This is a genomic window from Paenibacillus sp. GP183, from assembly GCF_900104695.1.
Lineage (GTDB): Bacteria > Bacillota > Bacilli > Paenibacillales > NBRC-103111 > Paenibacillus_AI.
Map to the genome: position 1 here is coordinate 1 of NZ_FNSW01000001.1, position 57,671 is coordinate 57,671.

Sequence of the window (57,671 nt, forward strand, 5' to 3'; positions counted from 1 at the left end):
GAAAATCGGCGCTGTAAAGATGTTTTTCATCGTTTCAGCGACCGATTATGGCCCAGCAAGCCTCATATTACCTCTGGAAGATTGTTTTTCAGTCTTCCAGAATTCTGGAAAAAGAAAATCAGCACTGGAAGAATGTTTTTCATCTTTCCAGGGAAAAAAACTGACGCCTGTAAGTTACAGACGCCAGCTTTAAGCCAAGGACAGCTATCACAATCACTATTTTTGTTTGTTACAGCGTATCTGCAGGGGCGGCATCTCGCATTTTTTTTCTTGTATCGACTAACCGTCAAATAATGACCAAGAATTGAGGATTTGATGACTAAATCTATTTGTTTACAATTGAGATCAGTTCGTTTTTGCCCAGTAGGTATCTTTCAGGTTTTTAAAGAGACTCTTCGGAATCATGCCGTGTATCCCTTTAACACCGTCTACCATTTGGGTGACCTCAAAATCTACGGCAAGGCTAGATAAAGCATAGGCATCCATCGTTGACAGGTCCATTCTCGCAGTAAGAAAATCAATAGATTCTTCCACGGCGATTTGGGCGGCAATATTCAGATCAGTATCCAGACCCATGACGATATAATGAGACGGCGTTTCCGCCATTGGCCATTTCAGTGATCTTCCCTTGTGTAAAATAAACTCAAAGATTCCGGTAAGTGAGGTTTCCAGACCGTTGATGTTGACTTCTCCGTCGCCTTGAGCGCCATGGCCGTCCCCCGTAAAGAACAAACCGCCTTCAACCTGAACCGGCAGAAAAAGGGTGGAGCCTATCGTGAGCTCTTTCAAATCCAGGTTGCCTCCGAAGCGGCCGGGAGGACCTGATGAGACTTGTTCAGTGGCAGCCAATCCCATGACACCCATAAAAGGAACAAGCGGGATATCAATGTTTTTGTTAAACATGGCTACATTTTTCTCCAAATCATAAGGAATTACCTTCGTGTAAGTAATCTCGGTTATGTCAGGTAAAGCTCCGACACCGGGTCTTGCTCTATTAACGGCATAAGGATCCCTAAACTGTAAATCCAAAACTCTTATCTCCAGCATATCACCGGGTACTGCGTCTTCGATATAGACAGGCCCGGTAAGAACATGCCCCATCTCCTCCACTTTGGTTACAATGTCTAAAATCTCTTTAACAGAATCGGAGAAGGGAATACCATTCTCATTGAAAAATCCCTCAGGATCTTCTTTTGGCACTCCGGCACCGGTGACGGTATCGATTTGAACGGTTTCCCCAGATTTAATATATAGTTTAGGCTTCACAAATGGAGAAAGATAACCCCTGACGACGGTTTCAGGCGTTGATCGCAAAATATGGTCGACTCCGTTCTTTAACATGGTACGCACGCTCCTCATATGTTAGTTTATCTCACAAAACAATCATATTTTTTTTGTGTAATTGTGTCAACAGAATTAATTGTGTTATGCAAGCTAACATAAACAAAAAGACCCAAAATTCCATTTTCATGGAATCAGGGGCCTTTTTAGTTATCTCATATCAAGCTTTTATATCGAGATTTACTCCTACGCCTGTACTGTGAGCAACAGCTTTCTTTTGCAGCTCGACAGCTCTTTCAGAAGCACTTTCATTTGCTTCTTCCGATGAAGATCCTTGAACTTTAGACATCTGCTGAAGCTGTTGTAAATGTTGCCCGGCTTGTACGCTTGATATTTGCATTCTTTCACCCCTTTCCTCTAGGGTTCGTTAGCAGTATCTAGTTGTTATTTGCACATTAGCAGACATAAATGAGAATTTGATGTGAAATTTGTGGAAATATTATGAAGGATGTGGAATCGAAGAATTTTGGAAATATCATATTGATATACAGCATTTTAACGGGGAATGGAACTAGTGTTATAATAAGTACGGGTTTAAAACCTTAATTTATTTTATAGGAGAACTCATTATGATCATCCAATTCATACGTTTACGGTAATGTGTGGTACGGATCAATCAACTCAGTCCATTTTTTGAGAAATGGCTTGGGTTTATTTGACTGTACATTTTTTCATTCACCGATTACGAATGAATGGGGTGCTTTTTTTGTGTCCAAACACAGAAAAACCTTGTTTGGAAAAAAACATGATCATGAAGGGATGAATTAACCATGAACGAAAAGATAATTAAGATCAATGAGATTCATATATGCACAGAGAGTTTCGGTAATCCTGCTGATCCAGCCCTTTTATTAATTATGGGAGCCACTGCATCTATGATTTGGTGGGAGGATGAATTTTGTCAACGTCTGGCTGATAGAGGGAGATACGTCATTCGATATGATAATCGTGATGTGGGTCGCTCTGTGACGTATACTCCTGGGGACCCCAAATATACTTTTGAGAATATGGCTGATGATGCTGTTCATGTACTTGACGCATACGGTATTGGGAAGGCCCATTTTGCTGGAATGTCTATGGGAGGGATGCTTACTCAAATAATCGCTCTAAGGCATGCCCAGAGGGTTCTCTCGGTAACGCTCATATCGACGTCAAATTTTGCTCCAGATCTTCCACCGATGGATGAAAAAGTTATGAGCTATTTTACCAATACCGGAACCATAGACTGGACGAATGAACAACAGGTAATCTCATTTACGGTGGGGAAATGGAAAATTCTATCGGGCTCAAAGTATCCATTTGATGAGAAAAGTATAACTCGTTTGGCGTCAGAAGAAGCAAGAAGAGCCATTAATTTGGCCAGTATGAATAATCATGGACTTGTAACGGGCGGCGAGTCTTATTTGGAAAGGACCAAAGAAATCAATGTTCCGGCATTGGTTATCCATGGCACAGAAGATCCGATTATCCCATATGAACATGGGGCGAATTTAGCCAAGGTAATTCCGGATGCAGAATTACTTACATTAGAAGGTACAGGACATGAACTTCCTTATTGCGACTGGGATCCTGTCATCAATGCTATTTTAAACCATACTTCAGCAGTTAAGCCGCAATAAAAATTGAAAGGGAGACCGAGGCGTGACAGGCTCGGGGCTCCCTTTTTTTCTATCGTCATATAGGACAACGCAGTAGTATATTCTTGTTGCTGCACTTTCTGGGTGGTGGTACAATGAATAGGTTTGCATCTCACATAGATTGAAGGAATCATCATGAGCTACTTTCTCTTTATTCTCATCAATAATATCGTTCCCATCAGTGTGTTAATCGCGATCGGCTTTGCTGTATACAGGGCCTTCCGCATTGACATCAAAACGTTGTCGAAGCTCAACTTCTATGTATTTTCCCCTGTTCTTGTGTTCGTAAAGCTCTATGAATCCGAAATGACGATGGATACTCTAGGGCAGGTGCTGCTCTTTTTTGTCATATTCTACGCGCTGCTTTGCCTAACTGTCGAAGCGGTTATCCGATACCGCAAGTACAAAGGCGGGATGCGCAGCGCAATGCGCAACAGCGTTATTTTTTATAATAGCGCGAACTATGCTATTCCGTTGAATCAGACTGTATTCGCTGGGAATCCCCACACGCTGTCCATCCAAATTATTATTATGCTCTTCCAATCCTTGATTCCGAACACCTTTGGTGTTTACTCAGTGAACGCGCATAAAGTGCATTGGAAGGACAGCTTGAAAATTGTATTCATGATGCCAGCCATCTATGCGATCCCGATTGCGGTGCTTATGCACACTTTCCACGTTCCAATACCTGCTTCTTTAAATATTCCGCTTCAATATATTGCGAATGCTTTCATGGCTACGGCGTTAATCACACTCGGAGTTCAGTTGGGAGCCCTGAATTGGGGCTTCCGTTTTTCCGATGTGCTCATATCTAATTTCCTTCGTCTGCTTATAGGACCAGTCCTTGGTTTGTTGGTCGTATCGATGCTTGGAATTGGGGGAATGACAGCCAAGGCGTTGATTCTGTCATGCGCGGTTCCTACATCGTTAATCAGTGTTTTGCTAGCCGTCGAATATGACAATGAGGTTGATTTCTCATCGCAGGCCGTCTTTTTCTCCACAGTATGCAGTATAATCACGGTTCCCTTGACGATTTACTTCATTCAATTCTATTAAGATTTAATGATTGCAGTCATTGAAATAAATCGTTTAAATTCCCGCATGGCATAGGATTGATATTTAGCTTTGTGCCAGATGATGATCAGATTCCAGGGGATTGTTGGGTTTGTTAAACGTATCGTTTTCACCGACGGATTGTTGATTTTGCCGGAAATGGCCTGGGGCAGGATGGAAATGCCTGTATTGGCCGCAACCATTTCCGCAAGCAGATCCCAATGGGCGCTTTCATAGGTGACTCGCGGTTCAAAACCGACTTTGCTGCAAGCCTGCATAATATGCTTCCGAACGGCAAAGCCGTCAGGAAACAAAATAAACGGCTCCTTGCTTAATTCCATCAGAGCAACAGAAGGCTTTCCCGCTAAAGGGTGGGATTCATGGAGAATGAGGGCTAGCTCCTCGTTCAAATAGGGCAAGATTTCAAAATTGGCATTGTCTACAGGCGCAACAACGACACCGAGGTCGAGTTTTCCTTCCAGAATACGGCTCTCCACTTTTTTGGCGCCTTCTTCTACGATGTGAAAATCGATTCGCGGGTATTCCTTTTGGAATTTGGCGACAACGCTTGGGAAAAAGATGGTCCCGATCACCGGTGGTAAGCCGATCCGGATGGATCCGGTTCGGAGGTTGGACACATCGTTAAGTGAAGTGTAAAGGTCTTGAACCGACTGGTTGATCACCTGGATCTGCTGAATCGCGGCCATGCCGGCATCCGTTAATTTAACGTACTTGCCGGATCGATCAAATAAAATAACGCCTAGCTCATCTTCAAGGTGCTTCACCATTTTACTGAGTGTTGGCTGGGTTAGATGTAAGGATTCGGCTGCTTTAGTGAAATTGAGCTGTTTTGCAATCTCAAGTAAATAGGATAACTGTTTTAAATCCATGGGGCCACACTCCGACCTATAGACAATTTTCATGGTAAACATTCTACTAATGAATTTTACCTCTTGGATATCCGGTTGTAAAATGAAATCAAACATGTAAGCGTTTTAATTCATTGAGAAGAGAGGGAAAGCATGTGGTAACCATCCAAGTGTTGGCCATTGTTTTGGCTTTAGGATTGCTGATGTATTTTGCTTACCGAGGGTATCCAGTCATCGTGTTCGCTCCTATTTTTACACTGCTGGCTGTGGTCATTTCTGGATTGGCTTTGATGCCAAGCTTCACGGAAGTATATATGGTCAATGCAGCGAATTATGTAAAGAATTTTTTCCCGATTTTCTTATTAGGCGCAATTTTCGGAAAAATCATGGAATTGAATGGGGCTGCTGCTTCCATCGCCCAAACCATTGTAAAAGCACTCGGCTCCAAACATGCCATTCTATCAGTTGTTCTTGCTTGTGCCATACTGACTTACGGAGGCGTTTCACTATTCGTGGTGGCGTTTGCCGTTTATCCATTTGCAGTTGCTATCTTTCGTGAAGCCAACATACCGAAAAGGCTCATTCCCGGAACGATTGCTCTCGGCGCCTTTACCTTCACGATGGATGCATTTCCAGGTACTCCGCAAATTCAAAATATCATTCCAACCACTTACTTCGGCACCGATGCTTACGCGGCGCCTGTAGTCGGCATCATTTGCTCCGTCATCGTGTTTTTGGGCGGTATGTTCTGGTTGGAACGCCGCCGTAAGCAAGCTGCAGCAGCGGAGGAAGGTTATGGGGAAGGTCACAAGAACGAACCGGAAGTGCTGGACAATCAAAGGTATCCAAGCATCTGGATTGCCATCATTCCCCTTGTTTTGGTTCTGGTTTTCAACTATTTACTGAGCAGAAGCGCAATAAGCGTTAACGGCTGGTACAGTGAAGCTCTTTTGAAAACGTTCAATATTGCCAGTGTAAAAACAGTTGCTTCTTCTTGGGCCTTGATAATCGCCTTATGCATAGGAGTATTGGCGGCGATACTGATTAATGTTCGCCAAGTCGGCAATAAGCTGGCAGCCGGATTAACTGCTGCGGCTATGGGAGCCCTGCTGGCGATTTTTAATACGGCATCTGAAGTAGGCTTCGGTAACGTTGTAAAAACACTTCCCGGCTTCAAGGCGATTCAGCATTGGATCTTAAACATCAGCTCGCAGCCGTTAATTTCGGAAGCGGTGTCCGTCAACATCCTTGCCGGTGTAACGGGTTCGGCCTCGGGAGGTTTGTCCATTGCGCTTGAGGTTATGGGTAAACAATATTTAACGATGGCCCAAGCGGCAGGTATCCCTCCGGAGCTATTACACAGAATCGCTTCTATGGCATCCGGCGGTATGGATACATTGCCTCATAATGGCGCTGTCATTACTCTTCTGGCGATTACTGGACTGACGCACCGCCAAGCCTACAAAGATATTTTTGCGATTACCGTTGTAAAAACTCTTATTGTCCTATTGGCAGCGATGATCTTGTCGTTATTTTACTAAAAAAACTTCAGGAGGGATTTCACATGGCAGGTTTTTTGGAAGGTAGAACGGCATTCATTACGGGTGCGGCCAGCGGAATCGGTCTTGAAATTGCCCGCACTTACGCAAGAGAAGGAGCCAAAGTGGTCATATCCGATATAAATGGGGAAAAGGCTGGTTTGGCTGCGGAGGATCTGAGGCAGGCGGGCTTCGAGTCTGTCGGGTTTAGCTGCGATGTCACACAGGAAGAGCAATACGCAGAGGCCATCCTTAAAACGGAACAGACTTACGGAAGATTGGATATTCTCGTAAATAATGCGGGCCTGCAGCACGTTTCGCCGATTGAGGATTTTCCGGTGGATAAGTTTGAGTTTATGCTTAAAGTGATGCTGACCGGCGCTTTTATCGGCATTAAGTATGCTTTCCCCATCATGAAACGCCAAAATTATGGACGTATTATCAACATGGCATCGATCAATGGAGTCATCGGGTTTGCCGGGAAAGCTGCATACAACAGCGCGAAGCATGGTTTAATCGGCTTGACTAAGGTTGCGGCTTTGGAGGGGGCAGCTCACGGTATTACCGTGAATGCCCTTTGTCCGGGCTATGCGGATACGCCATTGGTGAGAGGTCAACTCGAGGATTTGTCCAGAACGCGTAATGTTCCTTTTGATAAAGTGCTGGAAGAGGTGATTTATCCGCTTGTGCCGCAAAAAAGGCTTTTGCCTGTGGAAGAAATCGCTGATTTTGCCATGCTGATTGCCAGCGACAAAATGAAGGGTGTAACGGGTGCATCCCTGATCATAGACGGAGGCTATACGGCGCAATAAATAGATATAGAAGAATAAACAGGAGGAGAGGAAGAGCATGAACAAACTTTATTCTTCAATTACAGAAGCCATACAGGACATTCACAGCGGATCTACTCTGATTGTCGGAGGATTCGGGCTGTGCGGTATTCCGGAAAATTTAATAGCTGGTCTTAAAGAAAAGAGCATTTCAGGCTTGACCGTGGTCAGCAACAATTGCGGTGTCGATGATTGGGGGCTCGGGCTGCTGCTGGCCAATAAGCAAATCAAGAAAATGATTTCTTCCTATGTGGGCGAAAACAAAACGTTTGAGAAGCAATTTTTAAGCGGAGAGCTTGAAGTGGAGCTGGTTCCACAAGGCACGCTGGCGGAACGGATTCGTGCCGGAGGTGCTGGAATACCAGGTTTTTATACCGCTGCCGGTGTGGGTACTTTAGTTGCAGAAGGCAAAGAACATAAAATATTTGATGGACGCACATATATTTTGGAGCATGGTATTGTCGGGGATTTTGCCTTAGTGAAGGCGTGGAGGGCCGATCCGTTTGGCAATCTGGTCTTCCGCAAAACGTCGCGAAATTTCAACCCGATAGCAGCAACCGCAGGGAAAGTGACCATCGTGGAGGCAGAGGAAATCGTGCAGGCGGGAGAGCTAAGTCCGGATGAAATTCATACGCCTGGAATTTATGTACAACGGGTCGTGAAATGCGCAAGCATCCAAAAACGGATCGAGCGCCTCACGGTTCGAAGTGTTTCAGGAGGGATCACACTATGAGTGACGACCGCACAAACATCGTAAAACGCGCTGTACAGGAAATTCAAGATGGCATGTATGTCAATCTGGGCATCGGTATGCCTACACTGATTGCTAGCTTTATACCGCAAGACATGAACGTGATGCTTCATTCTGAAAACGGGATGCTTGGCATCGGGCCCTATCCGATTGAGGGAGAAGAGGATGCGGATTTGATCAACGCCGGAAAAGAAACCGTCACTGCGATCAAGGGCGCCTCTTACTTTGACAGCGCGGAATCGTTTGCCATGATTCGGGGAGGGCATATCCATCTGGCTATTCTAGGTGGAATGGAAGTTGCCGGTAACGGTGATTTGGCCAACTGGATGATCCCGGGTAAAATGGTCAAAGGCATGGGAGGCGCCATGGATCTGGTCAGTGGTGTGCAGCGGATCGTTGTCATTATGGAGCATGTCAATAAATATGGAGAGTCGAAAGTGAAAACCGAATGCACCCTGCCTCTTACAGGTAAAGGCGTAGTGGACCGGCTTATCACCGATTTGGCTGTATTTGATTTTACCGATAGCGGGATGGTTTTGGTTGAACTGCAGCCTGGAGCCACTTTGGATGATGTACAAGCGAAAACTGAGGCCGCATTTATCGTTTCTCCCGATCTGAACCAAAGTCATATTGAGGAGGGATTCCAAGCATGAGAACAGAAGCTGTCATTGTAAGTGCTGTACGCACAGCAGTAGGTAATTTTATGGGAGCTCTGTCGGGAGTCAGCGCACCCGAGCTCGGCAGTATTGCCATCCGGGAGGCGTTAAGGCGGGCCAATATCAGCGATGATCAAGTGGATGAAGTGATCATGGGCAATGTACTTCAAGCCGGATTAGGCCAAAATCCGGCGAGGCAAGCTTGGCTGAAAGCCGGCTTCAGTAAATATGTTTCCTCCATGACGATAAACAAAGTTTGCGGTTCCGGGCTTAAAGCAGTCATGTTGGCCGCACAAGCTGTAAAACTGGGCGATGCCGACATCATCGTCGCCGGCGGCATGGAGAACATGAGCCAAGCGCCTTATCTTCTTCAAGGTGCACGCGCCGGCCTCCGTATGGGCGATGCCCCCATGGTGGATTCGATGATTCGCGACGGGTTATGGTGCGCCATGTGCGACATTCACATGGGGATTACCGCCGAAAATGTCGCGGAGCGCTACGGGCTTACAAGAGCAGAGCAGGATGAATTCGCCGCATGGAGCCAGGTAAAGGCGCAGCAGGCTTTGAATTCGGGTCGTTTCGGCGATGAAATCGTGCCGGTTTCTATTCCGCAGCGCAAGGGTGATCCGCTGCTCTTTGCCCAAGATGAGTTCCCCCGTGCTGGAACAACGGTGGAAGCTCTGGGCAAGCTGCGGTCAGCCTTCAAGCAAGATGGGACGGTTACAGCAGGCAATGCCTCAGGCATCAACGACGGATCAGCTGCGCTCGTCGTGATGTCCGCGGAGAAAGCGGAGGAGCTCGGCTTGAAGCCGCTGGCCCGAATCCGCGGGTATGCCAGTTCCGCGCTTGAGCCGTCCATGATGGGTCTCGGACCCATAGAGGCTGCTCGCTTACTGTTCAAGAAAACAGGAGTGTCCTTAGGCGATATCGATCTGTTTGAAATGAATGAAGCTTTCGCGGCCCAATCTCTGGCCGTCGCGCGTGAACTCGACATTCCGTCTGAGAAGCTGAATGTCAATGGGGGCGCCATAGCTCTCGGTCATCCAATCGGTGCAAGCGGAGCTCGTATCTTGGTGTCTCTGCTTCATGAGTTGGATAAGCGGGATGGTAAATTGGGCTTGGCAGCTCTTTGCATTGGCGGCGGTCAAGGCGTGGCTATGCTGGTTGAACGAGATTAAAGCCAATTGAATGGGGCAGTGTCCCATAGGAATAAATAACCTTTAGGGACTGCTCTTTTTGATGGAGAATATGCTCAAAGCTGGTGGGTTGGGGAGGGAACGATGAAAAACATCCTTCCAGGGGGAGTTTTCTTTTTTCAGAATGCTGGAAGACTGAAAAACAATCTTCCAGAGGCTATAAGAGGTTAGCTAGGCCGTAATTGGTCGCTGGAACGATGAAAAACATCCTTCTAGCGGCGATTTTCGTTTTCCAGAATGCTGGAAGGCTGAAAAACATCCTTCCAGAAAAATAGAAAGACAGTCGAGACTTTCTCGACAATCTGAGGTTGAGCAGGATAGTATCTTGCTCAACCTTTTTTCTGTTTCATATATCATTTTGTCAGCTTGAGTTCCATTTTCGTTATATAACAGATAAAATTTTTAAAACAGTATTGCACAGTGATATTTTGTGATATATAATAATAAAAAAATAACAAACTGTATTAGTACAGTTAATGTCATTGATGAGGGAGGTGTTGATATGGATTGTCCCACATGTAAAGGTCATGGCGACTTGGATTGGACGAATTTGATCAGGGATGAGTCATCTGGCAAAACGGATATGGAAAAAGTGGATAAAGCATACGTGGTTACCCTAGTCCATCTTTGTCCTCGATGCGGCGGAAGCGGTTTTTTAGAACAATAGAACTTCGAGAGGGGAATAAGAAATGAAAAATGAAAAACAAAAATCGATAGAACAATTGAAAGCAAGCTGGAGCTCCGATCGATTTGAAGGAATAACTAGACCATATTCCCCGGAAGATGTTCTCCGACTGCGCGGTTCGCTGCTTGTGGAACAAACGCTTGCTCAAAGAGGAGCAAAAAAGTTTTGGGAGCTTTTGCACTCAGAAAACTATGTGAATTCACTCGGTGCCCTAACTGGCAATCAAGCTGTACAGCAAGCAAAGGCGGGTTTAAAGGCCGTTTACTTAAGCGGATGGCAGGTAGCCGCGGATGCGAACTTATCGGGTCATATGTATCCGGATCAAAGCTTATATCCTTCAAACAGTGTTCCAAATGTTGTTAAACGGGTTAACCAAGCTCTGCAGCGTGCAGATCAAATCCAGCATTCGGAAGGCAAAGACCTGATTGACTTTTTTCTGCCGATTATTGCCGATGCGGAAGCCGGATTTGGCGGGCCGCTCAATGTATTTGAATTAATGAAATCGATGATTGAGGCCGGTGCGGCAGCTGTGCATTTCGAGGATCAGCTTTCATCGGAGAAGAAATGCGGCCATTTAGGCGGGAAGGTGCTGCTGCCGACTCGGCAAGCGGTCCGAAATCTGATTTCCGCAAGACTTGCAGCAGATGTAATGGGTGTCGAAACGATTCTGATTGCAAGAACAGATGCCAACGGAGCAAGATTGCTTACAAGTGATATCGATGAATATGATCATCGATTTGTTACCGGTGAAAGATCGCCGGAAGGTTTCTTCTATGTAAAGGAAGGACTGGAACAAGCTATCGCACGCGGTCTTGCTTACGCTCCATACGCAGACATGGTGTGGTGTGAGACATCAGAACCTAATCTTGAAGAAGCAAGAAGCTTTGCCAAAGCGATTCATACCCAATTTCCTGAGAAATTACTTGCTTATAACTGTTCGCCTTCCTTTAATTGGAAGAAAAAGCTGAGTGAATATGAGATAGCTTCTTTTCAACAAGAGATAGGCAAAATGGGCTACAAGTTTCAATTCGTTACTCTAGCCGGGTTCCATGCTATAAACCACAGTATGTTCGTACTTGCAAATGAATATAAGAGCCGCGGGATGGCTGCTTATTCCGAGTTTCAACAGGCTGAGTTTGCTAGTGAGGCATTGGGATATGAAGCTGCACGCCATCAGCGTGAGGTAGGTACGGGCTATTTTGACGAGGTATCGCAAGTGATATCCGGAGGTACGTCCACAACAACAGCTTTACTGGGCTCTACTGAAAAAGATCAGTTTTCGTACTGAGATTAACCTTGAGAGGATGAGTCGCATGTCGGACACCATAATAAAAGTTGAATCTGGTTTATATCCGTTAGAGGGTTATTGTACGTATTGTGAAAGTCAGCCGGATGCAAATCCTCAAAGCCGGGAAAATGCTTGCGGGAATTGCGCAGAAACGATGCTTTATCCGTTATCGCCCTTATTTCTTACTTTATTTCATTCATGCTTGCAGGAATGATTTCCTATCTCGAATGCAGCTGCTCTCTTAACAGAGCGGCTGTATTTTTATTGTGCCGTATTATATAATGATCCAATAAGTATCCAGAAATTGGGCGAGGTGTCGGACATGGTAGAAAGCTCTCCGGAAATGACCAAACATGGGCAAATTCTGCGTTATATCGAATCGTTAAGTATAGGGGCGCGTCTATCTGTTCGGAAAATTGCCCAGGAGCTGGAAGTAAGCGAAGGAACTGCTTACCGGGCCATTAAAGAAGCGGAAAACCTGGGAATCGTCAGTACAAAAGGGCGAACAGGAACGATACGTGTGGAGAAAAAAGAAGTTCACCAAATGGATAAGCTGACGTTCGCGGAGGTTGTCCATATCGTCGATGGAGAAGTATTGGGGGGTTCTGGCGGACTCCATAAAACTCTGAGCAAATTTGTAATAGGCGCAATGGAGCTGGAAGATATGCTGCGATATATTGAGCCGGGTGATTTGCTTATCGTGGGGAATCGAAACAAGGCTCATTTACGCGCCCTCGGCCAAGGGTCCGCTGTATTAATTACAGGTGGCTTTGGTACTGGAGAGGAAGTCCGAAGGATGGCAGATGACCTGGAACTGCCTATCATCATCAGCACCTATGACACCTACACGGTAGCTACGTTGATTAACCGTGCCATCGATGATCATTTGATCAAAAAAAAGATCATTCTTGTTGAGGACATCATTCGCTCTGATACACCTGTTGTTTTCTTGAGAGGCACGAATAAGATTGGAGAAATGCAGCAGATCATTGAAGATACGAAGCATACCCGATTTCCGGTTGTGGATGAACATAAAAAGCCAATCGGGATCATTACAACCAAAGATCTGATCGGTGCTCAGCACGATCAGACGATTGATAAGTTAATGACCGGGAATCCCCTTACCATAAACGCGAAAGCTTCTGTCTCAACGGCAGGCCATATGATGATTTGGGAAGGTATTGAGCTGCTGCCGGTAGTGGATGCCAACCGAAAAATGATTGGGGTCATCAGCCGAAAAGACGTAATGAAAGCTATGCAGATCATCCAGAAACAGCCGCAAAACGGCGAAACCTTCGAGGACCAGATTTGGGCCGGTTTTGAGGAATTGCGAAACAAGGAGGGCAGCTTATACTTTCGAGGCTCCATCTCAGCGCAAATGACGAACTATGCAGGTATGGTTTCGGAAGGAGTGCTGACTACCTTGATGAATCGGGCTGCGAATCGAACGGTAAAGGAAAACAAAAAGGGTGATTTGATATTGGACAGCTCTTCCAATTTTTTCTTGCATCCGGTTCACATTGACAGAATGATTGAGATCATACCCAGCGTCTTCGAGCTAAGCCGACGGTTCTGCAAAATCGAAATTGAGATTCACAGTGAGGATCTCTTAATAGCTAAATCGATGATAACTGCACGAATCATTAATCAATCTTAACAGCTTGAGAATGCTCAATAGTTTTGGCATGGTTGGTGATCCGGCGTATCAGTCTTCTTGGAAGATAGTGGCGTACGTACCAATAAAAATTATTCATATGTATCACCTTTCTATACTGGTTTATTTGGTCTTAAGATAAGGATTCAACAATGGGCTTGTCGAATCCTTCGATGAAAAAACACTAGTTTTGTCATATTATGGGAATAAAAAATGGAACGTAAATGAGAGGCAATCCCAACCGGAGATAAGCCTCTTTTTGTTGTAACCCAAAAATGTTAGGAAAAGCTAGCGTAGTCGAACAATTTTGGAGGTGATGATTTCTTTGATGAATCAGCAAACATTAGCTCCTCACGAATCGATGGAGCTTCACGAAGCGCTTAACTTTAAAACGCTCTGCCTCGCAAAGTCGAAATTGATGCAAGGCCTCGTTTTTGACCAAGAACTCAAAGCCTTAATGCAAAAAGACGTGAAGCAATCCATCCAAGCCATCGCCGATCTGCAAGCCGTTTATTCGAGAGCCCCATTCCAGGCGCCGGTTCCACAAAGCCGTCCCACTCCCATTTTAAATTGAAGGTGAGATCAAACATGAATAACGATTATTTAGACCCGATTAACGCGTTAAACATGCCGGAAATGGCGGATATGACTTTTGCCATGGATTTCCTCATTCGTGCCAAAGAGGGAGTAAGGAATATGGCGATTGCCCTGACCGAAACAGCTTCCCCGGATGCAAGAGCGCTTTTGAAAAACCAGCTTCACCAAGGTCTCGCGCTGCATCAAGAAATAACCGAGCTCATGATTCGCAAGAAATGGTTCCATCCTTACGAGGTAAGTGAACAGTATCAATTGGATCAGCTTTCGGCGAAAAACACGGTCATGATCGGGCAAATGAATTTGTTCCCGGATGATACGTCGCGCAAAGGCACGTTCGATCGAACGCCAGATGAACACATTGGGGGAAGTAGAGCATGAAAGCCGTAACGTACCAAGGAATTAAAAATGTTGTTGTCAAAGAGGTTCCCGATCCAAAAATCGAGAAGCCTGACGATATGATCGTGAAGATGACAAGTACCGCTATATGCGGCTCAGACCTGCATCTCATTCACGGGATGATTCCCAATCTCCAGGAAAATTACGTCATAGGTCATGAGCCTATGGGTATTGTAGAAGAGGTGGGCCCAGGTGTCACCAAACTTAAGAAAGGCGACCGGGTCATCATCCCGTTCAACATCGCCTGCGGTGAATGCATTTACTGCAAAAATCACTTGGAAAGCCAGTGTGACAATTCGAACGAGAATGGGGAAATGGGCGCATATTTCGGTTATTCCGGAACAACCGGCGGATATCCTGGCGGACAGGCGGAATATTTGCGCGTACCTTTTGCGAATTTCACCCATTTCAAAATTCCGGAAAACAATGAGGATCCGGATGAGAAGCTGTGTTTAATCGCCGACGCCATGTCGACTGCGTACTGGACCGTCGACAATGCCGGTGTGAAGGAAGGGGATACGGTTATTGTGCTGGGCTGCGGTCCTGTCGGGCTGCTGTCGCAGAAGTTTTGTTGGCTGAAAGGCGCGAAGCGAGTTATCGCTGTCGATTACGTGGATTACCGTCTGCAGCATGCGAAACGCACCAACAATGTGGAAATTGTGAATTTTGAGGATCATTCCAATACCGGCAGCTATTTGAAGGAAATAACCAAGGGCGGCGCCGATGTCGTCATTGACGCGGTAGGGATGGACGGCAAGATGACCGATCTGGAGTTTCTCGCAAGCGGCCTGAAGCTGCATGGCGGTACGATGAGTGCGGTTGTCATTGCTTCCCAAGCGGTTCGTAAAGGTGGCACCATCCAAATTACGGGTGTATATGGTGGACGCTATAACGCTTTCCCGCTCGGAGACATCATGCAGCGAAACATTAACATTCGCTCCGGACAGGCTCCGGTCATTCACTATATGCCTTATATGTACGAGCTGGTTACTACTGGCAAAGTCGATCCCGGTGACGTCGTGACGCATATGATCCCGCTTAGCGAGGCGAAACATGGATATGAAGTGTTTGACACGAGGACGGATAATTGCATCAGAGTTGTTTTGAAGCCATAAGCTCTGAGAGTAAACAGGAGGAAAGATCGAAATGAATCCGACATACGCCTTACACGAGACACTGGAGGCCCATGAAATTGCCGCCTTCAAAACGGTCTGCATGACCAAATCCAAAACGATGCAAGCCCTGGTTTCGGACCGTGAGCTTTTGCAGATATTACAGGATGATGTTGTACTATCTACACGGCAGCTGCAGGAGCTCAGCGAGCAGCTATCCAAAGCCATGATATAGGAGATGAGAATATGAACCCAATTCTGGAAAATATGATGGGGCTGAACACGCTGACGGACGAAGTCATTGCGATGGACTTCTTGATAAACGCCAAGAGCGGAGTTCGCAATTATGCTTTCGCCGTCACCGAATGCGCCTCGCCGGAACTCAAAGCTGTATTAACCAAACAGCTTGATGAAGCGATCGTTACTCACGAGAAGATCACGAGTTATATGATGTCACGAGGCTTGTACCATCCTTATGACATTAACGAACAAATTCAGCTTGATCAGAAAAACATTGAAACGGCTTTGAATATTCCGTCTTAATGCCCGTAAGCGGAGAGCTTTCCCATGTGGAAGGCTCTTTTTTCTTGAATATTTACATTGATGCATGTGGGAGGTAAGATAAAAGCATCGAAAATCAGGGGAAAACGCTAAAACGGAGGTGAAACTATGAAGAAAGATTGGGGTGCATTTGTCTCAAAGGATATAGTTCTGGAACCAACAGGAGTGGGCAAATTACAGGAGATGTCCTTTGCCGTTAAAGATGTCTTCGCAATTAAAGGTCATACTTCCGGAGCAGGCAACCCGGATTGGCTTCGCACGCATGCTCCAGCAGATCAAAATGCGGAATCGATTGATCGATTGCTGCAGCAGGGAGCGAAGATGACGGGAACTACACAAACAGATGAACTCATGTACAGTCTCAATGGAGAGAATTTCCATTATGGTACACCGGTTAACCCCAAATCGCCGAATCGAATTCCCGGAGGTTCGTCCAGTGGGTCGGCTGTAGCGGTATCCGCGGGACTGGTTGATTTTGCTTTAGGCACTGATACAGGCGGATCGATTCGAATACCTGCAGCATATTGCGGTATTTACGGCTTTCGCCCTACACATGGTCTTGTGGATATGAGCGGGATTATTCCCTTGGCGGAGAGCTTTGACACATTGGGATGGATGGCCAGAGATCCCAGTGTTTTGTTGAAAGTGGGTCTCTCCCTGATAGATGGACCCTATCCAACGGATAATAGCTTTAAGAGGATATATCTCGGAAATGATGCATGGGATTTGGCGGATGCAGATTATATGGGTTTGGCATCACATCCAATTAAATTATTGACCCGCGAGGCAGGTTATAGTGAAAGCGTGGAAGTTGCTTCGGAAGGCTTGGAAGCCTGGATGCATGTATTTCGTACTTTACAGGGTTTGGAAATCTGGAGCGCCCACAGCCAATGGATTCAAACGGAGAATCCAACATTCGGTCTGGGAATTGCGGAGAGGTTTGCATGGGCGAGCAGTTTACAAGATGTGGATGGTAAATATCACCAAATGAGAGAAGACATTAAGAAGAGAATGCTTGATTTATTGAGAGAAGACGGTATCCTAATTATACCTACAGCTCCTGGAATTGCTCCACTGCTTCAACAATCCGGGGAATTTATGGAAAATCGACGTGCAAAAACGCTTCAGCTCACATGTATAGCCGGCTTGGCGGGCTTTCCTCAGATCACTATACCCATGACAAGCGCTGAAGGGTCAGCTTATGGAATTTCTATGATTGCAGGACCCGGGCAGGATATCAAATTGTTGACATGGGCGAATGAGATTGATTGGATGATTAACGACAAGGAGAACGCTTAATGAAGTTGCATCTGTGAAATATATGTCTCAAATCGAATCAATGGAGGTATGAACATGCAAACCATGTTTCGTTACAATTGGCTGATTAGAGAACAATGGTTCCAGTTGTGTGAAGACGTGTCGGAGGAAGAGCTGCTTCGTGTCCGAACTGGTGGTGTGGGAGGTATATTACATACCTTGTTTCACATCATTGACGTGGAGTGGAGTTGGATCCGTTTACTGCAAGGAAAATCGGAATTCCAAGAGAGCTTTGATGGCTATCAGACTCTAGACAAGGTTCGGAAACTGAGCTCCAAATTCCGTCCGGAAGTGGAAGAGTTTGTTCGCAGCTGGAATGAGAGTATGGAGCAACGCCCCTTTTACGACCCGCAGCCGAATGGGATTGTGGATATCGATGCTTGGGGTGAAGTCATACGTCATGTGATCGTTCACGAAATTCATCACATTGGACAAATATCCGTTTGGGCGCGTGAATTTGGCAAAGCACCTATCTCCGCAAACCTCGTCGGTAAGGGACTTATTAAAATATCTGAAAATGGAGGTGTACTATGAATCCTGTTTTAAACCAAATAGGTGGAGTCTTTATTCCAGTAAGTAACATTGAAAATGCGCGTGATTGGTATTGTGACATTTTAGGCTTGCCAGTGGATGGTGAAATATTATTTGGTCATTTGTATGTTCTTCCCATGAAAGGACCAGACATTGTGCTGGACAGCAAGATTTATGCTGAAGATAAAATATATAAGGTACCGGCATTTCAATTGAGCACTAATGACATCCATCAATCATACGAGTTTATGCGGGCTAAGCAGGTGCAAATAACAACTGTAATCGAGCATAATAAGTGGTTTAATTTTAAAGACCCTGATGGGAATCTTTTAATGGTTTGCAAGAGTTAATGGACATCTTTTCTATAGCTTGAGGGATTAACGCCATATTGCGTTTTAAACTGATTGGCAAAATGGTTATAGTTCTGGAATCCGACATCCAAGGCAATTTCAACTGCATTGCGCGTACTGTGTTGGAGTAATAAGGCAGCCTGGCGAAGGCGCATTTGAATTAACGTTTCCACAATCGAAAGCCCGGTTTCTGTTTTGAATAGATGAGATATTCTGGAAGGAGACAGGCCAACTGCTTGTGCTAATGCTTCAATTTGTAAAGGTTCTGTCAATCGCTCGGTCAGGATATGAATGACGTCTGCCACTCGAGGATCGATTGGTTTTTTAATGTTTTGTAAAATCAATAAAAGGATTTCATTTAATGCGTTCATACATAGATCATCGGAAAGTGGACCGGCTTGACGGTTATCGTAGATAATGCGTTTAAAGACTCGGTAAATTCGCTTATGTATATAGGTATTGTCAATGGATTGGCGGAAGAAGCCCTTTGGGAATTCGGGCAGCTGCATCCAGCTGATTTTCTGCGCGCTAGGGATAAAATGGACCCATTGAAAATTCCAATTTTGGCCCTTTCGTGTACCGTACTGATGGGGCGTATCGCTTTTGATAATCGCAAGATCTCCAGCTTTTACTCGTTTTTCCTCACCCTGAATCTTAAAGTAACCTTCCCCCGAAAGCGTAAAAGTAATGAGCCAATCCTTCATTCCATTCGGTCTCTTTATAAAATAAGTATCATTTTCGTTAAAATGATCGGACACGATTATACCTGTTCCATTCTTAGCTTTGGTATGCGGATCTTCCAAATGATCGTTCATCTGACAAGCTCCCTTCAAGATAGCATTAATAATGCTCATTCTAGCATATTTATTTAATTAAATAGCAGAATAGTGTTACTTGTTAGCCAAAATCTTACTTCAATATAACCCTGCGAAAATTTATACTTGTTTTAGAAAAGTAATGGTTAGGCGCAAAGGGGAGAAGTCGGATGGCTTTATTGAAAACTTTGACGGAAGAGCAGAAAAATCATTTTAAAAATGAAGGTTACTTAATCGTGAGGGGGTTGTTCCAGCAGGATGAATTAACGGAAATTGAGGACACCTTTCAAGAGATCAGCCATACTATAATTCCGGGCCTGTTCGAACCTATAATCGATCAGATAACTGAAGACCCATTGAAACGGTATCCTCGAGTGATGCATCCTCACCGTTTTAACGCGACAGCCATGAAATATATGCTTCACAAGCCGGTTATGGACGTACTCATTGATTTGTATGGTGAGGAAGCCTATGCGGCGCAAAGTATGTTTTATTATAAGCCTCCGGGATCGCGCGGTCAGGCCTTGCATCAGGATAATTTCTACCTGAAAGTGGAACCGGGAAATTGTATCGCAGCCTGGACGGCAGTGGACGCAGCAGATGAAGAAAATGGAGGACTCCTGGTCGTTCCGAAATCGAATTCCTATGAGCTTGTATGTCCGGATAAGGCCGATGATAAAGAATCGTTCACGACTCATTACGTTAAACCACCGAAGGATCAAAAAGCCATTCCAGCTATCCTGGACAAAGGCGATGTGTTGTTTTTTAACGGCAACCTGATCCATGGATCTTATCGAAATAAGACAAAGGATCGCTTTCGCAGAGCTTTCATTTGCCATTATGCTAATGCTTCAGCTACACATATAAGTGATCACTACCGTCCTTTATACCGTGCAGACGGAACTGCAATAGACTTGGAAGCTAATCCGGATGGCGGTCCTTGCGGTGTTGAATTTGAAGCTGCTTATCCACATTAATGGGATTGTATCTATCTAGCTGTCATTGATTGAACCTGCTCGGGGTCCGTTCAATGACAGCTTTTTTTTGACATCAGAAAACGACAGTATATTTACTTCTACTATGATAAATTTTTGAGACCATGCCTTTCTCATTCATTCGTATTAATTAATTAATTAAGTAAAATAAATTTTTGGAAAATACAAGGATACCCTCCTAAAAAAAGACATATCAACGAACTCTTCTGATACAATCTGTATTTCTAATTAAAAAAGGAGAGTGAACTTGATGTTCAAAAAAGCAGCAGCGCTTTGTCTTGCTTTCATTATGATCTTGGGAAGCAGCACAGCAGTTTTGGCCAAGGATAATGGCAATAAAAACGATGACAACAAGGATAAAGGCCGTAAAGACGATGACCACGAGATTGAGATTCATCTTAATTTTGACGATTTGAAAAATGCGGAATGGGCGGCGCGATACATAGCGAGCCTGGCATCAAAGCGTGTATTTGAAGGTTATGAGGATGGAACCTTTAAACCGGACAATACCGTTTCCCGGATCGAAGCCATTACGGCAGCCGTTCGTTTAATGGGACTTCGCAGCCAAGCAGAATCACCGGCAAAAATGAGCACTCATTTGAATTTTAAAGATGCGGCTAAAGTTCCTGCCTGGGCTGTCGGATATGTAGCCGTTGCCTTGGAGAACGATTTGTTCTCGGTAACCGATGATTATGTGCAGCCACAAAGAGATGCGGACCGATTGTGGGCCGCCACACTTTTAGTTAAAGCATTGAAGTTAGATGCGCAAGCAAAAACAAAAATGAACACAACCCTTCCTTTTAAAGATGCTAATCAAATTCCTGCCGGTTCTGTTGGTTATATTGCGGTCGCCTATGAAAAAGGATTGATAGATGGCTTTGAAGACAATACTTTCAGACCTAATCAGTTGGTAACCCGAGCTCAGCTTGCCGCTTTACTGGATCGTACAGGAGGCCAAATACCGAATCAGGGAGAGAACACTATAACCGGTACCGTCTTTGCGGCTGTGATTAACAACAATCTTAAAATAACAAGATTAGGCACAACAACGGAATATACCCTGCATCCCGATGTTTTCATTTTTCGAAATGGCGCAAAAGTCAGTGCTGCAGCCTTGCAAGCAGGTGATGAAGTAAATGTCCGCATTTATAATAATCAAATTGTATTCATCGAAGTGACAAAACCAGTGCAAGCCTTTATAACCATCGGCACCATAAGTTCTAATATTTACAATAATACACTGACGCTTACAAAATCAGGTGTAACCTCTACATTTACACTTCATCCGGATATAATCGTATATCGCAATGGTGTTAAGGCTACAACAGCTGACCTGAAAGTCGGGGACGAAGTGAGCATTCGCTTCTCGGATAATAAAGTGATCTTTATCGAAGTCACCAATCCCGTGCAAGTCATAATAAACAGCGGCATTATAAGTTCGAATATTTACAATAATTCGCTGACGCTTACGATATCCGGTGTAACCTCTACATTTACCCTCCATCCGGATATAATCGTATATCGCAATGGTGTTAAGGCTGCAATAGCAGACCTGAAAGTCGGGGACGAAGTGAGCATTCGCTTCTCGGATAATAAAGTGATCTACATCGAAGTCACCAAGATGGTCGTTCCGGTTCAAACTTTGGATATTTTTGGAATATTAAAAGCAACAACAGTAGATGCCAGGGGTGTGCTTGCAACAATTTCCATTGCTCAAACTATCAATGGCATCGAACAAACGACGATTTATAATGTGTCTTCCAATGTCACGCTTTCCGGCAACCTGGCCTTGTTCGTGCAAGGGCATCTCATTCAACTTAAAGGGATGAACTGGCTGGTAGCCTCGATCACTATCTTATAAATTTAAAAAAGCTTAGCCAATGAACCGCGATCGGGACTTGGCTAAGCTTTTTTTATGTCGGAAGGATTATACATGCCAAAGTATCATAGAAGCGAAGGGTGGACAATCGTCCCGCCGCTTTATTTGCCGATCCAAAAAGTAACATTGTCCCCTTTTGAAATATTCGATCCCGGCTGAGGGTCTTGTTTAAATACTGCCCCTTGGGCTTGCCCATTGGGTTCGATGAAATACTTATAGTGCAATCCTGATGACAAAGCTTGCTTTTCCGCTTCTGCCTGGGTCAATCCAACCAAGGTGGGCGTGGTCAATTCGTTCTGCGGCGGATTCGAGGGGATATCCTTTGCGATCGGTTGGTTCTGTGGTACCGGTGTGTTTGTTGTATTCACAGTCGGTTTAACAATATCTTTTGTAGTTAAGGTTTCATTCCGATTAAGAAATGATGAGGACGACAAAAACCAGATCATCAAGCCCAAAAAAACAATTGTAAACACACCTGCACCTACAAACTTGTAAAAGCGTGCAGGTACAGGTTCTTTTTGTATATCAAACGGGATTTGAGCTTCTTCCGATTCGTAGGCTGCCGGCAAGCTTTGCAGACCGAAGACCAATGCGGATAAAGAAGCCTGACCTAGGCTGACGCGTTTGAAAAGCTTGACTAAAGCGTCCTTCTGTTCCTTAGATGAAGCTATCTGAATATTCTCCAAATGAGTGTGAAGGGCCTCATACGGACCAAATCTCACAGCAGCCCGGGAAAGCATTTGGAGCAATAATCCGCACAATCCAACTGCTCCTTGTTTTTGCGGTTCCCCTTCATCCCAATAATTTAGGATCGATAACCTTCCGTCAGCGGCCACCCATACATTTTCAATACCGGTAGAAAAGCCGGTGATTTGCCGTTCCATCGCATCAAGCATGGAAATACCCAGTGTTGCGACAAGGCTGACTGCCTCTGAGAAAGTCCAATGCTTTTGCTGGATCTCCTCAAGAAGCAGCCTACCCGGCTTTGATTCTTGTACGATCAACACGGAATGCTCTCCAAATGCCGTATCGAGGATATAATGGAACCCCTCATGCTTAAAGGCAGCAATTTTGCTGAGCTTGGAAACATATTCCTCAACTGATTTCGTCGTTTGACCTTTTATTGTATATAGAAGCACTTTCCGATTTAAGTAAATGTCTTCACCTTTTTGTAGAGCTCCATTGGAAAATGAGCGGATCAAAGTACTGGGTACATATCTGGTTTCAATTGATTCAGTCATGGATGGAATACTTCCCCTTCCTTAAATAAGGATGACTTTTATAAAATCCATTCACTCTATTATATACCCAAAGGCGGATAAAATGAAAAAGTGCCAATTTTCCTAGTCGTGAATTTATATATAAAATGTCGCTAATTTGTACTAATATTAACTAAAAGGTTATGATACATTTAGCAGGTGATGTCTAAATTTTATAGAATGAGGAGCGAATGAATATGACACTTCGTATCGGAATGATCAGTTATTGGCATGTACATGCATGGGACTACACGAAAGAAGCACAAGCGCATACGGATACTGAAATTACGGGAGTTTGGGATGAAGATCCCATTCGCGGAAAGGCAGCGGCCGACAAGCAGGGTGTGCCATTTTATGCTTCGTTGAATGAACTTTTGTCCAGCGATATTGATGGAGTCATTGTCAATGCTCCGACCAGGCTGCATGTTGATGTTATGGTGGCGGCGGCTAGAGCGGGTAAGCATATTTTCACAGAAAAAGTGTTAGCGCCTACATTGCGCGAAGTCAATGAGATTATGGCAGAAGTGAAAAAAACAGGTGTGAAACTGACTGTTTCTCTGCCGCGTTTAAACCATGGATATACACTCACGATCCTTGACCTTCTGGCTGAGCGAATCCTTGGGGATATTACACTCGTTCGTTCGCGGTTATCCCATAACGGGGCTATTGCTGACTGGCTTCCGGCTCATTTTTATAACCTGGAGGAATGTCTTGGGGGCGCTTTGATTGATCTTGGGTGTCATCCCATGTATTTGACGCGACTTTTTTTAGGAGAGACTCCTACCCAGATCTCAGCTCAATTTGGTTATATAACAGGTAAGGAAGTGGAAGATAACGCAGTATCCTTGCTTTCAACAGAGTCTGGCGCTCTTGGAGTTGTGGAAGCGGGATTTGTCAACAGCTACTCTCCCTTCAACATTGAGATTCATGGTACTTTGGGAAGCTTGTTATTTGGAGTTCCGGAGGAAAAGCTGCTGCTGAGAACAAAGGCCAAGGACGGTCAGTTTGCTGATAAATGGCATGAAATTCCATTGAAGCCAAACAGGGAGAGCGCCTTTGAGCAATGGGTGGTCCATATTCGCAACCATTCAGAAGCTGATGAAAACATTAACATAGCCATTGAGTTAACGAAATTGATGGAAGCGTCCAATAGATCTGCCCAAGAAAAGCGTGCGATTCGTTTGGATGAGCTTAAGGGTTAATTGCATGCAGCCATTTCCTTATGACGCGATGAGGGAGCCTCAGGATGCTTTGGAAAGGCTTGATCTTACCGTCCGATGGGGGAACTATGAGATCAGGGTTCTTCGTTTTCATCTGACCTCATTTGCTCCTGGCAAAACCATAGGTTTTCATAATCATTCCGAGTTCGAATTCCATTTTATCCCAAGGGGTAAAGGGAAGGTGATCCTCGTCGATATGCCCTTCGAGTTGACCGGAGGAGATTTTTATTTGACAGGCCCCGGTATAATGCATTATCAGGAAGCGGATGCGCATGATGCCATGGATGAGCTGTGCCTGCACATCGATATCGTCGATCGCAGCAGCCATACCCTTTTGAACATGAACGAATTTGCAGCGGATCCATGGGAAATTGCCGAAGCGAAGAACTGTGTGGAGCAACTTCAGAATGTGCCGCTTAGACCCGTACGTGATCTTTACATGGCGATGCCCTTCTTTCTGGAAGCCTACAAGGCGTGCATGGAGAACTTCGTTGGCTCCTATACCACTATCAAGCAGTGTATCGTTCAAATTTTACTCCGTGCCGCCCGTGCCTACGACCTCGAGCATGAACGGCCCGAGCTTCCCTCCAGGGATTTGAGTGTCAACCGCTGCCGCTTTGTCCTTCAGTACATTCGAGCGAATTATACGGGAACGCTGACCTTGGAGGATATAGCGGAAAAACTGCATATCAGCTCTCGGCAGCTGCAGCGTATTCTCAAAACGCATCATGGCGATCGTACCTTTGTCAGGATCGTCGAGGATATCCGATTGGAGGCAGTTTGCCGGAGGTTGGAGGAAAGTGAGCTGTCCATTGAAAGAATCGCCGTTTCGGAAGGTTTCTCCAACGGAAACTATTTGCACACGATATTTCGCAAGCGGTTTGGCATGACGCCTCTTAATTACCGAACACAGAAGAAACAAAAAGCCAGAAAGGATGATGCTCAAGATGAGTAAATCCATAAGGATTGGCATTATTGGAACCGGGGGCATAGCCGGACAGCATTTACGAAGCTATCGAATGATCGAGGATGTGGAGGTTGTCGCAGTCGCGGATATCGTTCCGGGAAAGGCTGAGAACTTTGTCCGGCGATGGGAAATTCCTCATGTAACAGCTTTTGAAGATTATCGCAAAATGCTGGAATTGGATTTGGATGGAGTCAGTGTCTGTACGCCTAACGCCGCACACTTTCATCCAACCGTCGATGCCTTGCGTGCAGGAAAACATGTCATGCTGGAGAAGCCGATGTCGGTCACTTTGGAAGAGTCGATCGAGATGGTCGGGACGGCCAAGGAGACCGGCCTGCTGTTGAATGTTGGTTTTCAGCCCAGATATGATCCGAATATGAAGACAATTCATGATTTTATCCAGTCGGGCCAGCTTGGAAAGGTATATTACGTCGAAACGGGCGGAGGACGCAGGCGCGGGATGCCCGGCGGTACCTTTATTCGTAAGGAGCTGGCAGGTGCAGGAGCGATGGCGGATATCGGATGCTACTCTCTCGATTTGGCCTTGCATGCGCTCGGGTATCCGAAACCATTGACGGTATCCGCTTCTACAACGAATCATTTCGGGACAAACGCAATTTATCATCCGGAAGCGGCTTCTTTTGATGTGGAGGATTTTGGAACCGCACTCATTCGTCTTGAGGGCGATCTTGTGCTGAATTTTAAAATATCATGGGCGATGCATATGGATACCCTTGGCGGAACCATGTTCCTGGGAACGGATGCAGGACTCAAGGTAACTCCATCTGGAAAAGGCCCCTGGAGCGGCGTCTTCGACGGTGGTGTCGGCTCGATGACCTTGTATCATGACGTTCGTGGTCATCATGTGGAAAGCTCGATCCCCATTATCGAGCATAAACTCGATTTGTTCGTGGAAAAGGTGCGCGACTTCGTTCGTGCCATACGGGACAACGCTCCGGCACCTATCTCCGGAGAGCAAATATTGCGCAATCAAGCGATTATTGATGGATTCTTGCGCTCGAGTCAGCTGAAACGGGAAGTGGAAGTACACATTCCAAACATCTAAGCAATTAGTCTAATATCTGCGCCTACTCGAAACCGTCTTCATTCAAAAAATGATTGTACTCATTCATTATCGGTCATTTACACGTCATTAAATCTGACATACGATAAGGGAGAATATACAATGAAGCGGAGGTAGAGAGTATGGGAAAAATGAGTTGGAATGATTTTCTCACCGATCAGGACAAAGCTCACGATGAAATGTGGGGCAAAAAAGAGTTGGCGGGATTTGGTGAAAAGCCGGCTTTGCTGTTGATTGACATCTATTACAGCGTCCTTGGATTCAAGCGCGAGCCGATCCTCGAGTCGGTCAAAACTTGGCCGATGAGTACAGGCCTTGAAGGCTGGGAAGCTGTTGATAAAGCAGCTGAACTCCTGGCATCTGCCCGCAAAAACGGAATTCCGGTCATCCATGTAAAAGGCTTGCATACAGGCGTGAACACCTGGGCTAGAGGTTCAAAAAAGAGAAAGCCTTCGAATTTATCCGAAGAAATGCTCTTGAAAGGCAATGAGATTGTTGATGAAGTAAAACCGCTGCCAGGTGAGCTTGTTATCGAAAAAGCTGCCGCCAGTGCATTCCATGGCACTCCTCTCTTGTTTCAATTAATCAGCCTAGGCATTGACACGGTTATAGCTTGCGGCGAAACAACGAGCGGCTGTGTGAGAGCTTCTGTTGTAGACGGTGCAACGTACCGCTTCAAAATGGGAGTTGTGGAGGAATGTTCATTCGACCGCACCCAAGCTTCACACTATATGAATCTATACGACATGCATCAAAAATACGCCGATGTGGTTGACTTGAATTATGCATCCGCATATTTCGATTCCATTGGAGCAAAGAATAAAGTTGGCGTTTCTGTGTAACTTGGAAAAAATGAGAACGGCCCTGTAGCTTTAACGCAACTGGGTCGTTTTTCGTTTCTGCCTTTTATAGTACAACTGCTTCTCCATTATGCTGCGCTGCAGATTCAAGAGATTCAAGCGAATTACTCTTGTTGTTGATCTGTTCCTCAAAATGCTTGATGAACAAGTGATCCAGGCTGTTCAGCTCCCCATCGCGATAAGCGACAAAAATCTGGCTGGAAGGAAACGGGTTATTTTCAATTTCCAGCTCGATTAGCTCTTTCTCCATAATTTCCTTACGCATAAAGAGGCTGCCCGAGAAAAAAACGCCGGCATTCCGTTTTAGAAAATGCTTGATCAATTGCAAATTGTTCGTTTCGCATTTAGTCTGGTAGGTTAAGTTGCACTGGTTTAAGACGACATCGATGATTTTACGGTACTGCGTTTCTTTGGGGTAGGTGATGAGCGGTTCTTTCAGAATTTCCTCGATGCTCACAGATTTCCTCCTGGCGAGGTGATGCTTGGGGGATACATAAACCATCGTCTTCTCTTTATGAATAAGGCGATAGTCGATTTGGCTGTCGTTGCTCGTATATCGGGTGATCCCTAACTGAATAAGCTGATTTTTCATCAGGGTTACAAGTTCATTTGAGTCATAGCAGTAGACCTTGAGGGAAATGTGCGGATAATATTCGGAGAAGGAGTCCATGACTTCAGGAAGCACATGCGCTGCAAACGAATTGTTGCAGCCAATGGCCAATTTCCCTTTCGCGCCCAGTCCAACCTTTTCGACAGCTTCTTGGCCTTCTTGTAATGCCGCCAGTATTTTTCGGGCATGAGGTAAGTACGCTTTTCCTTCTTCAGTCAGCTTCACTTTTCCTTTGCCCCGAATGAGCAAGGATTTGCCCAAATCCTTTTCCAAATGGCTGATGCGGTGAGAAATCGTCGGTTGAGGCAAAAACAGATGCTCTGCCGCCTTCTGATAGCTGCCCAATTTATACACGGTCAAAAATGTTGTGATCTGATCCAAGTTCATAGAGTTGACCTCCGATCAAGATATTTGTCATTTTAATTAACGCAAATATAACATTTAAAGCGGCAAAGAACAATAACTCAAAGTAGTAAAAACACTAATATATAGAAATATGTATCCGATTCCATTAGCGATATGAATCTCATCATTCAAAAACGTGTATTTACTGAATCCCTATAACCACATAAGATGATTTCATACAGCATTGTTATGTTTATGTTATTTTAAATGACATTGAGATCGGGAGGAATGAACATGTACGGTTGGGAGAATTATTTGAGCGAGAGGGACAAGAAGCACGATGAGCAATGGGGCAAGAAGGAACTAAGTGGATTTGGCAAGAAACCGGCGCTCGTTTTAATTGACATTTATTATAGCGTGCTGGGCCTGAAGCGGGAGCCGATTTTCGAATCCATGAAGATGTGGCCGAGCAGCACGGGACTCGAAGGCTGGGAAGCGGTTGACAAAACGGCCGAATTGCTGGCTGTAGCAAGGGAAAATGAAATTCCTGTCATTCATGTCAAAGGGCTGCATACAGGTGTGAACCATTGGAGCAAGAACAAACGCAAGAAGGTGGAAATGTCTGATGAGCTCAGGTTTAAAGGAACACAAATTGTAGACGAAGTGAAGCCGATCGCTGGAGAGCTTGTTATTGAAAAAGCTGCTGCCAGCGCATTTCACGGAACTCCTCTTGTCTTTCAATTAGTAAGCCTTGGAATAGACACCGTAATCGTTGCCGGCGAGACAACCAGCGGATGTGTGAGGGCTTCTGTCGTTGACGGGGCAACAAACCGTTTTCAAATGGGAGTTGTAGCTGAATGTGTATTCGACCGCACGGAAGCAGCGCATTACATCAATTTATACGATATGCATAACAAATATGCGGATGTGGTTGATCTGGACTACACTAAAAACTATTTCAAGCAAATCGGCGCAAGTAAAAAGCAAACCATGAATGTTTAAAAGGAAATAGAAATTTTCTGCTAAAAAAAGGGGGGATCCATGTGAAAAGATGGTCATGGACATTCAGTATCTTGGTGGCTTTTGCTCTACTGACTTCATCCTGTACGAACAGCAGCAATAACGGAAGTGCATCGCCATCCAGCTCAGCAGCACCTAAAGCAAGCACGCCTGTAAGCGTGGATCCCAAAGTGCTGAAAATTCGTTTTTACGACGATCCAGCCGGGTATGACCCAGCTTCTATTTTCCGGATTGAAAACGAAAATATCGCGTTTAACATTTTTAGTGGATTAACGACTTATGATTCGGCAAGCGGCAAAATCATTCCCGACTTGGCGGAGTCCTGGAAAACAACGGATAATAAAACCTGGACCTTTCAATTGCGCAAAGGGGTCAAATGGCAAAAAGGATACGGTGAATTTACCTCGGCCGATGTGCTTTATTCGTTCAATCGGATCTTGGATCCCAAGACGGCATCACTCTATGCAGCAGATTTAAGCAATATCGCAAGTTTAACTGCTCCTGATGCTTATTCAGTGGTCATCACTTTAAAGCAGCCCGATGGCAACTTCCTTCATCAGATAGCCAACTATCATCAAGGCCAAATTATGAAAAAAGAGGTCGTCGAGAAATTCGGTGACAAAATCAAGTGGAATCCTGTAGGAACAGGCCCCTATGAAGTGGAAACTATCGATCCTAGTTCGCAGATTGTGCTGATCCGCCATGAAGGCTACTATAAAGGACCTGCGCCGATTCAGAAGCTTATATTCACCATTATCAAGGACGAATCAACAGCAACGATTGCTCTGCAGAAGGGAGAAGTCGATGTTGTGATGCGGTCCAGCCAGGATCAAAATCTAGATGCCTTGGAAAAAGGCGGCTTCAAAATGAATCACACGGATAATTATGCCGTTTCCCTGAGGATGTTCAACCTGAAAAACCCTATTCTGGCCAACATTAAAATCCGCCAAGCCTGGGCCTATGCAGTTGACTTCGCAGCGATCTCCAAAGCTGTTACACCAAAAACATCCTTGGCCGCAAAGAGCATGCTGCTCGATTGGATGGACGGCTACAGTACAAATACGGACCATTATTCCTACGACCCGGCCAAGGCTAAACAACTGCTTGCTGAAGCGGGTTATCCAAACGGTTTTTCCATTATGCAAGCAGCCACCTCGGCAACCGGTATAACCGAACAAATGCAGCTGGAGCAGGAGTATTTGAAAAAGGTAGGCATCAAATTGGAATACGATCTGATGGATACTCCAACTTTTAACAGCAAAAGGAATAAAGGAGAATTTGAAACAGCCACAAGGCTGCTGCCTGCCATCAATCCAGACATGATACTGTTCAGCTACCTGCATCCAGTCAACATCGCTCCAAAAGGCTTGAATGGCTCCGGCTACAATAACCCTGAACTGACGACAAAGCTGGAAGCTGCGCGAGCTGAAGTGGATAAAGATTTGCGTCTGAAACTGTATGAGGATGTTCAAAAAATTGTAATGAAGGAACTTCCCTATCTGCCTACTTTCGCAAACAACGTATACTGGCCAAGTAAACAGAATGTGAATGGAATCGTCATTAACAAGCTGGCCCAAGTGGACTTTTACCAGGTTTCATTAAAATAAAGTCTATGAGGAGGTTTAATATGCTGTCTCCTGATTTTTACCGAAAATTCGGAATATACGGAGGCGGATTGTTTTTTACAGTCACAGGTATGGCGCAGCCTTTTTTCACGCTTTACGCCCAAGAGGTAGGGGCTTCAACGGCCGCCATCGGATTCATGGTCACTTTACGGTCGCTGCTGCCCATCTTTGTAGCCATGCCGGCCGGACAGCTGATAGATTCGGTCGGACCCATCAAAATGTTGAAATTCGGAAGCATCTTTCTGATTTTATCCTTATTCTTCAATATGATGGCCACCGATTTCTGGCTGCTGTCGCTGTCGCAAATATTTATGGGCTTATGCATCATCATTATGGCTTCTTCCTTTCAGGTGCTCGTGTCCGATGGCGAGAAAAATGCAAGGAACGAGAACATTAAGAAATTTTCCATGTGGATGTCGGCAGGTGGCATGCTCGGTCCGTTAATCGGGGGAGCGCTGACTTCTCAATTCTCTAATCCATTATTTGGATACAAGTTCACATTTGGAGCGGCCTGTACGGCGTCTCTGCTGTTTTTTATCCTGTTGCTTTTAGTTTCGCGCGGATATCAGCATACGGGGAATGAAAGCCTCATTAAGCCTAAAGAATTGCTAAAGGTCAAGGGGATCATGGACAGCTATATCAGCGGTATTCACTTGACCAAAATTCGTTCCGTACAATTTGGCTTGATCGGCACGTTCCTGATTATGTACATTCAATCGATGTACATGAGCTTTATGCCGCTTTATTTAAACCGGCTTGGATATTCAACCCTGATCGTTTCTCTCATCATTTCGCTCAATGGACTTTCGGGTATTCTGTCCCGTTTCGGTCTGGGATGGTTAATGAAAAGAACGCACATGGAGCGGATTTTGATAACAGCGGGCTTAATCGCCTCCATATGCGTCGTATTGACTCCCTTAGCTGGGCTGAATCTAACAGGAATGATCCTGCTTGTGCTTGTCATGGGTGGATCAGTCGGCATCAATCTGCCGGTCAGTATTATGATAGTGGTCAATGATACGAAGGAAACGGATCGCGGCAAGCTGATGGGTCTACGTTTGATTATGAATCGCTTCTCGCAAATCCTCAGTCCGGCTGTGTTCGGGATACTGGGACAATCGCTTGGATTAACGGCGGCGTTTTACGCGAGCGGTGGATTTCTGATCGCGTCCATGCTGGGATTCTCGTTATTTACTTCCATGAAATGGAAGCTGAAAACCGTCGGCGTCGACCCTCAGGAGAAAGCGAAGAAGGAAAATCTTACTCTGCCAATAGCCAAGAATAAACCGGCGCCAAAATGAAAAAGACGGATACGTCCGAGACGAACCCGTCTTTTTTAGTTGATCAGAAACCGTTTATCCTTGGTGATGTCATTTATTAACCCAGCGGAAGCTCATTTATCCGCTGTCTGAAACCAGTTCCAAATCACATTCATCGTTTTGGCGAGGTTGGAGACGGTACCTTTTCCTTCGCTCGGCGAGAAATAGTTGAGTTCCGGCCCGCTGATATCGATGGCGGATATATGCTGCGGTGCGTAAAAACGCCTTCCTTGCTCACGCGAATTAAACAGCAGGCCTGGATATCGGTGAGACGTAAACCGATATTTCGCATGAGACCAGCCGCCATACCAGGGACTGGGTTCTAGCTCGGAGCCGTGTCCTTTTCGGGTAAGAAACCCGACCCGGCTGCGGAACTGGAGTCCGATCGGCACCTTCGGCGAGCCTACCTGCACGACAAAACGAACATCACAGCCGTCTTGCTTTTCCAGCAGCTCGGCTGCATGATAAGCCGCGGGGCCTCCACTGCCATAGCCAATAAATAGGAGCTTATCTTTCGCACCCAGCGTTTTCACCATTTGCCGCACCCTCTGGCCGCCTGATGATTGACTCGCTTGCTCCGGATAAAGCTGTATATCCCGGCCTAGCTGATATAATTGCTTCACCTTATTATGGCTTTCCTCCCCGTAGGGATGCAGTATGCGAATCATAACGCTGCCTTTCTCGGTGCCATAGCGGCCCCGCAGAGTATCAATCAGCGGTTTGAACATATTCTCATTCGTTTGAATTCCGGCTACAATATAAATGGTGACCATGAATATTCTCTTCTTCCGTTATCTATTGGAATGAGTATACCATAATTTGCAAGGGGGAAGCCGAATATGCAATTTTTCAAAGCCTATATAAGCAGCTACTGGAAGCTTTTTTTGATTTCCTTTCTGTTCCTGGCGTCAGAAGCCGCATGCGACCTTTTACTGCCTGCCATTATGGCGAAAATAATTGATGAAGGCGTGTCCGGCAAGCAAATGAATATCATTTTGCAATTGGGCGGACTCATGCTTCTGATAACAACAATTGGCGCGATTTCCGCTACGGGCCGCAACATATTAGCCAGTCGAGTTTCACAAAATTTTGGCGCTGACCTCAGATCGGACCTGTTCAGAAAGATTCAATCGCTTTCTTTTGAAAATCTGGATAAATTCAATAGAGCTTCGCTCGTCACGCGGCTGACCAATGATGTGACACAGGTTCAGGTATTTGTGAACGGAATGATGAGAGTTTTTGTCAAATCTCCGATGATTGCCATCGGAAGCTTGATCATGGCGGTGAGATTGAATCCGCAGCTCTCAGTGGTGTTGGTTGTAGTTGTGCCGATAGTGGCATTATTGATTGTGATGAATATGAAGGTGGGTTATCCGTTTTTTATGAAGGTGCAGAAGGCGCTGGACCGGGTTAACAGCATCATGAGAGAATATTTGTCGGGAGTCAGGGTCGTCAAGGCATTCAACCGATTTGATTACGAAGTGGATAAATTTCAACTGGCCAATACGGAATATCAGAATCGTTACACAGTTGCATTGAGAGCCATGGCGATATTCAGCCCGGGAATCACGTTAACGGTCAATCTGGGCATCGTCGCTGTCATTTGGCTTGGGGGCATATGGGTAAGCACCGCACAGATGCAGGTAGGGCATATCATTGCTTTTATCAATTATATGACGCAAATCCTGTTTTCGCTGATGACGATTTCCATGGTATTTACGATGTTTGTAAGAGCAAAGGCTTCGACTGGACGGATTATAGAAGTGTTATCGCAAGAAAATAAAATGAGCTGGGAGCCAGCTGCAGACGAAACCGGAACCCAACAGGGAAGAGTGGATTTTGAAAATGTGGACTTTTCCTATGAGGGCTCTTCAGGAGCTTCGGTTCTCCGTGATATCACCCTTACCTGCATGCCCGGGGAAACAGTAGGGATCATAGGCTCTACAGGTTCGGGCAAAAGCAGTTTGGTCGGATTAATTCCGCGTTTTTACGATGCGAATGCAGGTTCTGTGAAAGTAAACGGGCAGGATGTCAAGCATATCGACCCCAAGCAAATTAGGGAAAAAGTGGCAATTGTCCCGCAGAAAACCGTTTTATTCACGGGGACTATAAGCGAAAATATCCGTTTTGGCAAACAAGATGCCACTCAGGAAGATATGGAGCAGGCGGCCAAAATGGCAGATGCTCACGAATTTATTTCTTCGTTCCCTGAAGGGTATGAAACCCGCTTGGGACAAGGTGGGGTCAACCTTTCGGGGGGTCAGAAGCAGCGGATATCGATAGCCAGAGCGCTCATCCGACAACCGGAGATTCTTATCCTGGATGACTGCACAAGCGCCGTAGATGCAGCAACCGAAGCCAATATCAAGAAGGCGTTGAAACAATACGCTAAGGGTCTTACCTGTATCCTCATAGCCCAGAGGATTTCATCGGTGATGGACGCCGACAGAATCGTAGTCATGGATAATGGACAAATTGCAGGCATGGGCAAACATGATGAGCTTATGGAGAGTTGTGAGGTTTATCGGGAAATATTCCAATCCCAAATAGGGAAGGAGGCGCATCACAATGTCGGAGCGATCTGAGCAAGATCAACCGGTAGGTGGTATGGGCGGCGGCTTTGGCGGTCGATTCGGCAGAGGCGGTCCCGTTGTCAAACCCAAAAACTTCAAGGGAACCCTAAAAAGGCTATGGTTTTATTTGGGTAAGGAAAGAAAATGGCTCTCCATCATTTTTCTGTCTATTTTGATCGAATCCGGGCTAGTTCTAATAGGTCCCTTCCTGATCGGAATTTCTATTGATGCCATGACATCGTTAAATGGGGGTGTCGATTTCAAGCTTCTACAAATCGCAATACTTGCTCTCATAGCTGCCTATATGACAGATGGATTTCTGATCTTATGGCAAGGCTGGCTGGCGGCAGGTGTCTCGCAGAGAACGGTCATGAACCTTCGGCAAGCCTTATTCCAGAAGCTCCAAAAGCTGCCCTTATCCTTTTTTGATTCTCGGCCCCATGGGGAAGTCATGAGCAGACTCAGCAATGATATCGACAACGTCAGCACTACACTCGGCCAGTCCATCACTCAATTCATGTCAGGCACCATTGTAATATTGGGCTCGCTGGTGATGATGATTGTTCTGAGCCCTGCGCTTACTTTAGCCAGCATCATTACGATTCCGATGGTCTTTCTATTGGTCAAAAGCATAACGAAAAGAACAGGTAAAATGTTCAGGGATCAGCAGGAACAGCTTGGAAAGCTGAACGGGCATGTGGAGGAAACCATTACGGGAATCGCTGTGGTAAAAGCATTTAATCATGAGGAAAAGGCCATTCAAGAGTTTGATAAGGTGAACGTCCAATTACGCGAGACAGGCCTCCGGGCACAGATCTGGTCCGGCTTTCTGATGCCGATTTTGAATGTGATCAATAATGCAGGCTTTGCTGCGGTAGCCCTTGTTGGGGGCATTCTTGCAATACAAGGCCATGTTACAATTGGAATCATTGCCGCTTTTTTGAGCTATTCCCGGCAATTTGTAAGGCCCATGACCGAGGTCGCGAATATATTTAATCTGCTGCAATCCGGGCTGGCGGGAGCGGAGCGCGTGTTTGAGGTGATCGACGAACAAGAGGAACTGGCCGATTCAGCTCAAATGCGGGAATTGAAAAATCCGAAAGGGCATGTTGTTTTTGACAATGTTACATTTGGTTATCGCCCGGACCGGCCGATTTTAAAAAATGTGAGCTTCGATTCCAAAGCAGGCAGCAGCACCGCCTTGGTAGGTCCTACGGGCGCAGGGAAAACGACGATAGCGAATCTCGTAACTCGATTTTATGATGTAACCGAAGGAGCTATTTACATCGACGGCATCAATATCAAGGAATATACAAGGGACAGTTTACGGCGGAGTTTCGGGATTGTGCTGCAGGATACGTATTTGTTCTCGGGTACCATCAGTGAAAATATTCGCTACGGTAAACCGGACGCAACGGATGAAGAAGTTGAGGCTGCGGCCCTTATGGCCAATGCGGATGGCTTTATCAATCAGCTACCCAAGCAATATGAGACGCTGCTATCCGAAAATGGCGGTAATTTAAGCCAGGGGCAGAGGCAGCTTCTAGCTATCGCCCGCGTGATATTGGCTAAGCCGGCAATGCTTATTTTGGATGAAGCCACCAGCAGCATCGACACCCGCACGGAGCTTCATATTCAGGACGCCATCTTAACCATCATGAAGGGTCGTACGAGCTTTATCATAGCCCATCGGCTTAATACGATACGTGATGCAGATACGATCATGGTGATTGATGATGGTGAAATCACTGAGAGAGGCAGCCATGATCAGCTCTTAAAGGTGCAAGGAACGTACAATCGCATGTTTGTTACCCAATTTACGTAATCAGGGCCTTTTCAAATAAAGCAGCCCGTCCAAGCTGCACAACAGGATCATGGGAGCAAAATTGATCAAATACCGCGACCGTGCTTCCCAAACAAGCAAAAATAAGCCCAATCCAAATAGCGACAGCGCACATACGGAAATTAAGGTAATTTGTCTGGTTCTCAATTGACGCCAGCCTGACAGCACGATGAGCGAGAGCAAGCTTAAATTGACGATTTGACAAAAGTAGATGTATATATAGTTTTGATTGGCTTTCATAGGCAGCAGGTAGGAGTGCAAAGAAGTGTACTTCTGCACCCCCCGGTCCAGCTTGACCGGGGCAAAATAGGTTCCATCCCCCCATGTGAACAGGTTTTTGGTAGAAAATAGCTTGGCAATCCCCATGATGCCATAATTGTGAAGCCGTGTTTGGATGATTGCCAAATTGGCTTGTTTTCTCCTTTCTTTCGTAAGAAAGGATTCCGTGTATTGGACATCACGATAATCATAAAATCCATAAGGACCTTTAAGACCCATCATGATCCAATGGGTATATGGATAACCCGTCTGTTTGTAGGGAAGAGGAAGAATGCCGCTTGAATCGATCAAGGCGGCATATATTTTAAGTCCGATGAACAAAACGGCAATAATCAATGCCCCCTGTTTCATAAAGCTTGTAAAGCGTTTGGTCCAAAATAAATGAATCAGCAAGGCTGCAAATAGGATGTCTACTGTCGGTTTGATCAATACCCCCAAAGTTCCGAAAAGCGCCGCGATTAATAGGAAGATCAGCCTCTTTTTCTTCCTGCCATCTTGGCTAAGCGAATAAAAATACAGCATCCCAATACTCATTGGCAGTGAAATGGTATCTGTATAATAAATGGGCACATAAGTAATGAACGGAGAAAATAGCAAACTAAGAACCAATATCAGGGTGGCCTGCTTCAATCCGAACAATTTTCGGGCTGTCAGGTAGAGGAAAAGCAGCGCCAAGTCGATCATAAACATATTAAAGAGCAAACCCACCTTGTGGGGATGATTAAAATCCAGGGAATTAAATAGCTGAAATATCCCCGAAATCAACAGCGTAATCGGCAGATTATTGGGGTAATCCTGAAAATAATAGCTATAGCCATTGCTTCCTTGCGTAAATTCTATGGCAGCATGGTAGACGACAGCGAAATCCCATAACTTGGGTTCAACCTGATATATGGCTGTAAATGCAAATTGGGCGGCCGGGATTAATACCGCGAAAACGAATGGAAGTATAACGTGGATTCTGTTCTCCATGCGGCTGCATACTCGGTTCAATATGATCAGAAACAATACGAAGCAGACTGCACCGCCAAAAATGATCAGCGGATTGAGCGGTTTATCGTAAATATGGGGAAACAGGAAATAAGGCTTATTATGTTGAAAGCTGTAAACGCTCCAGAACAGAATGAGCATCATGGACCAACTAAAAAAGACAAGAAAGCATACAAAAAAAATCTGGTTCAACAGTAATTTATAGGAATAAGACATGGGGATCTCCTTGTTTTTGGAAGAGAAACTGTAGTTAAGGTTGCACCAAAATCAAGGAGTTTATTCCAAATGTCAGGTAAACCAAATATCCCGAAATCGCACCCAACCGAGGGATTCCAATGAAATTCCGCGAATGGAAGGGTGATAAGCCGTTTTCAAATGTTTACGATATAGGAAAAGTAGGCTGTGCCTTTCTTTTAACTGATTTTCAATTTGTGCGAATCGCTTCTCTCTTTCTTTAGCGTCAGGCTCTGCCAATATCTGCCCGATCACGCGGTCCAGCATGCTTTGAAGGTCTGACGAAGCATGCTGCTGCATGCTCTTGTACAAATCGATGAGCCGGAGCTCGCGATGCTCATCCAGCATGATAGCAAAGAGAAGCATATCGGCAGACATGCGAGCTTCTCCCTTGAATTCCTCTGCAGGGATCAGCACGATGTCGATAGAGATGCCGGCTCTATCGCAAACCTGCCGGATCAATTCGGCATCCGCTTCATACTGCGGTATCGTAGCCAGCTTTATACGCTCGCCGTGATATCCGGCAGCTTGCAATTTTTCCTCTATCTCCTCCAGCTTTGCGAGCTTCGGTATCGATGGAGCTTCCATCCGGGTCGAGAAGCTTTCTCCGGATTCAATGACATCGCCTGAGAGCTTGTCCCGCAAATAGGCTCGATCAATGGCAAAATTCAATGCTGCGCGCAGGTCAGGATTGGCTGTCGGTTCTCCTTTCATTTCATTAAAAGTTATGAATTTGCAGGTCATGCCCAACTGGCGTACCTGCTGCCACTCAGCAGCGTTCAAGTCCGAGATGCGCACATTATGCATCACCTGAAAGGGCAGCTGCCCCTCTTCAATTCCTCGATTTTCCCTCTCCGGCAGGGTCCAAACCTCAACCCGATCCAGAAATCCGCGTCCCTGGAAATAAGCGGGGAATGCTTCCAGAATCCAGATCCCTTGTTCGTGCCCATTAAGACGAAAGGGTCCGGTACCGATTGGCGTTTTGCCAAATTTCCGACCCGCAGCTTCGCAGTAATCCTGAGGGACAATCGATGCTCGATTGGTAGTTAAAAATGCCAGGAAAGCTTCGTTTCGTTCCGATAATCGGATGTGTATCGTAGTGTCATCCGGGGTTTCCATCGAAACAATAGAGGCATAAGCCCAGCTGTAAAGTCCCCTTGGAGCAAGCTTCTGAAGCCGCTCCAGAGAATATTTGACATCGGATGACACCAGCTTCCGGCCATGATGAAAGAAGACACCTTTTCGCAGATAAAAGGTCCAGACCGTTCGAGAATCATCCACCTCCCAGGCATGAGCCAGGTGAGGCAGAACTTGCTCACCCTTCGCATCCATGCGGACGAGTCCGTCAAACAGCTGGTTCACCAAATGGGATTCTCCGGAATAATGAATGGCGGCAGGATCCAGGGTATGGATCGTTTGAGGGAGAGGAAAGCGCAATATATCTTTTCGCTGCTGGCCGCTCACCTCGGAATGAAAGCCGAATTGGCCCGATAACCAATCGTGAAACAGCTCGCGCATCGAACCGGAGCTCTCCTCGGCTTGCATCAGCTCCAAAGCCGAGCGCAGATCCTGTTTGCTTACCATCTCTTGAGCTTCCTGCAGAAGCATATCTTCCGGCCGCGCCAAAAACAGCAGGCTGGATCGGTTCCCGCGGCCTCTTCTGGGAGTCCAGGAAAGCCATTTTTCCTGCTGCATCCTTTTGAGAAGGATCACCATATTTCGATGGGTGCATTCAAGGATTTCCGCCAGCTCCTCTAAGGTGGTCTCTACCGGTATGCCTTCCGGGAGCTTTGGAAAGGAGCGCCGTAATGCTAAATAATGCCGCCGAATTTTCATATTCAACTCTCTCCTGATTAATATATGAAATTATGAAAATGAATCTTGCACTTTTTCTTCTTATTTTCTAAGGTACAATAAAATTGAAGAAAATACAAATTGCGGTACCAAGGAGTGAAGGTAGATGAGAGATCCTGCGCCATGGCTCAAGAAATACAATAGAATGCTGCTGTTTGCCTGCCTGTTAGGCTTGATCAGCCAATATTTATTTGTCGGTAAAGCTGCAGGGATTTCTGTTGTTTTATTCGTGATTGGCTTTTATGGCACTTTTTTTTATGCGGTTAGAGGGAGGCTTGGCGGATTCGAAAAATGGAAAGGTCAAGCCAACATTGGCTGGCTGCTGCTGCTTCCTGTCGGATTGCTCTCTATGACCTATACTCTGTATGCCAATGATTTTTTCAGAGTATTAAATGCTCTAGCGCTTCCCCTTTTGGTTGTTGTACAAACCATGTGGATCACTCGAAACAAAGTACATAATTGGCGGGGGCTTCATTTTTTCCGAACTATCCTTAGTCAAAGTGCAGCCCAGCCCCTAAAGAACCTTAACATCCCTTTTAGCTTGATTCGCAGCTCGATGCCAAGCACACCAGAGGAAAAATCCAGTTCAACGTGGAGCCGGATGCGCAAGGTTTTGATCGGCTTAATTCTTGCTCTGCCCTTCCTTTTTATCGTGGTTGCGCTCCTCGCCTCAGCGGACAGCATCTTCCAATCCTGGATTGAAGGGATTTCAAATTTATTTAAGGGAGTGTCGTTTGGGGACTTGATTCTGCGTGTATTCGTGGCTCTTCTCGTCAGCCTGTACACATTCACTTATTTATGGGGCTTACTTTTTCCCAAAGTTGACAAGGTAGAAAAGGTACCCAAGCCAATAGAATATCTGGATTCCTTTCCCGAAGAAGGTGTTCAAATCGAGAGGGTCAAGATTTCGCTGGACCCCATTATTGCCGGTACACTGTTTGTGTGCGTCAACGTCGTTTATGTTCTCTTTGCGGGGATTCAGTTCTCGTATCTGTTTGGAGCCGCCAAAGGCTTGCTGCCCGAAGGTGCAGCTTATGCGGAATATGCGCGCAGAGGATTTGCGGAATTAGTCATGGCAGCCTTGATTAATATGGGTTTGCTGCTTGTCGGTCTGCATGGGATCCGTCGATCCGGAGCCATGGCGGAAATGATTCGAAAGCTGCTTATGAGCATATTGGTTGGTTGTACAGTCATCATGCTTGTCTCGGCTTACAGCCGCCTTTCCTTATACGAATCAGCCTACGGATATACACTGACCAGGCTCTTGGTTCATGGTTTTATGCTCTTTCTCGGCGTTTTGTTGATCATCACCTTGTTGCGTATATGGTGGGAGCATTTCTCCTTGTTAAAAGCATATCTCCTTAGTGCCGTCGTCGCTTATGTGCTGATGAATTATGCTAATTTGGATGACCGCATTGCATCGAACAATATTGCGCGGTATGAACAATCGGGAGTCATCGATATCCCATACCTGGGCATGCTTTCCACAGATGCGTATCCCGCCTTGCTCCAGTTTCAGGCTAAACATCCGGAAATACTCTCATTAAAGCCCTATTTGGACGAAATGAGGGATCATCAATCACAATATGAAGCTAAATGGCCTTCATGGAATTTGTCGAAGATGAGGGCGAGATAAACGAAAAAACTTGAGTCCACCTCCAACTATCTTTATATTGATAAGTAGACGTTGAATAACGGAGGGCAAAGGAACATGAGTACTCACGATGAACTTAATGGTTATGGGCGGCATTATCTACAAAATGATTCGTACGGGTCTGCAGCTTTTTTCTTTTACAAATCGATTCAGGAGCATGCTGAGAATAATAATGCCTGGAATGGCCTTGTGCTTTCGATAACGCTGATGCGCAGAGAAGGCGATGCACGATCGATGTTAGCCCGATTCAGTCTGCAGCCAGGTCTCGATTATGACCGCGATATGCTCACATTTGCCATGATGCTGTGGCAGCAAAATCCGCTTGCGCTAGCTCAGTGGCTGGAGGCTGTGGCCCAAATGAAGGACATTCTTCCACAGGATAAGCAATCACTTACGGAATTAGCCGCTGATTTGCATAAGGGCTACCAGGATTTTGTGAACCAATACGGCGAAGATTCCGAGCAAGTGAAAGCCATGCCAAGCTTGCGAGAGATAGCCAGTCAGGCTACAGAGCTGGATTGGCTCTATGGACAACCGATCGATCAAGTTTACGAGGTGATTAAACCTTGGCTGGAGGATGATGATCTCGTCATGACGGGTGTCCGCATGCTGTGCATGCTTCCTGATCCGAGAAGCGAAAAGCTGCTGAGAAGAATTGCCAGAAGCGAAGAGGCAGAGTCCAAGGTGAAGACACAGGCACTGATTGCGCTCCGATGGCTGGGGATTCGGGGGAATGCCAAGATCAACAAGTTCTCTGAATCCTTTACGATCAACCTGGATGATCCGCAGCGTGAGCTTACCATTTCAGTCCCGCAAGCATTTAAACCTGCATTGGATCGCATGAAGCTCTGGCTCGCCAAAGAGCAGGACATTATTACGATCGAGGAATATGAAGAGTATGCTTCCGATGACAGCCTTCAGCTTACTGAAGCTATGGGTGAGAAGCTGAATGCTAGTGATTTTCCGTCCATTTGGCAGGAGGTTGTTCACGCGCTGATTCGTGCCGCTTATGATAAATACTATCCGCTAGTGCCGACCGTTACAGGATATCGGGACTGGAGCGCAGCTTTTTTGATGCTGCTCCAGGATTATGCGTCGGGGACCGGACAAGCGTGGAATTACGGCAACCCCGAACAAATCGAAACGGCTGTCCAGCACAAAAATTGGCTGCTTAGCGGGTCACCAGACTTTTATCAGGCCATCTCCGGAGCTTAAATAATCGAATGTCAAGATTCTGCCTTTTGACGGAATTTACCCAGAAGATCGTTTAAAACAGGTTAACGGCCATACCCCATTGATTCCGGGATATGGCCGTTGGACTGTCATTATGTTTTATGCAGGAGCTGAATCAAACGATCAGGATGATTGGTAATGATGTTATTCACACCTAGATTCAGTAAGTCCGACATGATTTTAGGGTCATTTACCGTCCAGGCAAACACTTCTTTATGGTTTTCCTTGGCCAATTTGATAAAATCTTGATTTATAACCGTATAGTTAATACTGATAGCTTCGTAATCCTGGCTTTTTAGAACATTTTCCAGGGTTGCCGGTTTATCGCCGATAATGAGTCCGGTCTTGATCTCTCTATCCAGGGATTTGACGGTTTTTAGCAGTCCGACATCAAACGAGGTTACTACGCAGTCGTGATTAAAGTGCTTTTGCTTCAAAATTTCAACTGTTTTTTCAGCAAGGCGCTTTTGGTGGCCGTTATTTTTCAGCTCAATATTCAGTTTAATATTTCCTTTGGCTGTATTCACGACTTCTTCGAAAGTAGGCACCTTTTCTTCATGAAATCGGGGATTGAACCATTCGCCGGCGCTAGCTTGTCTAAGTTCCTCGAACCGAATCTCCCACATATTTTTATTGATTCCTGTGGTGCGATGCACATTATAGTCATGCATGAGCACAACAACGCCATCCGCGGTCTCCTGCAGATCGATTTCCGCATAACCTGCACCATCCTGAATGGCCTTGCGGATCGAGCTGACGGTATTCTCCGGAGCTGTGCGAGAGCTGCCGCGATGAGCCATGACCCTGTTGTCGCTGTTGCCATGAGAAGTGGTTACTGATTCGGCCGTTGCAAAATTGCTGAGGAATAATAAAATAAGAATCAGAAAAAATTTTTGCATGTAGGCCTCCCATGATGTGATAAAATCGGATCAACTTTATTTTGATACTATCAAAATATATCATAAAATAGTTAAGAGATTGTTAGAAATTAATCATATTTAAATTTAAAAATATGAACTTGCTGAACACTAGACGATATATTAATTAAAAAGTTACACTTCCTGTTAAAAAAGAAAGAGTCATCTTGTTATGTATTTGTAACACAAAAGACACGCCATTTTCAGGTTTCTTTAAGGTTCGCCCACTATACTACAAATAGACCCCCTTTAAATATAAACAAAAGACCCATACCTTAATGGTTATGGGTCTTTTGGCGTCTATATCGAAGGGAAGGGCTATCCTAAACTAGCATTATAAGATGTATTACACGTCTTAATACTTACTTCCAACCTCGCTCATACTGTTTGGGAGGTGTGATCTCGGTGCCGAGCTTCTTGGCAGCGGTCCGAGGCCAGTAGGGATCACGCAGCAGCTCGCGTGCCAGAAAGATCAAATCGGCGCGGCCGTTTTGCAAGATTTCCTCCGCTTGTACGGCGTGGGTAATCATCCCGACAGCACCTGCAGAGATTCCGGCACCATGGCGAATTTTCTCGGCAAAGTTTACCTGATAACCTGGAAACATCTTGGGTAGAATGGGGACGTTGCCACCAGAGCTGGTGTCGATTAAATCCACGCCTTGCTTCTTCATCCATAACGCAAATTGGACATGATCCTCGACCTTCAACCCTTCCTCGTGATAATCGCTGGCTGAAACTCGCACAAACAAAGGTCCATCCCAAATCTCGCGTACGCCGTCTATGACCTCCCGCAAGAAACGGTATCGGCCTGCCGCATCCCCGCCATATTCATCTTCCCTCCGGTTGCTTAATGGAGAAAGGAATTCATGGATTAAATAACCGTGTGCGGCATGGAGCTCCAGGCAATCAAATCCTGCCACAACGGCTCTTCGAGCCCCTTCTACAAATGCGGCTGCAGTTTCTTTAATTTGTTTCAGCGTCATCGCTTCGGGTGTTTTCATCTTATCGTTAAAGGGGATTGCCGAAGGTGCGATAATCGGTACAGGCAGAACCGCTTTGCGGCCTGCATGGGCAAGCTGGATTCCGGCTTTGCTGCCTTGCTCTTGAATGAGCTGAACCAACTCCCTTAAACCGGCAATGTGAGCGTCATCCCAAATGCCGAGATCCTGCTCGGAGATCCGTCCTTGCCTGGTCACGGCTGTGGCTTCTATTATGACCAAAGAAACACCCCCCACTGCGCGAGTCGGGTAGTGGATACGATGCCAGTTATTGACCATACCGTCTTTATCCATGCAGGAATACATGCACATGGGCGACATCACAATACGATTCTTAAGCTCCATTCCGCGAATGGTAAAAGGGGAAAATAACAATTCTATCAACTTCCTTTCATTCATCTGTCACATATTATATCACAGTTATTAAAATGGAATAAACTTCTCCTCATTGACAGGGAGCTTACACCTGTATTCACTTCCATGAATAGGATATATAGCTCGAAGAAAATTACCGTGAGGCGCTATGAAAAGTAAATACAGCGCAGCTCTAATCTTTGATTTATAGACTGGCAGGTGATAAACCCTTGTTCGGTTTAGATAAAATGACACTTATCATTTTGATATTATTCATTTTACTCGTGCTTTTGTTATGGATATTGATCTGATTCAATAAAACAGCCCGAGCGCAATGTTCCGCGCTGCGGGCTGGTTTGATGTTAATTTAAAGTCCTTTAAACTGAGGTTCTTCATTTTCAATTTGCTGGACTCTCGCTGAAACCTGATCTACGATTTGCTGGGTAGATTGAGCCGCATTCTCAAACATCATTTTGGCATCCTGATTTTGTGTGCCTAAAGCGAAAGTTTCCAGACTCGCTTGGGCGCTTTTTAATGAGGCCAGGCATGTTTTAACTTGTGTTCCTATGGTCACGGATTTTCACCTCCTCTAAAATTACTTACTTAATATGCCCTCGCAGCAGCGATCTACAATTACCTTTTTCATCCAGAGCCTCGCTGTCATAATAATCAGCCGTTTTGCGCATAATGCCTCTATCCAGTTAATAGGGAAGGAGGCGTCCAAGCCATTATGCCAGATTGGTTACATATTTTGGTTAGAGCCCTGGGTGCATTGATTGCCTTGTTTGTACTCACGAGAATTCTGGGTAAAAAGCAAATTTCCCAATTGACCTTTTTTGAATACGTAACTGGGATTACTTTAGGTGATTTGGCAGGCATGATTTCAACGGATGTGGAAAGGAACTTTTTTCATGGAATTATCGCTTTGCTGGTTTGGGGATTTGTTCCCTTCTTTCTCGAGATACTGAGCCTCTACAGCAAAACGCTGCGCACGTGGCTCGAAGGAAAGCCTACCATTATGATGAAGGACGGACATATACTTGAAGATAATCTCAAAAAAGAGCGTTATACGGCAAATGAGCTGCTGGAAAGGCTCCGCATTAAAAACGTTTTTAAAACTGCGGATGTGGAATTTGCCATGCTTGAGTCTAACGGCGACTTGAGCGTGCTGCTTAAAAAGGAAAATCAGCCATTGACGGCTAAACATTTGGGAATGAAGCTGACCAATGAAAAGCAGTCCGAAACCGTCATTATGGACGGAAAGATACAGGATGAGCCGCTGGCGTCCGCGGGAAAAAGCAAGGGATGGCTGCACACGGAGCTGGATAAGCTAGGGGTAACCAAAGAAAATGTGTTTTTGGGACAAGCCGATTCTTATGGAGAGCTCACGGTGGACCTTTACGATGATAAAATCAAAATTCCGGCGCCGCAGCAGAAGCCGCAGCTACTCGCTGTGTTAAAAAAATGCGAAGCCGATCTCGAGCTGTTCTCACTCACGACCAAGGATCAGAAAGCCAAGCGGATGTATGAACAATGCTCGGCCAAGCTGCAACAAGTCTTGCAAGAGCTTACTCCGATTTTAAAATCCTGACCACTGTGGAGGATCATGATGGCTGACAATAAAAAGAAAAACATGACGATGACCCAGCAGGAATATCAAGCCTTGGCCAAAAAAAACGAACCGAAAAGGCCAGTATTCATCAACTGTGTGCGCGCATTTCTGGCAGGTGGGATCATCTGTATCATCGGGCAATGCCTGATGGAATTATTTATTAGGGTATTTGGCTTTACCGAGAAAACAGCCGGCAGCCCAACGGTAGCTGTGTTAATATTTATATCCGTAGTTCTGACCAGCTTCGGCGTTTACGATAAAATTTCCCAATGGGCGGGAGCGGGAAGCGCTGTGCCGGTCACGGGTTTTGCCAATTCCTTATGCTCTGCTGCGTTGGAACACCGTGCCGAGGGCTTGGTGCTTGGAGTTGGCGGCAACATGTTTAAACTGGCAGGTTCCGTTATTGTTTTCGGTACAGTCGCCGCGTTCTTTGTAGGCATTGTGCATCTCATTTTCGGAGCCGGGAGGTAAGCCAATGCTCAAAGGATATCAAAGCTGGGTATTTGAAAACAGACCGGTCATCGTTTCCTCTGCAGCCATCGTCGGACCGGATGAGGGCTTAGGTCCTCTTAGCGAAGATTTTGATATCGTTCATGGCGATTCAACCGTCACACAGAAAACGTGGGAAAAGGCCGAGAAAACACTTATGGAGGAAGCAGCCCAGCTAGCCATGCATAAGGCGGGTATTACCGGCGGTCAAGTTCAGTTTTATATCGGCGGTGATTTGATGAATCAAATCATCTCTAATACATTCGCTGCGCGGACACTCGCCATGCCGTATCTCGGCATCTTCGGGGCCTGCTCGACTTCGATGGAGGGGCTGGCATTGGCTGCGCAGCTTGTCGATGCAGGCGCGGCAAATTATGCCATGACCGGGACCTGCAGCCATAACAGCACAGCCGAGAAGCAATTCCGATATCCGACGGAGTATGGATCCCAAAAGCCGCCAACAGCACAGTACACAGTAACAGGTGCGGGCGCAGCTGTTCTTGCCAGGGAAGGTGACGGACCCGTTGTTACCGCGGCAACGATTGGCCGAATCGTTGATATGGGCATCAAGGATCCGTTTAATATGGGAGCAGCGATGGCACCTGCCGCTGTAGATACCATTGAAGCTCATTTTCGAGACTTGCACATAGAACCCGGCTACTATGATCTTATCGTCACAGGAGATTTAGCTGCCGTTGGTTACGATATCGCCAGGGAGCTTTTCCACAAACATAACATCCCGATTGAGCAAACGCGTTACGATGATTGCGGATTGATGATCTTTAATCGCGAGAAGCAGGGAGTCCAAGCGGGCGGGAGCGGATGTGCCTGTTCTGCGGTGGTTACGTATGGGCATCTTATGAAGAAACTACGCAGCGGTGAGTTGAAGAGAATTTTGGTCGTAGCCACGGGAGCGCTGCTTTCTCCTTTATCGTTTCAGCAGGGAGAGAGCATACCCTGTATCGCTCACGCGGTTGCTATTGAATCCGGAGGAGGGATCGAGCTATGATCATGCATTTTATCTGGGCCTTTGTGATTGGAGGAGCTATATGCGTGCTTGGTCAGCTGCTGATAGACATCGGTAAGCTAAGTCCGGCGCATACGATGAGCACTCTTGTTGTGCTTGGCGCCATTGCTGATGGATTCGGCGTGTACGATCCCTTCATCAAGTTTGCTGGCGCGGGTGCAACGGTGCCGATCACAAGCTTCGGCAACTCTCTGGTTCACGGCGCTCTGCAAGAGCTGCAGCAGGACGGCTGGATCGGCATCATCACCGGGATCTTCGAGGTGACCAGTGCCGGGATCTCGTCAGCTATCGTTTTCTCCTTCCTCGCCGCATTATTCGTCCGGCCCAAAGGATAGGGTAAAGGCGGACGCTGTCTTTAATATCCTGAAGCCTCGAATCTACTCGAGGTTTTTTTGGCATTCAAATATAAAATGAACCAAAACTTATATGAAAACGTTTAATAGTTAAGTGCGCCTTGCCTCAAGGCAACCCTTTCGATTATGCTTATGTAAGAGCATTCAAACGCATTTATTCTCACAAATAAATTTAGAGGTTTTGCAAGTATACGAATAATTTCAATTCTTGTAAAATAGAGTAAAGGTTTTCCAAAGCAAATTAGGTTCATTTAAGGAGGAACACGTGTATATGGAGATTGCAACTCAGCACGATAAGGAAGTTCTTACCCGATTAAAGGCCAATTTAGAGGCTTGTATCCTCGGAAAAAGCGATGAAATTACGCTGCTGTTAACGGCTATGCTCGCTGGAGGCCACGTGCTCCTGGAGGATGTTCCCGGAACCGGCAAAACTATTTTGATCAAGGCTTTGGCCCGTTCTACTCAAGGACAATTCCGCCGTATCCAATGCAACCCCGATTTGCTGCCTACGGATATTACCGGTGTTTCCATTTATCATCCGAAGGATGAGAAATTTATATTTAGACCAGGCCCGATAATGACCCATATTTTGCTCGTCGATGAAATCAACCGGGCAACAACCAAGACGCAATCTGCCCTTCTGGAGGCAATGGAAGAACGCCATATTACCGTGGACGGAGATCTTCATGAATTGCCTTCGCCTTTCTTGCTCCTTGCGACCCAAAATCCGATTGATTTTGAGGGTACCTACATTTTACCGGAAGCGCAGCTTGACCGCTTTATGATGAAGCTGAGCCTCGGCTATCCGGATGAAATTACGGAACAGAGAATGATTGCTTCACAGAGTAAAGCTCATCCGATAGATTCGCTGGAGCCTGTAGTTGATATGGGGCATGTACTGGACATGCAGAATCAAGTCAAACAAGTCCATATGGATGAAGCTGTTGCCGGTTACCTTGTTTCCATTACGCGGTTTACCCGTCAGCATGCAGCTGTTTTCCTAGGCGCAAGCCCTCGTGCAACACTCTCGCTGGTGCATGCCTCCAAGGCTTACGCATTTCTAAACGGCAGGGATTATGTAATCCCTGATGATATTAAATACCTGGCTCCTTTTGTCCTTGGGCATAGGATTATTCTACATGCCGAGGCCCGTCTGGATGGAGCGACCGTCACCTCCGTGCTGCAATCGATCTTTGAGCAGGTTCGTGTGCCGGTCCGATTGGAGAAGTGACCTTATGAACACTTCGTTCATCAAGAGAATGGAAGATCGCCCGAGAATCCAGTCGGCCTTCTGGTATGTGCTTACCTGCTTTTTAGTCTGTTTTTTCTTTCTCATGTTTCAGGGCGGCAAGCTCGCAACCATGCTATTTATAACGGTTTCCATCATTTCCATATATTTGGTGCTTGGCAATTGGAGCGGTATCAAACGAACTCAAGGTGTGCGCACACTGGCAAACACGGAACAGGATATCCGCCTTGATGCGGGGCAATCCTTGCAAGTGCAGCTTCAGGTGCAAATTCCCGGCGTTTGGCCGATCCCTTATATTATGATAAAAGACCGGCTGATTCGCCTCAATGGTGAAGAGACGGTTTTTGAAGGCTCCCTGGTACCGGACTGGCGAAGACGGGGAAAGCTGACCTACTTGACAACGCCGCTAAAAAGAGGCTTTTACACTTTTGGCGCAACAGAATGTGCAACGGAGGATATTTTTGGGCTGTTTCAGCACAAGGGTAAATTACAGCTGCCCCAGCATGTATCCGTATTCCCCCAGACAATAACGATTAAGGATTGGGTACAGTTTCATCAAATGCTCAAAGGTATGCAGCATCACTCCACAACCACGCGTGCGCAACGGGAAACAACTCAAATTAACGGAGTCCGCGAATATATTTATGGGGATCGCTTATCCAGAATTCATTGGAATGCGACCGCAAAAACAGGAACCTGGAAATCCAAGGAATTCGAACGGGAATCACTGCCTAAGACTGTCATTCTCTTGGACCGTACCTATCGGACTTACGGGGATGCTGCTCAATTCGAGCTGGCTGTATCCGTCGCTGCTTCCTTATTTCGATATGGAGCAAGTCGTGAATTGGCACTGGGTCTGCTGTCTGTTGGAAGCCATGCTGCCTATTACGAGCCTAGACAAACCTATAGTCAACACAAGCAAATCATGAGTCATTTGGTAAGTGTGGAAGCTGATGGATTTCATCCATTGTTTGAGGTGATCAAGGAAAGGGCTAGACAACTCCCGTCAGGCGGCTTCTTTGTTATTATTTCCCCGCAAAAGGGCCCTGCCATGATGCAAATTCTCAGTTGGCTGAATCAGCATCAAATGAACCCATGCCATATTTGCATCAACCCCGAAACCCATGGGCCGTTCACTTCTCCTTCTGAAGGTACGAGAGCGAGTGAGGACTGGATCAAAAAGATTCGTGCTCAAGGCTATATGGGTTATGAGCTGTCCAATTTAACGGAGCTGCCTAATATATTGGGGGGAGCGAAGCGGTATGCATTCGGAGACTAGACCCTGGAGAAAAATGCTCAACACGGATTGGACGCGAAGGCTGACCGCATTACTGATAGGCGTCGTTCTGCTCCAATATGTGAACTGGATTACTGAAGAGGAAGTCATCTGGCGCTTGGAAACCATCGTGCTGGTAAAGTGGGTCTTGCTTTTGGTCGGCATGTCGTATCTGATCCCGAGGATCCACTGGGTCATGCGCTCATTTATACAGCTGGCGCTGATCATTTTGGTACAGATGAGACTGTTTGGGCTTCATTTTAGTGCGATTCATCTGCGTCCATTATCAGCCTTTACGCCATCCATTGCGGCGAATTTCACTCCATTTGAACCTTATATTTGGTTTGGCTTATCGGCTTGGCTTTGCTATGTAGCCATGATGTGGTTTGTTCAATCCAAGCTGAGAATTTATTTGATGATTCTGATGAGCGTGCTGTTCTTTGCGGTAAGAGATTCTTTTTCAACCATTGTCCTGTGGCAGCAAGTCGCCATTGTTCTCTTTTGCGGGCTGTCGCTGTTAATCCTCCGGCACTTTGCGGAATTGAAAAATCGGGCTCCCAAAAGCTGGGAGACGCTCACAGAATATCCGGCGTCCCTGGGTGTACCCATCACGCTGCTCATTGCAGCTACAGTTTTAATAGGCGCGCTCGCACCCTCGATCAATCCTATCATGACAGATCCTTATACAGCATGGAAAGTGAGCCGAGGGGAGCCGTTTACATTATCCGGTAAAGGCTTGCCCGTCTCCATTCCCCTCAGGGATGGATCCTCGGGATACAGCCGGGATGATCGGCAGCTGGGTGGCGGTTTCAAGTTTGATTATTCCGCCGTCATGACCGTCACTATGGAGTCCAGAACCTATATGCGCGGCGAAACAAGGTCTTTCTATAACGGTTCTGGCTGGGAGCAGAGCGACACGGAAAAGAAGCTTCCTTTGAGCGGAGTCAGCGGCGCTGATTTGCCTCAGGATCCCAGGTTTAACACCTCCTTGTTGAAAACCAAGGAAGTTAAACAAACCGTTGTAATGGACGAACAAAATAATCAAATGTACCCGGTTCTGTTCGGAGGCTATGCGATCAAGAGACTTGAGGAATTGGATAAAGGAGACAGCGGCTTTGAATCCTTGAAATGGTCTCCAAGGCAGTCCGAGCTGCGATACACAGCCAAGAATAAATACCCGAATCAATATACAATTATTTCTCAGCAGCCGGAATACAAAGAAGATGAGCTTCGGCAAGCGACAGCTAACTTTACAGGCAAACCGGAGTGGAATGAATATTTGCAGCTGCCTAAAGATCTTCCGCCAAGAGTCAAGCAGCTGGCCGCGAGCCTCACCCAAGACGCCGGGAATCCTTTTGATAAAGCGAAGATTATTGAAAAATATTTAAGCCAAAGTTTTCCCTATACAAATGAACCGAATCTTAGTAAAGGCAGCAGCAAGGATTTTGTCGACCGCTTCCTGTTTGAAATTAAGGAAGGCTACTGCGACTATTACTCATCGGCGATGGTGGTTTTAACGCGGTCTATTGGCTTGCCTGCCCGTTGGGTGAAAGGTTATTCTTCGGGGCAATCACCCATCCCTCCGGAGCTTGAGAATTTGGGAATCATGTCATCACAGCTTGGTTTGGATGCTAACGGAGGCGGATTGTATACGATTCGCAATTCGGATGCCCATTCATGGGTAGAGGTTTATTTTGACGGTTGGGGATGGATTCCGTTTGAACCAACCGCCGGATTTACCATGCCAACAGTAGTTACACCTGAACAGACAACTCCAAATACGACTTTACCGAATGTCTCTTCTGGTGTCGATACGACAGCTACAACGGCAAAATCAGGCCTTTCGTTATTTCAATGGATGACTGTCATCATATTTGCGATTATGCTTGTCGTGATGAGTCTGTTGCTCCTTCGAAGGTTCGGTTTGCTTGCCGAATGGAAGGAAACGATGAATAAGAAGCAGGGAGCGAATTTTAATCAAAAAATCATTGTTGAGTTTGAAAAACTGCTGCGCTATGGAAAACGAAAGGGCTACAGGCGGCAAGAGTATGAAACGATGCGAGAGGCTGTAGATCGTTGGGGTAATCAAAGCAGGTGGATCAAGACCGAGCTGGAGACGGTTCTGCAGCTCTTCGAGAAGGCCAAGTACAGCCAGTTGACATCGTCTGAGCAGGACTACATGAGCGTAAACCAAGCTATCCAGAGGCTGCGAACACAGATGAAATAATAGGGGGAGCCATTCGTCCTGGACGAGTGGCTTTTCAATATGCAAAAAAGCTTTATGCAAAAGCTTTTTTGCACGCAAAAGGTCAATTATGGTATAGTTTCGTATATATCGAGCAACATTTGGAGGGAATTTGTTTGCTGCAAAAGCTGGTGCCCAAACAGTCCGTAAACACAATTTACGATATTGACGTTCAGCATTTATGGAATTCCGGCATCCGGGGAATTATAACCGATCTTGATAATACACTTGTTGGCGCTCGCGATCCGCATGCTACACCCGAGCTCGTGGAATGGTTGAAACAGCTGCAGCTGCTCGGCTTCAAAGTCGTGATTGTTTCCAATAATCATCGAATGCGGGTTTCAACATTTGCGCAGCCTTTGAATGTTCCTTTTATCTTTAGGGCCAGGAAGCCGACCAACATCTCCTTTCACCGAGCGCTCAAACTGATGGAAACGGAAGTGCAGCAAACAGCAGTAATTGGAGATCAAATGCTCACGGATGTGCTCGGCGGCAATCGGATGGGGCTTTTTACGATCCTGGTCCTGCCGATAAATGCCAGGGATGAAGGCTTTTTTACCAAGATCAATCGTCGAATTGAAAAGCTGGTCCTGTCCAGATTGAAAAAGATAAATAAAAAAGCTTGAGCAAAGAGTGTCCAATAGGGTTATCGGGAGGATTCATGATCAAAGAAGAAACGATTTACTGCACCGGATGCGGAGTGACATTACAAAATGAAGCCACTGGCAGTTTAGGATATGTACCTGCCGAAGCCATGCAAAAAGAGCCCATTATATGCCAGAGATGCTATCGCATAAAGCATTATAATGAGTCATCAAGCATTACCCTCAAGCAGGATGATTTTCTAAAGCTGCTCGGTTCTATCGGACAGGCCAAAGCGCTTGTTGTCAATATCGTTGACATTTTTGATTTTGAGGGAAGCATGATCAGCGGGCTGGCCCGATTTGTGGGTAATAACCCGATTGTGCTGGTCGTTAACAAAATCGATCTGCTTCCCAAAGTGACGAATACGAATCGAATCATCAACTGGGTGCAGCGCCGAGCCAAGGAGCAAGGGCTTAAAGTCGTGGATGTGGTCCTCTGCAGCGCGAAGAAAAACATGGGCTTTGACCGTGTCATAGCCTCCCTGCAAGAGCATCGCGGAGACCGTGATATTTATGTCGTGGGAGCGACGAATGTCGGAAAATCAACGCTGATCAACCGATTGATCGCTGATTTCAGTGACTTGGAAGCGGAGCTTACGACGTCCCATTACCCGGGGACAACGCTGGATCTTGTCAAAATTCCACTTGATGATGGAAAATCTATCGTCGATACGCCTGGAATTGTCTACGAGCATCGTCTGACGGAGCTTGTATCCAAACGCGATTTAAATCGCTTGATGCCGGACAAGCCGCTGAAACCGATGGTCTTTCAGTTAAATGAAGGACAAACCCTGTTTTTCGGCGCTTTGGCCCGAATTGATTTTATCAAGGGTGAGCATCAATCGTTCACTTGCTACACCTCCAATGCGATACAAATCCATCGTACCAAATTGGAAAGGGCTGACGAGCTTTATGCGGAGCATAAGGGCGAGATGCTGGCTCCTCCGAGCAAGGCCGACCTCGAAGAGCTGCCCAAGCTGGTCAAGCATCCTTTTCATATTCCAAAAGGCAAGAAAATGGATGTCCAGATTTCCGGCCTCGGCTGGATCAAAGCGGGCAGCGATCTCGGCGCCGACCTTGCGGTCCATGCTCCCAAGGGTGTCAAGGTCGTTCTCCGCGAGTCCTTGATATAATCTTTTTATTCGGAGGACAATAATGATAAGCAATCGGAATCTAGATAGTCACACCACGCTTTACGGCGTCTTCGGCGATCCAGTCCGCCACTCACGTTCGCCGCTGATGATGAACCGCGCTTTTCAGGAAATGGGCATCAATGCGGCTTATGCAGCGTTTCATGTGAAGCCGGACGAACTCGGTAATGCCGTCGCAGGCATTCGTGCTCTTGGCTTTCGAGGTGTGAATGTAACGATTCCGCACAAAGTCGAAGTGATGCGGCATCTGGATGCGATTGACGAAGGAGCCAGAAGGATCGGCGCTGTGAATACGATCGTGAACGAGAACGGAAAGCTCACCGGTTTTAATACGGACGGGATTGGATATGTGCGTTCGCTGCAGGAAGAAACGGGCATAGAGCTGGAAGGGATGCGCGTACTGCTGCTCGGAGCAGGCGGAGCTGCAAGAGGAGTCGCTTTTTCTCTGGCGAAGGCAGGAGTGAGGCGCATTGTGATAGCCAATAGGACCATAGATAGAGCGATAGAACTTGCTACCGCAATCGGTGAGTTTACCGATACCGAAGGCACTGGATTGGATGATCTGGCTGACAAGATGGGGAGCGTCGATATAATCGTCAATACTACATCCGCAGGGATGCATCCACATGTTGCAGAGCTGCCGATGAATTCAGAGCTGATTGAATCTGAACATATCGTCAGCGATTTGATCTATAATCCGCGGATCACCCGCTTTTTAAAGGAAGCCGAAGCCCGCGGCGCCAAAATTCATGGCGGTCTTGGCATGTTTATTTACCAAGGAGCTTATGCTCTCGAATATTGGACCGGAAATGCAGCACCTGCAGCTGCGATGAGGCATATCGTAGAGCAATCCTTACAAGAACAAGAATAGAGGGACTCACATGTTAACTGGCAAGCAAACCAGATATTTACGTTCGATGGCACATAACCTCAACCCTATTTTTCAGGTAGGTAAAGGCGGGGTCAACGATCACTTGATTCGCCACATCGAAGAAGCGCTGGAAGTTCGGGAGCTTATTAAAGTAACCGTGTTGAACAACAGCGGCGAAGACCGTAAGGAAGTTGGCGCAGAGCTCGCGGAAAAAGCCCATGCAGAGCTGGTTCAAGTCATCGGTAAGATCATCGTGCTGTATAAGGAATCTCGAGATCAGAAGAAGATCGTACTTCCGGAGTAAGAGATTCAGTTTATTGAAAGGTCTAGAGGTGGTAGCATGCGGGTAGGCATTATGGGAGGCACCTTTGATCCCATTCATACCGGTCATTTAATCGCCGGGGAACGGGCAAGGGTTGGCGCTGGACTGGATCAAGTATGGTTTGTGCCAACGAATGTCTCGCCTCACAAATTGGGAGCGCCCAAAGCCACGACGGCTCAAAGGTGGGACATGGTATGCCGCGCGATCGAGGGAAATCCCTATTTTTTCCCATCTGATATCGAAATACAAAAAGGCGGCGTATCTTATAGCATGGATACCATTGAGCTGTTAGTGGAGCGCCACCCGGATGTTGAGTTCACCTATATCATTGGGGCCGACATGGTGCAGTATTTGCCCAAGTGGCATCGGATTGAAGAAATCGTGCGAAAAATTCGCTTCGTCGGACTGGTAAGGCCGGGCTACAAGCTGAAAACGGAATTGTTGCCTGCAGCCATACAGGCCGTGCTGCAAATGGTCATTATGCCTCAGATTGATATTTCCTCATCCATCATTCGTCAGGAACGTCAAAACAAGGGCTCCATCCGCTACTGGGTGCCGGAACGAGTATACGAGTACATTGAGGTGAATGGTTTATATGAATCGTGAGCAGCTGATCGAAGCAGTCAGATCGCAAATGCCCGAGAAACGCTGGCTTCATACCCAAGGCGTGATAGATACCGCGGTACAGCTGGCAAATGAATTTGGCGCTGATCCGGGAAAAGCCGATTTGGCAGCCATTTTACATGATTATTGCAAATATTGGCCTATTCAGGAACAAGCCAGAATCATCAGCGAGCATGATTTGCCGCAAGACCTGCTGGACTATAACAAGGAGCTTTGGCACTCGCATGCTGGAGCCTATATCGCTCAGACCCGGTTCGGCATTGATGATGAAGCCATTTTGGACGCTATCCGTTACCATACATCAGGGCGGGAGCATATGACAATGCTGGAGAAAGTCGTATGCCTGGCTGACTATATCGAACCGGGACGTGATTTTCCCGGAGTGGACAAGATCCGAGAGCTGTCCAGGATCAGCTTGGATCAGGCATTAATTGCAGGCTTTGATACGACTATTGGATTTCTGCTCAGCCAAGGAAAGCTGATTTATCCATTGACGATAGCCGCACGCAATAATTTGCT

The 57,671-nt window shown here is 46.1% G+C and carries 57 protein-coding genes (1 of these 57 running past the window's edge); 45 read left to right on the forward strand and 12 right to left on the reverse strand.

The genetic code is table 11. From position 1 onward, the window contains the following. Positions 1-193 (forward strand): hypothetical protein (locus tag BLV33_RS29640; protein WP_216234680.1); only part of this gene is annotated, 193 nt, incomplete at its 5' end. Between the two features lie 152 nt (positions 194-345). On the opposite strand, the gene BLV33_RS00010 is transcribed toward BLV33_RS29640, so the two are convergent. Beyond that, entirely contained in the window at positions 346-1,341 is a 996-nt protein-coding gene (locus BLV33_RS00010) for an acetamidase/formamidase family protein (protein ID WP_171908955.1), read from the reverse strand. 160 nt (positions 1,342-1,501) lie between these two features. Then, positions 1,502-1,681, reverse strand: a complete 180-nt coding sequence (locus BLV33_RS00015) for a hypothetical protein (RefSeq protein ID WP_090786633.1) — start codon at positions 1,679-1,681, stop codon at positions 1,502-1,504. Positions 1,682-2,111: 430 nt separating this feature from the next. Between BLV33_RS00015 and BLV33_RS00020 the strand changes: the two genes are divergently transcribed. Then, a complete protein-coding gene (locus BLV33_RS00020) occupies positions 2,112-2,960 on the forward strand; it encodes an alpha/beta fold macrolide esterase (protein ID WP_090786635.1) in 849 nt (282 codons plus the stop codon). Positions 2,961-3,113: 153 nt separating this feature from the next. Beyond that, positions 3,114-4,034, forward strand: a complete 921-nt coding sequence (locus BLV33_RS00025) for an AEC family transporter (protein WP_090786637.1) — start codon at positions 3,114-3,116, stop codon at positions 4,032-4,034. On the opposite strand, the gene BLV33_RS00030 is transcribed toward BLV33_RS00025, so the two are convergent. Next, positions 4,031-4,921, reverse strand: coding sequence for a LysR family transcriptional regulator (locus tag BLV33_RS00030; RefSeq protein ID WP_090786639.1), 891 nt, complete (start codon positions 4,919-4,921; stop codon positions 4,031-4,033). The two genes, BLV33_RS00025 and BLV33_RS00030, sit on opposite strands and share 4 nt — an antisense overlap. 182 nt (positions 4,922-5,103) lie before the next feature. Between BLV33_RS00030 and BLV33_RS00035 the strand changes: the two genes are divergently transcribed. The 16 genes from BLV33_RS00035 (at position 5,104) to BLV33_RS00105 (ending at position 18,362) form a co-directional block, all read left to right on the forward strand. Continuing rightward, complete coding sequence (locus BLV33_RS00035) at positions 5,104-6,441, forward strand: GntP family permease (protein WP_090798549.1); 1,338 nt, start codon at positions 5,104-5,106, stop codon at positions 6,439-6,441. Between the two features lie 23 nt (positions 6,442-6,464). Beyond that, on the forward strand, positions 6,465-7,250 hold the full coding sequence (locus BLV33_RS00040) for a 3-hydroxybutyrate dehydrogenase (protein ID WP_090786641.1): 786 nt from the start codon (positions 6,465-6,467) through the stop codon (positions 7,248-7,250). A gap of 37 nt (positions 7,251-7,287) precedes the next feature. Beyond that, positions 7,288-8,001, forward strand: a complete 714-nt coding sequence (locus BLV33_RS00045; RefSeq protein ID WP_090786643.1) for a CoA transferase subunit A — start codon at positions 7,288-7,290, stop codon at positions 7,999-8,001. Next, a complete protein-coding gene (locus BLV33_RS00050) occupies positions 7,998-8,672 on the forward strand; it encodes a CoA transferase subunit B (protein ID WP_090786645.1) in 675 nt (224 codons plus the stop codon). The genes BLV33_RS00045 and BLV33_RS00050 overlap by 4 nt, the downstream gene beginning before the upstream one ends. Further along, complete coding sequence (locus BLV33_RS00055) at positions 8,669-9,853, forward strand: acetyl-CoA C-acetyltransferase (protein WP_090786647.1); 1,185 nt, start codon at positions 8,669-8,671, stop codon at positions 9,851-9,853. Before BLV33_RS00050 ends, BLV33_RS00055 begins: the two co-directional genes overlap by 4 nt. Before the next feature lie 520 nt (positions 9,854-10,373). Then, on the forward strand, positions 10,374-10,538 hold the full coding sequence (locus BLV33_RS29100; RefSeq protein ID WP_171908956.1) for a hypothetical protein: 165 nt from the start codon (positions 10,374-10,376) through the stop codon (positions 10,536-10,538). 22 nt (positions 10,539-10,560) lie between these two features. After that, positions 10,561-11,844: an isocitrate lyase gene (gene aceA, locus BLV33_RS00060; protein ID WP_090786649.1), complete on the forward strand. Its 1,284-nt coding sequence runs from the start codon at positions 10,561-10,563 to the stop codon at positions 11,842-11,844. A 322-nt stretch (positions 11,845-12,166) separates the two neighbouring features. Beyond that, positions 12,167-13,501 (forward strand): DRTGG domain-containing protein, encoded by a 1,335-nt coding sequence (locus tag BLV33_RS00065; RefSeq protein WP_090786650.1) that lies wholly within the window; start codon positions 12,167-12,169, stop codon positions 13,499-13,501. A 325-nt stretch (positions 13,502-13,826) separates the two neighbouring features. Next, positions 13,827-14,072 (forward strand): spore gernimation protein GerQ, encoded by a 246-nt coding sequence (locus tag BLV33_RS00070; protein ID WP_090798551.1) that lies wholly within the window; start codon positions 13,827-13,829, stop codon positions 14,070-14,072. Positions 14,073-14,086: 14 nt separating this feature from the next. Further along, positions 14,087-14,473 (forward strand): spore coat protein, encoded by a 387-nt coding sequence (locus BLV33_RS00075; protein WP_090786652.1) that lies wholly within the window; start codon positions 14,087-14,089, stop codon positions 14,471-14,473. Next, the gene (locus tag BLV33_RS00080) at positions 14,470-15,606 is read left to right on the forward strand and encodes a zinc-dependent alcohol dehydrogenase (RefSeq protein ID WP_090786655.1); all 1,137 of its coding nucleotides are present in this window, start codon (positions 14,470-14,472) and stop codon (positions 15,604-15,606) included. The genes BLV33_RS00075 and BLV33_RS00080 overlap by 4 nt, the downstream gene beginning before the upstream one ends. A gap of 31 nt (positions 15,607-15,637) precedes the next feature. Beyond that, on the forward strand, positions 15,638-15,838 hold the full coding sequence (locus BLV33_RS00085) for a hypothetical protein (RefSeq protein ID WP_090786658.1): 201 nt from the start codon (positions 15,638-15,640) through the stop codon (positions 15,836-15,838). An 11-nt stretch (positions 15,839-15,849) separates the two neighbouring features. After that, positions 15,850-16,146: a spore coat protein gene (locus tag BLV33_RS00090; protein ID WP_090786661.1), complete on the forward strand. Its 297-nt coding sequence runs from the start codon at positions 15,850-15,852 to the stop codon at positions 16,144-16,146. A 126-nt stretch (positions 16,147-16,272) separates the two neighbouring features. Beyond that, on the forward strand, positions 16,273-17,463 hold the full coding sequence (locus BLV33_RS00095) for an amidase (RefSeq protein ID WP_090786664.1): 1,191 nt from the start codon (positions 16,273-16,275) through the stop codon (positions 17,461-17,463). Positions 17,464-17,517: 54 nt separating this feature from the next. Next, complete coding sequence (locus tag BLV33_RS00100) at positions 17,518-18,015, forward strand: DinB family protein (RefSeq protein ID WP_090786667.1); 498 nt, start codon at positions 17,518-17,520, stop codon at positions 18,013-18,015. Then, entirely contained in the window at positions 18,012-18,362 is a 351-nt protein-coding gene (locus BLV33_RS00105) for a VOC family protein (RefSeq protein WP_090786670.1), read from the forward strand. Before BLV33_RS00100 ends, BLV33_RS00105 begins: the two co-directional genes overlap by 4 nt. On the opposite strand, the gene BLV33_RS00110 is transcribed toward BLV33_RS00105, so the two are convergent. Beyond that, complete coding sequence (locus tag BLV33_RS00110) at positions 18,359-19,177, reverse strand: helix-turn-helix domain-containing protein (RefSeq protein ID WP_090786673.1); 819 nt, start codon at positions 19,175-19,177, stop codon at positions 18,359-18,361. The genes BLV33_RS00105 and BLV33_RS00110 overlap by 4 nt on opposite strands. Positions 19,178-19,347: 170 nt before the next feature. Between BLV33_RS00110 and BLV33_RS00115 the strand changes: the two genes are divergently transcribed. Both BLV33_RS00115 and BLV33_RS00120 read left to right on the forward strand, forming a co-directional pair. Further along, positions 19,348-20,154 (forward strand): phytanoyl-CoA dioxygenase family protein, encoded by an 807-nt coding sequence (locus BLV33_RS00115; protein ID WP_090786676.1) that lies wholly within the window; start codon positions 19,348-19,350, stop codon positions 20,152-20,154. Positions 20,155-20,422: 268 nt separating this feature from the next. Beyond that, entirely contained in the window at positions 20,423-22,033 is a 1,611-nt protein-coding gene (locus tag BLV33_RS00120; protein WP_090786681.1) for an S-layer homology domain-containing protein, read from the forward strand. Between the two features lie 119 nt (positions 22,034-22,152). Here the strand turns inward: BLV33_RS00120 and BLV33_RS00125 are convergent, their stop codons facing one another. Continuing rightward, positions 22,153-23,292, reverse strand: coding sequence for a PASTA domain-containing protein (locus BLV33_RS00125; protein WP_090786682.1), 1,140 nt, complete (start codon positions 23,290-23,292; stop codon positions 22,153-22,155). 215 nt (positions 23,293-23,507) lie between these two features. On the opposite strand from BLV33_RS00125, the gene BLV33_RS00130 reads away from it, so the two are divergent. The 4 genes from BLV33_RS00130 (at position 23,508) to BLV33_RS00145 (ending at position 27,423) form a co-directional block, all read left to right on the forward strand. Further along, positions 23,508-24,512, forward strand: a complete 1,005-nt coding sequence (locus BLV33_RS00130) for a Gfo/Idh/MocA family protein (protein WP_090786685.1) — start codon at positions 23,508-23,510, stop codon at positions 24,510-24,512. A 4-nt stretch (positions 24,513-24,516) separates the two neighbouring features. Then, the gene (locus BLV33_RS00135; RefSeq protein ID WP_090786687.1) at positions 24,517-25,485 is read left to right on the forward strand and encodes an AraC family transcriptional regulator; all 969 of its coding nucleotides are present in this window, start codon (positions 24,517-24,519) and stop codon (positions 25,483-25,485) included. Further along, the gene (locus tag BLV33_RS00140) at positions 25,478-26,563 is read left to right on the forward strand and encodes a Gfo/Idh/MocA family protein (protein WP_090786690.1); all 1,086 of its coding nucleotides are present in this window, start codon (positions 25,478-25,480) and stop codon (positions 26,561-26,563) included. Before BLV33_RS00135 ends, BLV33_RS00140 begins: the two co-directional genes overlap by 8 nt. Before the next feature lie 140 nt (positions 26,564-26,703). After that, on the forward strand, positions 26,704-27,423 hold the full coding sequence (locus tag BLV33_RS00145) for an isochorismatase family protein (RefSeq protein ID WP_090786693.1): 720 nt from the start codon (positions 26,704-26,706) through the stop codon (positions 27,421-27,423). 64 nt (positions 27,424-27,487) lie between these two features. Here BLV33_RS00145 and BLV33_RS00150 read toward each other — a convergent pair whose 3' ends face one another. Continuing rightward, entirely contained in the window at positions 27,488-28,438 is a 951-nt protein-coding gene (locus BLV33_RS00150; RefSeq protein WP_090786695.1) for a LysR family transcriptional regulator, read from the reverse strand. A gap of 252 nt (positions 28,439-28,690) precedes the next feature. On the opposite strand from BLV33_RS00150, the gene BLV33_RS00155 reads away from it, so the two are divergent. The 3 genes from BLV33_RS00155 to BLV33_RS00165 are packed head-to-tail and all read left to right on the forward strand — an operon-like array spanning position 28,691 to position 32,342. Beyond that, entirely contained in the window at positions 28,691-29,398 is a 708-nt protein-coding gene (locus tag BLV33_RS00155) for an isochorismatase family protein (protein WP_171908957.1), read from the forward strand. Positions 29,399-29,439: 41 nt separating this feature from the next. Continuing rightward, on the forward strand, positions 29,440-31,023 hold the full coding sequence (locus BLV33_RS00160) for an ABC transporter substrate-binding protein (protein ID WP_171908958.1): 1,584 nt from the start codon (positions 29,440-29,442) through the stop codon (positions 31,021-31,023). A 20-nt stretch (positions 31,024-31,043) separates the two neighbouring features. After that, complete coding sequence (locus BLV33_RS00165; protein WP_171908959.1) at positions 31,044-32,342, forward strand: MFS transporter; 1,299 nt, start codon at positions 31,044-31,046, stop codon at positions 32,340-32,342. Positions 32,343-32,434: 92 nt separating this feature from the next. On the opposite strand, the gene BLV33_RS00170 is transcribed toward BLV33_RS00165, so the two are convergent. After that, a complete protein-coding gene (locus BLV33_RS00170; protein ID WP_090786707.1) occupies positions 32,435-33,133 on the reverse strand; it encodes a hypothetical protein in 699 nt (232 codons plus the stop codon). Between the two features lie 66 nt (positions 33,134-33,199). Between BLV33_RS00170 and BLV33_RS00175 the strand changes: the two genes are divergently transcribed. Beyond that, entirely contained in the window at positions 33,200-34,945 is a 1,746-nt protein-coding gene (locus BLV33_RS00175; RefSeq protein ID WP_090786710.1) for an ABC transporter ATP-binding protein, read from the forward strand. Then, entirely contained in the window at positions 34,929-36,758 is a 1,830-nt protein-coding gene (locus BLV33_RS00180) for an ABC transporter ATP-binding protein (RefSeq protein WP_090786713.1), read from the forward strand. Before BLV33_RS00175 ends, BLV33_RS00180 begins: the two co-directional genes overlap by 17 nt. Here the strand turns inward: BLV33_RS00180 and BLV33_RS00185 are convergent, their stop codons facing one another. Next, positions 36,759-38,261, reverse strand: a complete 1,503-nt coding sequence (locus BLV33_RS00185; RefSeq protein ID WP_090786715.1) for a glycosyltransferase family 39 protein — start codon at positions 38,259-38,261, stop codon at positions 36,759-36,761. Between the two features lie 72 nt (positions 38,262-38,333). After that, the gene (locus BLV33_RS00190; RefSeq protein WP_090786718.1) at positions 38,334-40,115 is read right to left on the reverse strand and encodes an ABC transporter substrate-binding protein; all 1,782 of its coding nucleotides are present in this window, start codon (positions 40,113-40,115) and stop codon (positions 38,334-38,336) included. Positions 40,116-40,239: 124 nt separating this feature from the next. On the opposite strand from BLV33_RS00190, the gene BLV33_RS00195 reads away from it, so the two are divergent. Then, positions 40,240-41,769, forward strand: coding sequence for a DUF4153 domain-containing protein (locus BLV33_RS00195; protein WP_090786721.1), 1,530 nt, complete (start codon positions 40,240-40,242; stop codon positions 41,767-41,769). A 75-nt stretch (positions 41,770-41,844) separates the two neighbouring features. Then, positions 41,845-43,002, forward strand: a complete 1,158-nt coding sequence (locus tag BLV33_RS00200) for a hypothetical protein (protein ID WP_090786724.1) — start codon at positions 41,845-41,847, stop codon at positions 43,000-43,002. A gap of 110 nt (positions 43,003-43,112) precedes the next feature. Here the strand turns inward: BLV33_RS00200 and BLV33_RS00205 are convergent, their stop codons facing one another. From BLV33_RS00205 to BLV33_RS00215, 3 genes are all read right to left on the reverse strand, one after another. After that, a complete protein-coding gene (locus BLV33_RS00205) occupies positions 43,113-43,919 on the reverse strand; it encodes a glycerophosphodiester phosphodiesterase (protein WP_090786726.1) in 807 nt (268 codons plus the stop codon). 380 nt (positions 43,920-44,299) lie between these two features. Beyond that, positions 44,300-45,319, reverse strand: a complete 1,020-nt coding sequence (namA, locus tag BLV33_RS00210) for an NADPH dehydrogenase NamA (protein ID WP_090786729.1) — start codon at positions 45,317-45,319, stop codon at positions 44,300-44,302. A 337-nt stretch (positions 45,320-45,656) separates the two neighbouring features. Beyond that, a complete protein-coding gene (locus BLV33_RS00215; protein WP_090786732.1) occupies positions 45,657-45,863 on the reverse strand; it encodes a DUF1657 domain-containing protein in 207 nt (68 codons plus the stop codon). A gap of 156 nt (positions 45,864-46,019) precedes the next feature. Between BLV33_RS00215 and BLV33_RS00220 the strand changes: the two genes are divergently transcribed. The 13 genes from BLV33_RS00220 to yqeK all read left to right on the forward strand — a co-directional run. Beyond that, entirely contained in the window at positions 46,020-46,880 is an 861-nt protein-coding gene (locus BLV33_RS00220; protein WP_090786736.1) for a DUF421 domain-containing protein, read from the forward strand. Positions 46,881-46,898: 18 nt separating this feature from the next. Further along, positions 46,899-47,372, forward strand: coding sequence for a stage V sporulation protein AC (spoVAC, locus tag BLV33_RS00225; RefSeq protein ID WP_090786739.1), 474 nt, complete (start codon positions 46,899-46,901; stop codon positions 47,370-47,372). A gap of 4 nt (positions 47,373-47,376) precedes the next feature. Further along, entirely contained in the window at positions 47,377-48,399 is a 1,023-nt protein-coding gene (gene spoVAD / locus BLV33_RS00230) for a stage V sporulation protein AD (RefSeq protein WP_090786742.1), read from the forward strand. A gap of 2 nt (positions 48,400-48,401) precedes the next feature. Beyond that, on the forward strand, positions 48,402-48,752 hold the full coding sequence (spoVAE, locus tag BLV33_RS00235) for a stage V sporulation protein AE (RefSeq protein WP_090798553.1): 351 nt from the start codon (positions 48,402-48,404) through the stop codon (positions 48,750-48,752). Positions 48,753-49,041: 289 nt separating this feature from the next. Further along, the gene (locus BLV33_RS00240; protein ID WP_090786744.1) at positions 49,042-50,001 is read left to right on the forward strand and encodes an AAA family ATPase; all 960 of its coding nucleotides are present in this window, start codon (positions 49,042-49,044) and stop codon (positions 49,999-50,001) included. 4 nt (positions 50,002-50,005) lie between these two features. Further along, positions 50,006-51,298: a DUF58 domain-containing protein gene (locus BLV33_RS00245; RefSeq protein ID WP_090786747.1), complete on the forward strand. Its 1,293-nt coding sequence runs from the start codon at positions 50,006-50,008 to the stop codon at positions 51,296-51,298. After that, positions 51,282-53,522, forward strand: a complete 2,241-nt coding sequence (locus tag BLV33_RS00250; protein ID WP_090786750.1) for a transglutaminase TgpA family protein — start codon at positions 51,282-51,284, stop codon at positions 53,520-53,522. Before BLV33_RS00245 ends, BLV33_RS00250 begins: the two co-directional genes overlap by 17 nt. Before the next feature lie 26 nt (positions 53,523-53,548). Then, positions 53,549-54,166: a YqeG family HAD IIIA-type phosphatase gene (locus BLV33_RS00255; protein ID WP_366414699.1), complete on the forward strand. Its 618-nt coding sequence runs from the start codon at positions 53,549-53,551 to the stop codon at positions 54,164-54,166. Positions 54,167-54,201: 35 nt separating this feature from the next. Beyond that, positions 54,202-55,317, forward strand: a complete 1,116-nt coding sequence (gene yqeH, locus BLV33_RS00260) for a ribosome biogenesis GTPase YqeH (RefSeq protein WP_090786753.1) — start codon at positions 54,202-54,204, stop codon at positions 55,315-55,317. 22 nt (positions 55,318-55,339) lie between these two features. Further along, complete coding sequence (gene aroE, locus BLV33_RS00265) at positions 55,340-56,206, forward strand: shikimate dehydrogenase (RefSeq protein ID WP_090786756.1); 867 nt, start codon at positions 55,340-55,342, stop codon at positions 56,204-56,206. Positions 56,207-56,216: 10 nt separating this feature from the next. Then, entirely contained in the window at positions 56,217-56,510 is a 294-nt protein-coding gene (yhbY, locus tag BLV33_RS00270) for a ribosome assembly RNA-binding protein YhbY (protein WP_090786759.1), read from the forward strand. A gap of 36 nt (positions 56,511-56,546) precedes the next feature. Then, entirely contained in the window at positions 56,547-57,134 is a 588-nt protein-coding gene (locus tag BLV33_RS00275) for a nicotinate-nucleotide adenylyltransferase (protein WP_090786763.1), read from the forward strand. Further along, on the forward strand, positions 57,124-57,671 hold the 5' portion of the coding sequence (gene yqeK / locus BLV33_RS00280; protein WP_090786766.1) for a bis(5'-nucleosyl)-tetraphosphatase (symmetrical) YqeK. Its footprint extends 46 nt past the window's final position; the window shows 548 of its 594 coding nt (coding positions 1-548); its start codon is at positions 57,124-57,126; its stop codon lies beyond the right edge, outside the window. Before BLV33_RS00275 ends, yqeK begins: the two co-directional genes overlap by 11 nt.

What these genes read in the sequence shown, in the direction of transcription:
- BLV33_RS00010 (WP_171908955.1), bottom strand. Translation starts at nt 1,341, where the DNA reads ATGTTAAAGAACGGAGTCGACCATATTTTGCGATCAACGCCTGAAACC.
- BLV33_RS00015 (WP_090786633.1), bottom strand. Translation starts at nt 1,681, where the DNA reads ATGCAAATATCAAGCGTACAAGCCGGGCAACATTTACAACAGCTTCAG.
- BLV33_RS00020 (WP_090786635.1), top strand. Translation starts at nt 2,112, where the DNA reads ATGAACGAAAAGATAATTAAGATCAATGAGATTCATATATGCACAGAG.
- BLV33_RS00025 (WP_090786637.1), top strand. Translation starts at nt 3,114, where the DNA reads ATGAGCTACTTTCTCTTTATTCTCATCAATAATATCGTTCCCATCAGT.
- BLV33_RS00030 (WP_090786639.1), bottom strand. Translation starts at nt 4,921, where the DNA reads ATGGATTTAAAACAGTTATCCTATTTACTTGAGATTGCAAAACAGCTC.
- BLV33_RS00035 (WP_090798549.1), top strand. Translation starts at nt 5,104, where the DNA reads ATGTATTTTGCTTACCGAGGGTATCCAGTCATCGTGTTCGCTCCTATT.
- BLV33_RS00040 (WP_090786641.1), top strand. Translation starts at nt 6,465, where the DNA reads ATGGCAGGTTTTTTGGAAGGTAGAACGGCATTCATTACGGGTGCGGCC.
- BLV33_RS00045 (WP_090786643.1), top strand. Translation starts at nt 7,288, where the DNA reads ATGAACAAACTTTATTCTTCAATTACAGAAGCCATACAGGACATTCAC.
- BLV33_RS00050 (WP_090786645.1), top strand. Translation starts at nt 7,998, where the DNA reads ATGAGTGACGACCGCACAAACATCGTAAAACGCGCTGTACAGGAAATT.
- BLV33_RS00055 (WP_090786647.1), top strand. Translation starts at nt 8,669, where the DNA reads ATGAGAACAGAAGCTGTCATTGTAAGTGCTGTACGCACAGCAGTAGGT.
- BLV33_RS29100 (WP_171908956.1), top strand. Translation starts at nt 10,374, where the DNA reads ATGGATTGTCCCACATGTAAAGGTCATGGCGACTTGGATTGGACGAAT.
- aceA (WP_090786649.1), top strand. Translation starts at nt 10,561, where the DNA reads ATGAAAAATGAAAAACAAAAATCGATAGAACAATTGAAAGCAAGCTGG.
- BLV33_RS00065 (WP_090786650.1), top strand. Translation starts at nt 12,167, where the DNA reads ATGGTAGAAAGCTCTCCGGAAATGACCAAACATGGGCAAATTCTGCGT.
- BLV33_RS00070 (WP_090798551.1), top strand. Translation starts at nt 13,827, where the DNA reads ATGAATCAGCAAACATTAGCTCCTCACGAATCGATGGAGCTTCACGAA.
- BLV33_RS00075 (WP_090786652.1), top strand. Translation starts at nt 14,087, where the DNA reads ATGAATAACGATTATTTAGACCCGATTAACGCGTTAAACATGCCGGAA.
- BLV33_RS00080 (WP_090786655.1), top strand. Translation starts at nt 14,470, where the DNA reads ATGAAAGCCGTAACGTACCAAGGAATTAAAAATGTTGTTGTCAAAGAG.
- BLV33_RS00085 (WP_090786658.1), top strand. Translation starts at nt 15,638, where the DNA reads ATGAATCCGACATACGCCTTACACGAGACACTGGAGGCCCATGAAATT.
- BLV33_RS00090 (WP_090786661.1), top strand. Translation starts at nt 15,850, where the DNA reads ATGAACCCAATTCTGGAAAATATGATGGGGCTGAACACGCTGACGGAC.
- BLV33_RS00095 (WP_090786664.1), top strand. Translation starts at nt 16,273, where the DNA reads ATGAAGAAAGATTGGGGTGCATTTGTCTCAAAGGATATAGTTCTGGAA.
- BLV33_RS00100 (WP_090786667.1), top strand. Translation starts at nt 17,518, where the DNA reads ATGCAAACCATGTTTCGTTACAATTGGCTGATTAGAGAACAATGGTTC.
- BLV33_RS00105 (WP_090786670.1), top strand. Translation starts at nt 18,012, where the DNA reads ATGAATCCTGTTTTAAACCAAATAGGTGGAGTCTTTATTCCAGTAAGT.
- BLV33_RS00110 (WP_090786673.1), bottom strand. Translation starts at nt 19,177, where the DNA reads ATGAACGATCATTTGGAAGATCCGCATACCAAAGCTAAGAATGGAACA.
- BLV33_RS00115 (WP_090786676.1), top strand. Translation starts at nt 19,348, where the DNA reads ATGGCTTTATTGAAAACTTTGACGGAAGAGCAGAAAAATCATTTTAAA.
- BLV33_RS00120 (WP_090786681.1), top strand. Translation starts at nt 20,423, where the DNA reads ATGTTCAAAAAAGCAGCAGCGCTTTGTCTTGCTTTCATTATGATCTTG.
- BLV33_RS00125 (WP_090786682.1), bottom strand. Translation starts at nt 23,292, where the DNA reads ATGACTGAATCAATTGAAACCAGATATGTACCCAGTACTTTGATCCGC.
- BLV33_RS00130 (WP_090786685.1), top strand. Translation starts at nt 23,508, where the DNA reads ATGACACTTCGTATCGGAATGATCAGTTATTGGCATGTACATGCATGG.
- BLV33_RS00135 (WP_090786687.1), top strand. Translation starts at nt 24,517, where the DNA reads ATGCAGCCATTTCCTTATGACGCGATGAGGGAGCCTCAGGATGCTTTG.
- BLV33_RS00140 (WP_090786690.1), top strand. Translation starts at nt 25,478, where the DNA reads ATGAGTAAATCCATAAGGATTGGCATTATTGGAACCGGGGGCATAGCC.
- BLV33_RS00145 (WP_090786693.1), top strand. Translation starts at nt 26,704, where the DNA reads ATGGGAAAAATGAGTTGGAATGATTTTCTCACCGATCAGGACAAAGCT.
- BLV33_RS00150 (WP_090786695.1), bottom strand. Translation starts at nt 28,438, where the DNA reads ATGAACTTGGATCAGATCACAACATTTTTGACCGTGTATAAATTGGGC.
- BLV33_RS00155 (WP_171908957.1), top strand. Translation starts at nt 28,691, where the DNA reads ATGTACGGTTGGGAGAATTATTTGAGCGAGAGGGACAAGAAGCACGAT.
- BLV33_RS00165 (WP_171908959.1), top strand. Translation starts at nt 31,044, where the DNA reads ATGCTGTCTCCTGATTTTTACCGAAAATTCGGAATATACGGAGGCGGA.
- BLV33_RS00170 (WP_090786707.1), bottom strand. Translation starts at nt 33,133, where the DNA reads ATGGTCACCATTTATATTGTAGCCGGAATTCAAACGAATGAGAATATG.
- BLV33_RS00175 (WP_090786710.1), top strand. Translation starts at nt 33,200, where the DNA reads ATGCAATTTTTCAAAGCCTATATAAGCAGCTACTGGAAGCTTTTTTTG.
- BLV33_RS00180 (WP_090786713.1), top strand. Translation starts at nt 34,929, where the DNA reads ATGTCGGAGCGATCTGAGCAAGATCAACCGGTAGGTGGTATGGGCGGC.
- BLV33_RS00185 (WP_090786715.1), bottom strand. Translation starts at nt 38,261, where the DNA reads ATGTCTTATTCCTATAAATTACTGTTGAACCAGATTTTTTTTGTATGC.
- BLV33_RS00190 (WP_090786718.1), bottom strand. Translation starts at nt 40,115, where the DNA reads ATGAAAATTCGGCGGCATTATTTAGCATTACGGCGCTCCTTTCCAAAG.
- BLV33_RS00195 (WP_090786721.1), top strand. Translation starts at nt 40,240, where the DNA reads ATGAGAGATCCTGCGCCATGGCTCAAGAAATACAATAGAATGCTGCTG.
- BLV33_RS00200 (WP_090786724.1), top strand. Translation starts at nt 41,845, where the DNA reads ATGAGTACTCACGATGAACTTAATGGTTATGGGCGGCATTATCTACAA.
- BLV33_RS00205 (WP_090786726.1), bottom strand. Translation starts at nt 43,919, where the DNA reads ATGCAAAAATTTTTTCTGATTCTTATTTTATTATTCCTCAGCAATTTT.
- BLV33_RS00220 (WP_090786736.1), top strand. Translation starts at nt 46,020, where the DNA reads ATGCCAGATTGGTTACATATTTTGGTTAGAGCCCTGGGTGCATTGATT.
- spoVAC (WP_090786739.1), top strand. Translation starts at nt 46,899, where the DNA reads ATGGCTGACAATAAAAAGAAAAACATGACGATGACCCAGCAGGAATAT.
- spoVAD (WP_090786742.1), top strand. Translation starts at nt 47,377, where the DNA reads ATGCTCAAAGGATATCAAAGCTGGGTATTTGAAAACAGACCGGTCATC.
- spoVAE (WP_090798553.1), top strand. Translation starts at nt 48,402, where the DNA reads ATGCATTTTATCTGGGCCTTTGTGATTGGAGGAGCTATATGCGTGCTT.
- BLV33_RS00240 (WP_090786744.1), top strand. Translation starts at nt 49,042, where the DNA reads ATGGAGATTGCAACTCAGCACGATAAGGAAGTTCTTACCCGATTAAAG.
- BLV33_RS00245 (WP_090786747.1), top strand. Translation starts at nt 50,006, where the DNA reads ATGAACACTTCGTTCATCAAGAGAATGGAAGATCGCCCGAGAATCCAG.
- BLV33_RS00250 (WP_090786750.1), top strand. Translation starts at nt 51,282, where the DNA reads ATGCATTCGGAGACTAGACCCTGGAGAAAAATGCTCAACACGGATTGG.
- yqeH (WP_090786753.1), top strand. Translation starts at nt 54,202, where the DNA reads ATGATCAAAGAAGAAACGATTTACTGCACCGGATGCGGAGTGACATTA.
- aroE (WP_090786756.1), top strand. Translation starts at nt 55,340, where the DNA reads ATGATAAGCAATCGGAATCTAGATAGTCACACCACGCTTTACGGCGTC.
- yhbY (WP_090786759.1), top strand. Translation starts at nt 56,217, where the DNA reads ATGTTAACTGGCAAGCAAACCAGATATTTACGTTCGATGGCACATAAC.
- BLV33_RS00275 (WP_090786763.1), top strand. Translation starts at nt 56,547, where the DNA reads ATGCGGGTAGGCATTATGGGAGGCACCTTTGATCCCATTCATACCGGT.